Here is a 57,671-nt window from a genome sequence, read left to right on the forward strand (position 1 = left end):
CAGGTTGTTGAGGGTCTGGCCTTCGCCGTGGCGGTCGCCGAGTTCGCGGCAGATGGCCAGGTCCTCGGCGTAGGCGTCGACGGCCTCCTCGAAGCGTTGGAGCTTCCGTAGGGCGACGCCGAGGTTGTTGAAGGCCTGGCCTTCGCCGTGGCGGTCGCCGAATTCGCGGCAGATGGTCAGTGCCTGGGTGTGGGCGTCGACGGCTTCCTCGAACCGGTGGAGATCCTGGAAGGCGATGCCGAGGTTGTTGAGGGTCTGGCCTTCGCCGTGGCGGTCGCCGAGTTCGCGGCAGATGGCCAGGTCCTCGGCGTAGGCGTCGACGGCCTCCTCGAAGCGGCCGAGAATCTGCACAACGATGCCGAGGTTGTTGAGACTCTGGCCTTCGCCGTGGCGGTCGCCGAGTTCGCGGCAGATGGTCAGTGCCTGGGTGTGGGCGGCGTGAGCCTGGTCAAGCCGGCGGAGATCGCGAAGGGCGAGGCCGAGGTTGTTGAGGGTCTGGCCTTCGCCGTGGCGGTCGCCGAGTTCGCGGAAGATGGCCAGGGCCTGGGTGTGGGCGGTGACGGCCTCCTCGAACCGGCGGAGATCCTGCAGGCCGAGGCCGAGGTTGTCCAGTGCGGCCCCTTCCCGCTGGCGATCACCGAGTTCACGATGAACGGCGACCGCGAGTTCGGCGATCAGAGCCCAGTCGGTGAAGAGCCGACGGCGTCCCAGATAGGCGGCGAGGTCGACGGCGAGATGGGTAGTGACGTCGGCATGGCCGAACGCGTGTGCCACGAGGGCAACGGCGGTCAGATTGGTGTGTTCGCTGTCCAGCCAGGCCAGAGCGTGCAACTGGTCGGCGAAACGAGGGGCAGGGCGACCGGGCAAGGGCGTCAGATGGCTGGACGCAGCCGATGCCGTGTCCCGGTAGAACGAGAACAGCCGGTCCAGGGCAGCCGGCCTACCGTCGTCCTCACCCCGGGCGCGGCCGTGCTCGTCGGCGTGGACGCGGACGAGGTCGTGCATCCGCCACCGCCCCCACTCGGCCGCCGGTTCGACGAGGTGGGCGTCGGCGAGGTCCTGGAGCAGCTCGCCCGCGCGCTCGGCGGTGGTATCGACGAGGTGTGCCACCGCCTCCGTCGAGACGTCCGGCCCCGGGTTCAGCGGCAGCAGCCGGAACAGGCGGGCGTGCTCGGGGTCCAGCAGCCGGTAGGACAGGTCGAACGCCGCGCGCACCGCCCGATCCGGCCGCCGCAGCGCGTCGAGCCGGCCGTGCTCCGTGCCGAGCGAGCGGGCCAGGTCGGCGGCCGGACGGCGCGGCGCCGCCGAGAGGGCCGCGGCGGCGATGCGCAGCGCGAGCGGCAGGCCGGCGCACAGCCGGGCGATCGTCGCGGCCGCCGCCGGATCGTCCGCGATCCGGGTGTCCCCGTGCCGCGCGTGCCGCAGGGCCTCGTCGAGGAGGGCGACGGCCGCCACGGCCCCCAGCGAGTCCAGGTCGTGCAGCCGCGCGTCGAGTCCGTCGAGCGTGTGGCGGGACGTCACCAGCGCCGCCGTGGTGCCGTCCGTCGGCAGCAGCGGCCGGGCCTGCTCCACGCTGGACGCGTTGTCGACCACGACGAGGACCCGCCGTCCGTGCTCCGCGTACGCGGACAGCACGCTGCGGTACAACTGCTGCCGCTCCTCCAGCCCGGCCGGGATGTGCTCGCCGGGGACGCCCAGCGCGTGCAGCAGGCCGTCGAGCGCGCGCTCGGGGGTGAGCCGCCGCTCGGGGTCGTAGCCGGCGACGTCGGTGAACAGCACCCCGCCGGGGAACCAGCCCGGGCGCCGCAGTGCCCGGGCGGCGGTCTGCACGACCAGCTCCGTCTTGCCGATCCCGGCCAGCCCGGACACGGCGCTGACCAGGACCGCCTGCCGTCCGCCGCCGCCCGGAGCCAGGTCGGCGAGCAGGTGTTCGACGTGACGCTCGCGACCGGTGAAGGCCGCCGTCGGGGCGGGCAGCCCGGACAGCGCGGGGACGACCTCGGCGGGCAGCTGGATCCTGATGTCCCGGCCCTGGACGACGGCCTGGAGGAAGACGCCTCCGACGATGTCGTTGGCCACCCGCCCGTTGTCGCTCACCGCGCCGCCGGTGGCGTCCCGTCGTCCTCGGCCCGGCGCGGGGCCGGGGGAGGGCCGGTGGTGATGGTGGTGTTCGAGACGTCCCGGCCCTGGATGACCTGGCCGTAGATGCGGCTGCCGCTGATGCTGTTGCTCACCGAGCTCTCGGCGGCCCGGCCGCCGTCCAGTCCGCGCAGCTCCCTGACCAGCGCGGCGAGTTGCCCGCCGAAGTCGGGATTCCGCTCGGCCGCGTCCTCCAGCGAGTCGGTCAGCCGCCGCCGGGTGCGTGCCGACAGCTCGCCCTGCTCGGCCTCCTCGGCGGCCCGCTCCAGCGCGGGGTCCTGTCCGAGCGCGCCGGCGACCAGCTCGTGCAGCCGGTCCAGGCCCGCGCCCAGCGCCCGGTCCACCTCCGTGTCCGCCCGCCCGGCCGGCAGCCGGGCCGTCCGGACGAGCCACGCGAACACGTATCCGACCGCGATCTCCGCACCGGGAACCACAGCAAACCCCCTGGGACGTCCTGGACTTGACGCTCAGAAGGTACCGGTTTCCGGCCACGCCCACCGCTGTTCGGCGGAACCGGAAACCGGCGGTGGGCGCGGGGCCCGGAGCGTCCGCTCAGCGGATGCCCTCCACCGCGCTCTGGGCGGTGCGGGCCAGGGCCTTGCGGGCCTCCCAGGGGTGGGCCGGGTCGGCCGGCGGGGCGGTGATCGGGGAGCGGTAGGTCAGCTCGGCGGCCAGGCCCCGGACGGCGACGACCCGGGCCAGTGAGGTGAGCAGGCCGTCCTCGCCGATGAAGGCGGGGGCGCTGGTGGGGCGGCCGTCGGCCAGCCGGTAGCGGATCGCGAGCGGCTGGACGACGGCCCCGGACCGGACGGCGGCCTCGAAGAAGGCCGGACGGAAGCGGCCGCTCTCCCGGCCGCACCAGGTGGAACCCTCCGGGAAGACGATCACCGGTTGGCCGGACCGCAGCCCCTCGGCCACCTCGGCGACGGCGGCCGGCAGGGTGCGCAGCCGGTCGCGGTCGACGAAGACGGTGCCGCCCCAGGCGATCACCGGGCCGAGCACCGGCCAGTGGCGCACCTCGGTCTTGGCCAGCGAGCGGCCGGGACTGGCGGCGGCGATCAGCGGGATGTCCAGCCAGGAGACGTGGTTGGCCACCACCAGCACCCCGCCCGGGGCCCCGCCCGGGCCGGGCTCGATCCGCACCGCGACCCCCAGCGAGCCGAGCAGGCCGCGCGCCCAGAACCGGGCGAGCCGGTCGCGCGGCCCGTGCGGCAGGGCCCGGGCCGGCACGAGCAGCGCGAGCCCCACCGTGAGCACCACCAGGAAGGCGGCCAGCCGCAGGACCCGCCGGGGGAGGGCGACGGTGGGCGCCGGCTCGGTCAGGCAGGTCTCCGGTGTGCAGGAGGCCGTCGGCAGCCAGACGCTCATGAGACCTGTTCCGGGGCCGGGGCCGCAGCCGTGCCGACGCCGCCCACGCCGGAGAGGAAGTGCCGCAGGTAGCGCGGGTCGGTGCGCTCCAGCGACAGCAGGACGTACAGGTCGGCGCAGTCGAAGTCCGGGTCGTGCGCGGGCTCGCCGCACACCCAGGCGCCGAGCCGCAGGTAGCCGCGGAGCAGGGCGGGCAGCGGCGCCTTCGCGGCCCGCTCCACCCCGGTGGCGTCCCACGGGCGGTGCGGGGTGACCCGGTACTGCTCGGGGGCGAGGTGCTTGGCGGCGACGGTGTCCCGGACCCGGGCGGCGGTGGCGCCGCCGTCGGCCAGCGGGATCGAGCAGCAGCCGCCCACCCAGGTGTTGCCGGTGTCGGCGAGGTAGCGGGCGATGCCGCCCCACATCAGGTTGATGACGGCGCCGTTGCCGCGGTGCTCGGCGGCGATGCAGGAGCGGCCGAGTTCGACCAGCCCGTCGCGCAGCGGGGCGAGGGCGGTGAGGTCGAACTCGCCGTCGGAGTAGAGCCGGCCGGCCCGGCGGGCGGCCTCGGGGCGCAGCAGGCGGTAGGTGCCGACGACCGCGCCGTCCTCGCCCTCGCGGACGAGCAGGTGGTCGCAGAACTCGTCGAAGGGGTCCGCGTCCAGGCCGGGGACGGTGCTGTGCAGGGTGGCGCCGAGTTCGTCGGCGAAGACCTGGTGGCGCAGCCGCTGGGCGGCGCGGACGTCGGCCTCGTCGCGGGCCAGCGCGACGGTGTAGACGGCCGAGGCGGAGCCGGACGCGCTGTCCTGGCGGGCGGCGGGCACCGCGGTGGTGTCCCGGCCGGGGGCGACTGCGGGCGGAGTGTACGTGGGGACGGTGGTCATGGCGGACCCTCCAGGGCAGCACGGACGACGGCGGCGGCCACGGGGATTGCCGTGGCACCGGCCCGGCCAGGCCCGTACGGTCGACGGGTCTGCGAACCGGCACCCGTATGTCTCTCCAAACCGGCTGGCATCCACGTTGCCGTTCGGCGGAGCGCAGATGTGCACCTGCTGAATGCGGCCACCCGACGTGTGCGGGACACCTGTTGGGCACCGGGGCGCCGCCCTATCCTCCGCTGCATGGGGTGGATTCCGGGGGCGGGACTCTGGCGCACGTTCGCCAGGGACATGGCAGGGGTCATGGTGTGCCAGGCGGCGGCGACGGCCGGGCTCGCCGTGGTGTACCTGCTGGCGAGGGCGGTCGGACTGGCGCCGTCGCCCTGGTGGTGCCTGGTGGTGGCGATGGCGCTCGCCCTGCACCTGGTCGGCGAGCGCTGTTGGGAGGACGACCGGCGCCCGCGGACGGCGCTGGTGGCGCTCGCCGTGGCGCTGCTGGTCGCGGCGGCGCCCTACCTGCTGATCGGCGTGGCGGCCGGCTGGTCCGAGGCGCAGGCGGCGGACACCTACGCCTCGGGCGCGATGGCGGGCGGGCTGCTGCTCGCCGGGTACGTGGTGCGCGGCGTCCACGCGCTGCGCAGCGGCGCCCACCCGCCCCGCCCCGCCGCCGGCCCGGCACCCGCCCGGGGCGCGGGCGGGTAGCGGGCCGGCGGCGGCGGGGCAGGTGGGCGGGCGGCGGGCCCGGGGCGGGGCCTTCGGGTCAGTACGCCCGCCAGCCCTGCCCCTCGATCCCGCCCGGGACGGCCTCGGCCGGGCCGTAGGGCTCGCGGGTGAACACGAAGGAGCCGATGTCCAGGTGGCTCACCGAGCCGTCGGCGGCCCGCACCACCCGCAGGGTCTCGCCCGCGTAGTAGTCGTCCAGACCGGTCCAGGTGCCGTCGTCCTCGGCGCGGAACCGCGAGGCGCGGCCGCCGCTGCCGAGCAGCGAGAGCTCCAGCGCCCGCCCGGCCGCCAGCCGCAGGGTGTGCGGGGAGGCGCCCCAGTACCAGGGGCCGGTGAGGGCGAGGAGCTGCTCGTCGACCTCGGGCAGCGGGCGCCACGGCTCGGGGAACCGGGGCTCGTGCCGCGCGGTGATCGCGATCAGTTCGACGGCGACCTGCCCGGTGCGGGCGCCATGGGTGGCGTTGGCGAAGGCGATCGCGGCCAGGCCGTCGGTCTCGCTGATCCAGAGGCCGGCGGTGAAGCCGGGCATCGAGCCGCCGTGCCCGAACAGGGTGCGGCCCTCGTGCCGGATCAGCTGGAGGCCCAGGCCGTAGGTCTCGGTCCAGTCGTCGGTGTCCGGGGCGACGGCGGGGCGGCGCATCTCGGCCAGGGTGTCGGCGGACAGCACCTTCTCGTGGCCGCCGGCCAGGAAGGCGGCCCACCGGGCGAGGTCGGCGGCGGTGGACCAGAGCTGGCCGGCCGGGGCCATCAGGCCGGTGTCGGTGAGCGGCTCGGGCAGCATGACGTCGGCCCAGGGGTGGACGGCGAAGCCGCCGGCGTGCGGGTGCTCGGGGAGCAGGGTGGTGCGGTCCATGCCGAGGGGTTCGAGGACCTCGCGGCGCAGCACCTCGCCCCAGGGCTCGCCGCGCAGCCGCTCGACCAGCGCGCCGAGCAGCGCGTAGGTGGGGTTGGAGTAGTGGTGCAGCCGCCCGGCGGGGTGGCGGCGCGGCCGCTCCTCCTCCAGGAGATCGGCGAGGGCGGGGCGCAGCGCGCCGTCGGTCCGCTCCCACCACGGGCCCGGGGTCTCGGAGGCGAGGCCGGCCGAGTGCGAGAGCAGCTGGGCGACGGTGGCGCCGTCGGCGGGGGTGCCGGGCAGGTGGCGCTCGACCGGGTCGGCGAGGTCGAGCAGGCCCTCGTCGCGCAGCCGCAGGACGAGGACGGCGGCGAAGGTCTTGGTGATCGAGCCGATCCGGTACTGCACGTCGACGGTGGGTGCGTGGTCGTCGACCATGCTGCGGGCGCCGCTCCAGACCAACCGCCCGTCCCGGACCACGGCGGCGACCATCGAGGGGGTGCGGCCCTCGGACTGGGCGACGGCCAGGCGGTGCAACAGCGCGCGTCGGGTGGTGGGAAGCAGTTCGTCGGACAGGTCGGTCATCTGATCCTCTGACGTGGTGCGGGAGGGGTCGGTGCGCGGTGCCGGGGTACGGCCGCACCAACCTAGTTCGTCACCGTCAGGCCTTTCCACCCATTTTCTCCCGATCCCGCGCCCCAACCGACACTCCCTCATCGTCCGTCCGGCGGACGCGACTTGACATGAGCAATTGGTCCAGTCCATTTTGGGGCCCTCCCCGCACCTCCACCCCCCACATCCCCCACTGGAGGTCAACGGTGCACAAGCGCACCCGACTGCCCGCCGCCGGCGCCGCCGCGCTGCTCGCGGCCGCCGCGGCGTTCACCGCGCCCACCGCCGCCCACGCGGCCGACCAGCTCACCAACGGCGGCTTCGAGACCGGCGGCCTGGCCGGCTGGACCTGCTCCGGCGGCCTCGGCTCGGTCGTCACCGCCCCCGTGCACGGCGGCGGCAAGGCGCTTGCCGGCGCGGCCACCGCGAGCGACACCGCCAAGTGCGTGCAGACCGTCGCGGTCAAGCCCAGCACCACCTACACGCTCTCCGGCTGGGTCCGGGGCAGCTACGTCTACCTCGGCGTCACCGGCGGCGGGTCCGCCTGGACCTCCGCCGCCGACTACAGCAAGCTCAGCGTCTCCTTCACCACCGGCGCCACCCAGACCAGCGCCGAGGTGTACGTCAACGGCTGGTACGGCCAGGGCACCTACTACGCCGACGACATCGTCTTCGACGGCCCCGGCGGCGGCACCACCCCGCCGGTCGACACCCAGGCCCCGACCGTGCCCGGCAACCCGCGCGCCACCGGCAAGTCGGCGACCAGCGTCACCCTGGCCTGGGACGCCGCCACTGACAACGTCGGCGTCACCGGCTACGACGTCTACCAGGGCGGCACCAAGGTCGCGACCGCCACCGGCACCGGCGCCACCGTCACCGGCCTGAGCGCCTCCACCGCCTACAGCTTCACCGTCCGGGCCCGCGACGCGGCCGGGAACACCTCCGCCGCCTCCACCGCCGTGTCCGTGACGACCGACACCGGCGGCGGCCCCACCCCGAGCGGCTTCAAGCAGGCCGCGCCCTACCTCTACAACGGCTGGGGCAACCCGCCGTCCCCCACCACCGTCATGAACGCCACCGGCATCAAGTGGTTCACCCTGGCGTTCGTCCTGGCCCAGAACGGCTGCAACCCGACCTGGGACAGCCAGCGGCCGCTGCTGAACGGCGTCGACCAGGCCACCATCAACGCGGTGCGCGCGGCCGGCGGCGACGTGGTCCCGTCGATCGGCGGCTGGAGCGGCAACAAGCTCGGCCCCAACTGCGCCACCACCGCGGACCTCGCCGCCGCCTACCAGAAGGTGATCGATGCCTACGGCCTCAAGGCGATCGACGTCGACATCGAGAACACCGACGAGTTCGAGAACACCGCCGTCCAGGACCGGATCCTCGGCGCGCTCAAGATCGTCAAGCAGAACAACCCCGGTCTGCGCACCATCCTGACCTTCGGCACCGCCACCACCGGCCCGACCTACTACGGCAACCGGCTGATCGAGCAGGCCAAGGCGCTCGGCGCGGACATCGACGTCTTCACCATCATGCCGTTCGACTTCGGCAACGCCTCCACGGACATGTACGCCGCCACCGTCAGCGCCACCGAGGGCCTGAAGACCAAGCTGAAGTCCGTCTTCGGCTGGGACGACGCCACCGCCTACGCGCACATCGGCATCTCCGGCATGAACGGCCTCAGCGACAACAACGAGGTCACCAGCGTCCAGAACTGGACCGCGATCCGCGACTGGGCCAACAGCCACCACCTGGCCCGGCTCGCCTTCTGGTCGGTCAACCGCGACCGGGGCTGCCCGGGCAGCGGCCAGCAGGAGACCTGCTCCGGCATCGCCCAGAACGACTGGCAGTTCACCTCCATCACGGCCGGCTTCACCGGCTGACACCCCGGCAGGACCGCGGCCCGGCCCCTCGGCGGAGGGGCCGGGCCGCGCCGTCGGTGCCGTACGGGCGGGTGACCCCGGCGGCGTGGCACCGCGCAGGGTCCCCGCCCGGCTCCTAGGGTCCGTCTTCGAACCCCCGTCGTCCGCTCGAAGGGCGGGCCGTGCGGCGTCTGGGTGCGTGCATCGCAAGGCGGAGGAGGGAGCCACTGCGGAGCATTGGCGACCGACGACAACGCGGCGAGGTGCGTGCCCAGACGCCGCACGGCAGGCGGGGGTTCGAAGACGGACCCTGAGTCCGTCTGACCGTCGACCACCCTACGGAGCGTCATGCCCTCCCTTCCCGAGCCGCGTCGGCCCGAGCCGCCCGCCGGCGTCAAGGCCGGCCGGGTGCTCCGCAACCCCAAGGTCTGGGCGGTCCCGACCGTGCTGGTCGGCCTGCTCAGCCTGCTGATGTCGCTGCTCTACCTCGGCGGCATCCTCGACCCCCGCGGCGACCTGCACCACCTGCCGATCGCGCTGGTGAACACCGACCGCGGCGCCGAGGTCGGCGGGCAGCGGCAGAACCTCGGCGAGCAGCTCGTCACCGGCATCGCCACCGCCCCCGGCCAGGGGGACGCCGTCTCCTGGCGACAGCTCGACGAGGCCGTCGCGCGGGAGCAACTGGCCTCCGGCAAGCTCTACGGGGCGCTCCAGGTGCCGCCCGACTTCACCGCCACGGTCGCCGCCCTCGGCGGCGCGAGCGCCAAGCCCGCACGCCCCACCGTGATCCAGTACACCAACCCGGGCGTCGGCAGTCTCGGCTCCTCGCTCGCCGCCCAGATCGGCCAGCAGGCCGTCCACCAGGCCTCGCTGGCCCTCGGCGGCCGGCTCGCCGCCCTGCCGCAGGCCCAGGGACTGGACGACGCGGCCCGGCTGCTGATCGCCGACCCGGTCGCCGTCAGCACCACCGTCGGCCACCCGATCGGCAACCGGAGCGGCCTCGGGCTCTCCGCCTTCTACTACACCCTGCTGCTCGTCCTGGCCGGCTTCTTCGGCGCCAACATCATCGGCAACGGCGTCGACGTCGCGCTCGGCTACGCCGACAACGAGGTCGGCCCCTGGCGCGCCCGCCACCCGGTGGTGCCGATCAGCCGCACCAGCACCCTCGCCGTCAAGTGCGTGATGTCGGTGGGCCTGTCGCTGCTCACCTCCTCGCTGATCATGCTGGCCGGGGCGGTGATCCTGGACATGGACGCCGCGCACCTGCCGCTGCTGTGGATCTTCTCGGTCTGCGCCAGCAGCGCGGTCGGCCTCGGCGTCCAGGCGATCAACGCGGCCTTCGGCGGCCTCGGCCTGCTGGTCAGCATGTTCGTGTTCATCGTGCTCGGCCTGCCGTCCTCCGGAGCGACCGTGCCGCTGGACGCCCTGCCGTCGTTCTACCGGTTCCTCGCGCTGTTCGAACCGATGCGCCAGCTGACCGACGGGGTCCGCGCCATCCTCTTCTTCGACGCGCAGGCCGACGCCGGCCTCGCCCGGGCCTGGACGTGGATCGCCATCGGCACCGTCGCGGCCCTGCTCTTCGGCTTCGCGATGACCCGCTACTACGACCGCAAGGGCCTGCACCGCACCGTGCCCGAACTCGCCTGAGCCCGGGCACGGAAAGCGGAACGCGGAAATCGGAACGCGGAAAGCGCGAAGGCGCGAAGGCGGGAGGCCGACGCCGGACGGCGGGTCAGCCCGCTGGCAGCGGCGGCAGCTCCGGCCGCCACAGCCAGGCCTCGAACAGGTCGTCCAGCGGCGCCCGCGCGTACCGGGCGACGTGCGCGCGGAAGTCCGCCGTGGTCACCACCCCGTGCCGGTGGAACGAGGCCCAGTCCTTGAGCATCCGGAAGAACGCGGTGTCCCCGAGCGCCAGCCGCAGCGCGTGCACCACCAGACCGCCGCGCTGGTACAACCGGTCGTCGAACATCAGCTTGCGGCCCGGGTCGGCCAGCCGCAGGTCCTGCGGGTGCCCGGCCAGCAGCCGGTGCGCGTACGCGGCCCGGGCACCCGCGGTCGGCCCGCCGGAGCGCTCCGACCAGAGCCACTCCGCGTACTTCGCCAGCCCCTCGTTGAGCCAGATGTGGCTCCAGTCGCCGATCGACACGCTGTTGCCGAACCACTGGTGCGCCAGCTCGTGGGCCACCAGCCGCTCGCGCTCCCAGCCGCCGCCCAGGTGGTTGGTGCCGAAGGTCGCCACCCCCTGCGCCTCCACCGGGACGTCCAGCTCCTCGTCGGCGACCACCACCGTGTACTCGCCGAACGGGTACGGGCCGAACACCTCCCCGAAGTAGGCCATCATCTTCGGCTGCCGCCCGAAGTCCGCGGCGAACGCGCCGGCCAGCCGCTCCGGCACGTACCCGGTCTGCGGCACCTGCGGGTGCTCGGCCAGTACCACCGGCCGGTACTGCCCGATCGAGACCGTCACCAGGTACGTCGAGGTCGGCGCGGACTGCTCGTACACCCAGGTGGTGCTGGACGAGCCGGTCGTCCGGGTGAGCAGCCGGCCGCCCACCACCACCGTGTACGGGGACGGCGTGGTGACCGCGATCTGGTACGTCGCCTTGTCCGCCGGTCGGTCGTTGCACGGGAACCAGGACGGAGCCCCGACCGGCTGGCTGGCCACCAGCGCGCCGTCGGTCAGCTCCTCCCAGCCCAGGCCGCCCCACGGGCTGCGCACCGGCCGGGGGTTGCCGGTGTAGTGCACGTCGACGGTGAACACCGCGCCCGCCGCCAGCGCCTTCGGCGGGCGGATCCGCAGCTTGCCCGCCCGGTGGGTGTAGCGGGCGGCCTTGCCGTCCACCAGCACCCGGCCGATCCGGAACTCGGCGAGGTCCAGCGCGAACTCGGTCAGCGCGCTCACGGCGACCGCGCTCAGCCGGGCCGTGCCGCCCAGCCGGTTGGGGCCGGGCCGGTAGTCCAGCGCCAGCTCGTACCGGTGGACCCGGTAGCGCGGATCACCGTTGGCCGGGAAGTAGGGGTCCGGCGGGGAGACGGGCTGCGGGGGCTGCGGGGACTGCGCCGGGCGGGGGTTCACCGGGTCGTACGCTCCTGGAAACACGGGACTGGGCAGGGACTGGGCAGGGACGGGGGACGCCCGGGGGCCGGACGGGGCGAACCCCGGCCGGCCCCCGGGGGACGGCGGTCAGGAGGTGGTCTGCCACACCTCGATCGGGTTGCCGAGCCACCGGCTGTCGGCGGGCACGGACTCGGCGCGCATCACCAGCGAGGCCGGGCCCAGCGTGCTGCGCGCGCCCACCGTACTGCCGGGCAGCACGATGCCGCCGGGCCCCAGGGTGGCGCCCTCGCGGAGGACGACAGTATCCATCCGCATGATCCGGTCGTGGAAGAGGTGGGTCTGCACCACGCAGCCGCGGTTGACCGACACCCCGTCCCCGAGCGTCACCAGGTCCGCCTCCGGCAGCCAGTAGCTCTCGCACCACACGCCGTGCCCGACCTTCGCGCCGAGCGCCCGCAGCCACACGTTCAGCACCGGCGTGCCGGGCACCGCGCCCACCAGCCACGGCACCGCCAGCACCTCCACGAAGGTGTCCGCCAGCTCGTTGCGCCACACGAAGCCGCTCCACAGCGGGTGCTCCACCGCCCGGAACCGGCCGACCAGCAGCCACTTCGCCGCCACCGCCACCGCGCACGCGGCCGTGCCCGCCACCAGCAGCACCGCGCCGGACAGCAGCGCCGCCGCGAGCGGGGACCACGCGGTCGACAGCCAGGACAGCGCCGCCAGGGTCAGCGCGCCCAGCGCCCCCGAGGCCAGCACCGGCAGCAGCCGGGCCACCTCGACCAGCCCGCGCGCCCACAGCAGCCGCGCCGGCGGCTCGTAGGTCAGGCTCTGGTCCGCCCGGTCGGCCGAGCGCGGCAGCCGCACCGGCGGCATGCCCAGGTAGGAGCCGCCCTTCTTCGCCTTCTCCGGCGTCGCGGACAGCACGCCCACCAGGCCGCGCTTGGGCACCGAACGGCCCGGCGCGGTCATCCCCGAGTTGCCGAGGAACGCCCGCTCGCCGACCTTCGCCTCGCCCAGGCGCACCCAGCCGCCGCCCAGCTCGTACGGCGCCATCAGGGTGTCGTCGGCGAGGAACGCGCCGTCGCCGACCGTGGTCAGGCTCGGCAGCGCCAGGACCGTGGACACCTCGGCGTGCTTGCCGACCCGCATGCCCAGCGCCCGCAGCCACAGCGGGGTCACCAGACCCGCGTACAGCGGGAAGAGGATCTCCCTGGCCTGGTCCATCAGCTGCATCACCGTCCAGGCCTGCCAGCCGACCCGGCCGTGCAGCGGGTGCACCCCCGGCTCCAGCCCGATCGACAGCAGCCGCACCGCCGCGACCAGCTGCGCGGCGTACACCACCCCGAACGCCAGGGTGGCCGGCAGCAGGCCGAGCAGGGCGCCGCCGAGCGCGCCGCCCAGGCCGTCCGCCGGGTCGACGAACGGGGCGAGCACCGCCAGACCGGCCACCGCCGGCAGCAGCGGCAGCAGGCTCAGCGCCGTACCGCTCAGCCCGTACAGCCCGGACCAGCGGGCCCGGCGCACCGGGCGCTCCTTGGGCCAGCTCCGCTCGGCGCGGCCCAGCTTGACGGCGGGCGCGCCGCCCCAGCGCTGGCCGGTCGGGACGTGCCCGATGACGCTGGAGCCGGCCACCACCTGGGCCCGCTTGCCGACCCGGGCGCCCGGCAGCAGGGTCGAGCGGGTGCCGACCACGGCGCCCGAACCGACCTTGAGCTGTCCGACCTCCAGTCGGTCGCCGTCCAGCCAGTAGCCGTTGAGGTCCACCTCGGCCTCCACTGCGCAGCCCCGGCCCAGCTTGAGCATGCCGGTCACCGGCGGCAGCGAGTGCAGGTCCACCTCCTCGCCGACCTTGGCGCCGAGCGCCCGGGCGTAGCGCACCAGCCAGGAGCCGGACAGCGAGGTCGCGCCGCTCACCTCCGCCAGCCGCTCGGCGGTCCACAGCCGCAGGTGGACGCCGCCGCCGCGCGGGTAGCTTCCCGGCCGCAGGCCGCGCAGCAGCAGTCGGGCGCCGCCGGCCGCGATCGCCAGGCGGCCCGCCGGGGTGAACAGCGCCGCCGCGCCCGCGCCGACCGCCCACCAGGAGGCGGTGGGCGCCCAGGCGAAGCCGTCCAGGTGGGACAGCAGGTTGCCGAGCGCCAGCAGGGCCACCGTCCAGCGCAGGCCGACCACGGTGAACAGCGGGACCAGCAGGAGCAGCTGCAGGAGCTTGGCGCGGGTCGGCACCGGCTCGACCGTCCGGGCCTCGCCGGTGCTGACCGCCGTGCCCTCCAGGTGGCGGGCGAGCTTGCGCAGCGTCGGCTGCTGGTAGATGTCCAGCACCGCCGCGTTCGGGTAGCGGGTGCGCAGCAGGGTGGTCAGCCGGGCGGCGGCCAGGCTGCCGCCGCCGATCGCGAAGAAGTCCTCCCGGGGGCCGCTCACCGGCACCCCGAGGATCTCCGTCCACTGCTCGGCCAGCCAGGCCTCGGTGCCGTACAGCTGCTCGGTCGGGCCGGCGGCCTCCAGGTCGGGCAGCGGCCAGGGCAGCGCGTTGCGGTCCACCTTGCCGGAGGTGCGGGTGGGCAGGGTGTCGACCGGGGCGAGCAGCGGGACGAGCGCGGCCGGCAGCTCGGCGCGCAGCCGCGCCACCGCCTGCTCGCGGTCGAAGCCCTCGCCGGTCACCAGGTAGCCGACCAGCAGCTGGTTGCCGCCGCGCGCGGTGCGCACGGCCGCGGCCGCGCCGGCCACGCCGGGCAGCGCCTGCAGTGCCGCGTCCACCTCGCCGAGCTCGATCCGCCGGCCGCCGAGCTTGATCTGCTCGTCGGCGCGGCCCAGGAAGAGCAGGCCCTCGGGGTCGGCCTGGACGAGGTCGCCGCTGCGGTAGGCGCGCTCCCAGCCCATCGAGGGCAGCGGCGCGTACTTCTCGGCGTCCTTCTCCGGGTCCAGGTAGCGGGCCAGGCCGACGCCGCCGATCACCAGCTGACCGGTGCCGCCGGGCGCGACCGGCTCGCCGGCCTCGTCGACGACGACGAGGTCCCAGCCGTCCAGGGGCAGGCCGATCCGCACCGGGCCCTCGCCGGTCAGCAGCGCCCCGCAGGCGACCACGGTGGCCTCGGTGGGGCCGTAGGTGTTCCACACCTCGCGGCCCTCGGTGACCACCCGCTGGACCAGCTCGGGCGGGCAGGCCTCGCCGCCGAAGATCAGCAGCCGGACCTCGTTCAGCGCCTCGGCCGGCCAGAGCGCGGCCAGCGTCGGCACGGTGGAGACCACGGTGATCTCCTGCTCGGCCAGCCAGGGGCCGAGGTCGGCGCCGGAGCGCACCTGGGAGCGGGGGACAGGCACCAGGCAGGCGCCGTGCCGCCAGGCCAGCCACATCTCCTCGCAGGAGGCGTCGAAGGCGACGGACAGGCCGGCCATCACCCGGTCGCCGGGGCCGATCGGCTCGTCCTGGAGGAAGAGCGCGGCCTCGGCGTCGACGAACGCGGCGGCGTTGCGGTGGGTGACGGCGACGCCCTTGGGGCGGCCGGTCGAGCCGGAGGTGAAGATGATCCAGGCGTCGTCCGCCGGAGTGGGGCGTTGGGCGGCGGGCGTCTGGTCGGCGAGCGGTTCGCGGGCCGGCCCGACGGGCGTGAGCGCGCGCTCGGCGCCGAGGACGGCGGCGACGGCGGCCTCCTCGAAGACCAGCTGGGCGCGCTCGTCCGGGTCCTCGAAGTCCACCGGGACGTAGGCGGCGCCGGCGGCGAGCACCGCGAGCACGGAGACGTAGAGGTCGTTGGTGCCGGAGGGCACGCGGACGCCGACCCGGTCGCCGCGGCCGATGCCGGCGGCGGCGAGGCGGCGGCGCAGCTGGTCGACCTCGGCGGCCAGCGCCCGGTAGCTGAGCACGGTGCGACCGTCGTCGAGGGCGGGCTCGGCGGGGTGCTGCCGGGCGGTCGCGTCGAGGACGTCGACCAGGGTGCGGGCGGCGGCGGCCGGGCGGCCCGGGTAGCGGGCCTGCTTCTCGGCCCGCTCGGCGTGCGCGGAGCGCTGCTCGGCCGGCGTCTCGGCCCGGGCGGCCTGCTCGGTGCCGGGGGCCTGCGCGGTGGCGGCGTCCGGGCCCGGTTCCCGGCTGGGTGCGGCTGTCATGGCTGCCCTGTGCTCCTTGTCCTCGCCCCGTCCCGATCGATGTCCGACCCTTGGGGGCGGTGGGAGCACTCGCCTGTCCGGGCGACCCCACTCCGGGGCCGGAGCGGACAACCCAACCGATGGTAGCCCGGGGTGGTGAACGGCGACATGGCGGGCGCTCGGCCCAACTTGCCTTGAATTGGCCAAATCTGATGGAACGTCAGCTCATAACTGAGGCCCTGCGGATCGGATGTGACGAACCATCAGTCATTTTGACGGACCGTCAGGTCGATTTTCCGACCGTGACCCATGCCACACCGGATGCTGCTCCGTCGGGGTGACGGGCCCGCCGCACGGGGGTGCGGCGGGCCCTCCGGGGTGGGGCGGGGATCAGTGGAAGGGGTGGCGGAACTGCTCGACGTGCTCCTGGAGGAAGGCCTCCAGGGTGCGCGGGGGCCGTCCGGTCAGCCGGGTGGCCGCGTCGTCAGGGGCCTCCGGGCGCTCGACGGCGAGCTGCTGGATCTCGACCACGTGGGCGGCCAGCCAGTCCGGCATCCCGCCCCGGGTGACCAGGTGGGCGTGCAGTTCCCGGGGCGGCAGGTCGACGTACTGCACCGGCCGTCCCAGCAGCGTGCTCAGCAGCCCGGCCAGCTCGGAGTGGCTGTAGGCCCGGCCGCCGGTCAGCGCGATGCTGCCGCCCGCGTCCCCCGGGCGGATCAGCGCCGCGGCCGCGACGTCGCCGATGTCCCGGCAGTCGACGTAGTTGCACCGGGCCGTGCCCATCGCGCCGTGGATCAGCCCGGCCGCCGCGATGCCGGGCGCGAGCAGCAGCAGCTTCTGCATGAACGCGTACGGGCGCAGCACGGTGGTGGGGATGCCGGAGGCGCGCAGCCGCTCCTCGATGACGTGGTGGCCCCGCGAGACCGCCACCGGGGAATCCGGCTCGGCGGCCGGCGCGGAGACCTTGACGATGTGCTCCACACCCTCGATCACGGCGAGGTCGACGGTGCGCAGCTCGTACTCGACCTGGCGGGGGCCATTCTCCATGGTGAGGAAGAGCTGCCGGGTGTCGCGGAGGGCGGCGCGCATCGTGTCCGGGTCGGCGGCGTCGGCGGCCACCGCCTGCACCAGCGGGCGGGCGGTCGCGTCGAGGTCGGCCAGCAGGCGCTCGGGGTCCCGGCTGAGCGCGCGGACGGGGATGCCGAGCGCGGTCAGGCTGCGCAGGGTTGCGCCGCCGGTGGCGCCGGACGCGCCCATGATGGTGATCATGCGGGGTTCTCTCCTCGGTCGGTGGATCTGGTGGGTCTGGTGGGTCGGTGGATCGGGTGGGTCAGTGCGCCCGGTGCGGGCGGGGGAGGGAGGCGCGCCAGCGCCAGGTGGTCATGGTCGCCGCGATCAGGGAGGACAGCGGGAGGTCGAGGCGGAGCCGGCCCGGCCACGGGCTGTCGGCGAGCGCCGGGATCCGGGGCAGCCACTGCGCGCCCGCCCAGCCGATGGCGAGGGCGACGGCTGCGGCGCCGAGGCCGAACGCGATCGCGAGCAGCGGGGCCGGTCCGCGGGTGGCCCAGGACCCGGCCCGACGGCGCCGGTGCCGCAGGCCGACCAGGGTGGCGACCAGCGCGGAGGTGCCGGCGATGGTGGTGACGGCGGCGATCTTGAGCTCCGACTGGCCGGTCGCGAAGCCGCCGATCCCGGCCATGACGGCGGGCGCGGCGTAGGCGACCAGGACCTCGCGCCAGAGCACGAAGCGGGGCGGGGCGGCGGTGGCGGGAGCGGCGGGCCGCCGCTCGGTGGTGGGTGTGGCGCCGGGCATGGATGGCTCCAAAGTGCTTAGGTCGCTAACTATAAGTGATCAGGTGGCTAACTATGTGGGCGTGGAGGGTCCCGGTGGAGGCCGTGGCGGCCTTCGGGGGAGCGGTACGGGTGCGGGTCGGCCGGTCGTCGACCGGTTGTCGATCCGTCGGCAGTCGATCGGTGGTCAGTCGTCGGTCAGGGCGGACATGCCCGCGACCAGTCGGGCCAGCAGGTCGAGGAACACCGTGCGCTCCTCGACCGAGAGGCCGCCGACCATCGCCTGCATCCGCTCGAAGTGCTCCGGCGCCATCTCGCGCAGCCGCAGGGCGCCGCGCGCGGTCAGCACCACGACATTGCCCCGCCCGTCCTCGGCGGACGGGCGCCGGGCGACCAGGCCGTCCCGCTCCAGTCCGTCGACCAGGCCGGTCACGGTCGCGCGGGACACCCCGAGCGCGGACGCCAGCTGCGAGGGCGGCTTCTCGCCGCCGTGGTCCTCCAGCTCGGCCAGCAGCCGGTAGCGGCCCGTGGACAGCCCGAAGCGCGCGAAGTGCGCCTCGCCGGCCTGGCCGAGCCGGGAGCCGGCGGCCATCAGCCGCGCCGCGACCAGGACCGCCTGGGGGTCGGCCGTCAGGCCGTACCGGGAGAGCTGCCGGCGGGCCTGGTCGAGCGTGGGTGCGCCGTTGCCGGCCTCGTGCTGCTGTGCCATGGAAGTAATATGGCGGCTAATCAGATGCCGGGTCAAGTCGGGTCGGCGCTGCTCCGTTCCGCTCGGCCCCGCCCTGCCCTGTCCGCCCAGGTGCGCGCCGGGCGTTGAGGGCCGCGACGGCGAGCGGGTGGGTGGGCTGGTGCCCCAGCCGTCCGGCCCGGCGGGCGTCGCGGGTCACCCGCAGGCTGCGCGGCCGACGCTCGGCGTCGTGGCGTCGGCCCGGACGAGGTCCGGCGGTTGGTCGCGGCGGCGCTGCGCCCGGCCGATTCTCCCGGGGAAAGCCCGGAGCGCTGAAGCGGAACGGGAATGCGACACCATAATGTCGGACTAATTCATCCATGATCCATCGCCTCGGGCCGCCGTGCTAGCGTCCGGCCACCGGCTGATCGCCGTCGAGGAAGTGGGTCGATCGATGAATCGTGCATTCTCCCGCCGGGGATTCCTCGGCGGCACCGGAATGGCCGCCGCCGGAATGACCGCGGCCGGTATTTCCGCCGGGGGTATTTCCGCCGCTGTGCAGGCCGAGGCGGAGCCGGTCGAACGGTCCGAGGGGGTGACCGTCCTCCCCTCGGACCCCCGCTACGAGACGCTCAGCCAGGGCTTCAACCAGCGCTGGCGGAGCCGGCCGGCGTACATCCGGCTGGTGGGCGGCGAGGCCGACGCGGTCACCGCGCTGCGCTCGGCGCTGGACCGCGGGCTGCGGCCGACGGTCCGCGGCGGCGGCCACTGCTACGAGGGCTTCGTCGACAACGACCAGGGGGCCATCCTCGACCTCAGCACCCTGCGCGGCGTCCGGGCCGCGACCGACAAGTTCGGCGCCCCGACCTACGGCGTCGAGGGCGGTGCCACCAACTGGGACATGTACACCGGCCTGTTCCGCCGGTACGGGGTGACGCTGCCGGCCGGCTCCTGCTACTCGGTCGGCGCCGGCGGCCACATCTGCGGCGGCGGGTACGGACTGCTCTCCCGGCGGCACGGGCTGACCGTCGACCACCTGGTCCAGGTCGACGTGGCCACCGTCCGCGGCGGCACCGTGGAGGTGACCAGGGCGAACCGCGCGGATCCCGAGGGCTCGCCCGAGCGCGAGTTGTTCTGGGCCCACACCGGGGGAGGCGGCGGCAACTTCGGCGTCGTGCTGCGCTACCACTTCGCCCACGCCCTGCCGAAGCCGCCGCCCCGGGTCTGGCTCAGCAGCGTCGCCTGGAAGTGGACCGACCTGCTCAGGAACCCCGAGGACTTCCGCACCCTGCTCACCAACTTCGGCGCCTTCTTCGCCGCCCGCAGCGGACCGTCGGAGTCGGTCTACCAGGGGCTGTTCTCGATCCTCCACCTCACCCACCACTCGAACGGGAACGTCGTCCTGTTCAGCCAGTGGGACGAGCCGGACCCGGCGCCGCTGGACGCGTTCCTCGCCGAGATCGAGGCCGGCATGCGGACCAAGGCCACCACGCAGACCGACCAGGCCGGTCTGCTCTTCCTGCCCTACCCCGACCGGCGGCGCCAACTGCCCTGGTTCCAGGCGACCATGACGGTCAACGGCTCCGGTGCCAACCAGCGCGGTAAGTACAAGTCCGCCTACCACCGCACGGCCTTCACCCCCGCCCAGATCGACACCTGGTGGACCTGGCTGACCAGGGACGTCGAGGGCGTCGACCTCACCCAGACCCTGGTCCAGATCGATTCCTACGGCTGCCGGGTCAACGACCGCGGCCCCGCCGAGACCGCCGTCCCGCAGCGCGACTCGGTGCTGAAGCTCCAGTACCAGACCTACTGGACCGACCCGGCCCAGGACGCCGGCCACCTGGCCTACCTCCGCGGCCTCTACGAGGACACCTACCGCGCCACCGGCGGCATCCCGGAGATCGGCACCGACACCGACGGCGCCTACGTCAACTACCCCGACACCGACCTGGGCACCACCGCCGACCCGAACCCCGCCTACCAACGCCTGTACTACAAGCACAACTACACTCGCCTGCAGCACGCCAAGCAGCTCTGGGACGACGGCAACGTCTTCCACCACGCCCAGTCGGTCACCCTGCCGTCGTGAGTGTGAACGCAGAGCCATGTCGACCATCCGGTAAGCGGCTCATACCGGGGTGAATGGTGCGCGCCAGGGCCCAAGTTCTCAGGTGCGCGCATCTCTCGGAGGGTCTGCTCGAACTCGTGCTGACTTTTGCCGACCTTGCCTGATGGAGCGTCAGGCGATGCTGGCGGGTACGCGCTCATGGGGACGAGGGACAGCTGGAGGGGCAGTCTTCGTCGGAGAGGGGACAGCGCGGTCAAAACAGGTCGGCCTGGACGGCCCGATGCTTCCGACGCCGTGAACCCCACTCTTCCTCCCGCTCAGGCCGAGTTGTCGGCCGGCCTGTTGCCCGGCGATGGTGCGGGGTATCGAGGAGGCGCAGGTGGCCCCGGCACACGGTGGCGGCCGGACCGGTGCCCGGGCGGGCACCGGTGACGGATCAGGGCCGGGCGGCCGTGGCTCGCCTGCCGCCGGAACTCGTCGCCACCGCCCGGGTCCACCGGCGGCCGTCGGTCGGTGCTCGGTGCGAGCGGCATGGTCCGGAGCTGGTGAGGGCGCACTTCAGGCGCCTTCGGCTGCGGGACGTCCGGTCCCTTCGGTAGGGACGGGCGCAGCCCGTCCCTACCGAAGCCGCCTCGGTCTGGCCCGGGGCCGGGGGTTGCTTTCCGCTGGTCAGCAGCTGGTGGCGGTGTCTCCGGGGTCGACGGTGCAGGTGTCGGTGCCGAGGCCGCCGTTGGCGGTGTCGCCGCCCACGCCGTCCTGGACGTCGATGCTGTCGTTGCCGACACCGCCGCTCATGGTGTCGATGCCGTCGTGGTCGACCAGGACGTCGTTGCCGTTCTGGCCGTCGAGGTCGTCGTTGCCCGCCCCGCCGTAGATGTGGTCGTTGCCGTTGTCGAACAGGTGGAGCAGCGAGCCGAGGAGGGTCTCGCCGTAGTTGGCGTCGTTGCCGGCCTCGCCGTAGAGGTAGTCGGCGCCGTTGCCGCCGCCCATGATGTCGTCGCCGTCCCCTCCGTAGAGGACGTCGTCGCCGTTGCCGCCGTCGATGGTGTCGTTGCCGGGACCGCCGTAGACGGTGTCGTTGCCGTTGCTGCCGTTGAGGGTGTCGTCGCCGCCCAGGCCGCAGATGACGTCGTTGCCGTTGGTCCCGTTCAGCGTGTCGTTGCCGCTGGTGCCGATGATGGTGCAGCCCAGGCCGTTGTCGACGGTGGTGTTCTGCGCGGCGGTGTTGTTGCCGGGGGAGGGGTCGCTCTGGTCGGCGCCGGTGCTCGCGGTCGCGGTGACGGTTCCGGTGGCGGCCGGGGACAGGACGAGGGTGACGGTGGCGTTGGCCGAGGGGGCGAGGGTGCCGAGCGCGCAGGAGACGGTGGGCGCGGAGACGCTGCACGAGCCCTGCGAGGTGGCGGCGGAAACGATCCCGGCGGAGGTGCCGGACAGCACCACCGTCGTGGTGGTGCCGGTCGCGGTGGCCGGGCCGTTGTTGGTGACGGTGACCGTGTCGGTGAACGTGGTGCCGAGCGGGGCCGGGTCGGCGGAGTCGGTGACCGACACCGCCAGGTCCGCGCCGGGGGCGATGTAGGTGTACTGGTCGGCGGACGTGGTGGCGCTGGTGCCCCCGGCGGTGGTGACCTGGACGTCCACGGTCCCCGGGGTCCCGGCGGGGGCGGTGGCGGTGCAGGAGGTGTCGGTGCAGGACACGTCGGTGGCGGGGTTGCCCGGGCCGAAGGTGATGCCGGTGGTGCCGGACAGGTGGGTGCCGGTGATGGTGACCGCGGTTCCGCCGGCGGTCGGGCCGCTCGTGGGGCTGATGCCGGTGACGGTGGGCGCGTCCAGGGTGAAGGTGAACACGACCTGCCCGTTGCCCGCGTTGGCGCCGTCGACGACGGTGGGCGTCGTGCCGGGCAGGAGGCCGGAGACGAGGTTGGACCCGCCACCGCCACCGCCGCCGGCACCGCCGGCACCACCGGTGCCGTTGCCCGCCGACGCGCCGGAGCCGCCGCGGCCACCGCCGCCGTAGCCCGCGCCTCCCCGGCCGCCGCCTCCCGCCGGGGAGTAGGTGGAGTAGCTCGCGGCGCCGCCCGCGGCGTTGGGGAAGCCGCCCGCGGAACCGGTCCCGCCCGACAGGGCGCCCGCGCCGGGGGTGCCGCCCGGGCCGCCGGCCGTCGCCGTGCCGGCCCCGCCCCCGCCGCCGCCGGTCGCCACCCCGGCCAGTCCGCCGCCGTCCGCGCCCGGGCTGCTGCTGTCCCCGCCCGGGGAGCCGGGGTAACGGGGTGTACCCACGCCCGGGCCGCCCGCACCGCCGCCGGAGCCCGCGGTCAGCAGAGGCGCGCCGGTGTCGGTGGTGACGGCCACGAGTCCGCCGCCGAAGCCGGCGATCCCGTTGGCGGAGCTGGATCCGGCGTTGTTGCCGCGCGCGCCGACGGACACCAGGAACGTCTGCCCGGGCGTGACCGGGACGGCCGCGACGATGTGGGCGCCCTTGCCGCCCGGGGTGCCGTCGGAGGCGTTGCCGCCACCGGCACCGTCCAGCGTCACCGTCGCGCTGGAGACACCGTCCGGCACCGTGACGCTCCCGGTACCCGCGCTCGAACAGGTGACCGTGGTGGTGGCGCCGGTGACCACCGGGGCCGCGCACACCCCGGCGGCCACGGCCACCGGGGCCGTGGCCACCAGACCGGCGCCCGCGAGCGCGGACGTCGCGGCCACGGCCACGAGCCGTCCGGGCCAGGACGCACGCAAAGGACGGGGCGGTGTTGACGAAGACATGGACATCTCCCCTCTCATCGGTCCGCACCACGGAGGCGGGAGACCGACGGCCCCCTTCGACCACCGCGGCACAGCAGCACAACGGCCGGAAGAAGCCACAGTCGCGCAGACAGCCGGGCGCACCGGCCCTGGCCATCAACTCAGGTGCGCAACAGAGGACTTGGACATCAGGACCGTTGTCCACACCATGGCACGGACGCGCCCCCGCCCGGAGGAGAACGGCCGTATCCGCGGGAGGGAAGGACGCCTCACCTCGAAGAACGGCCAGAAGGACGCACAGAACGCTCCCATCCGTTCCGAAGCCGCCAAGTCCGGACAATGGCCAACGGACCGGCCTCACCCTTTGGCGATGGCGATGGCGATGGCGATGGCGATGGCGATGGCGATGGCGACAAGGCAGACGGCGACGGGGCATCGTGATCCCCGGCGGCGTGCCGGCCAGGGGCGTCCACCGAGCCCCCGGCCAGATACAGGTCCTGCCCTCGCCGGTCACTGAGGCAGGACCCGGCGAGGGTCGGTGCGCCCACCGGCCCAGGAGACTCACTGTCTCCGTCGGCCACGAAGACGAAGCAATTCGGACCCTTCTACGGGACATCGCTCCACGAGGAGGTGCCAGAAGCCCCAGCCTTCGAAGCCGATCCGCGGTAGTCCCCTCGATGCGGTCGCTCAGCTCGATAGTCCGGAATGGTCTGTTTCCGTCTCGGTGAGGGGCGTATTTTGCCGAAACGGCCGGCACTTGTCACCGTGCTCGGAGCGTCACAGCCGCCCGTGGCCGGCCCGTCACCGGTGCGCACCGGGGCCGCCTGGCAGTGCGCACCGGGAGCGGCCCGGCCCGGGGTGTGCTCCCGCCTCACCGCGTCGTCGCGGATCTGGACGTGTTCCAGCAGCTTCGCCCAGGAGCCGTCCGCCTCCCAGCGGGCGAACCACTGGTAGACGGTCTGTAGCAGCCCTAGCACATCGGCCGGAGGCTCCGCTGGGGTTCGCGGAAACCTTGCCGGGCGGGTGCCGGGGCTGGCTACGGTTCGTTCGTGCCGGTGGATTCTCTGACCGATGAAGAGGCCGAGGTGTACGGGAAGTTCGCCGAGGAGCCGACCCGCTCCGAGTCGGAGCGGATCTTCCCCTGGACATCGACCGCGACGGCTTCATGCCGTCGAGCCGCGCATGACCGGCCCTGGTGGGTCGGCGCCGCTCGCCGACACCGTGTCCCGGCGCGGCCCCGAAACCCGGGACCGGGGTGCCCCTCGGGCGGGCCGCCGCTCCGGCCCCCGCTCGGTGGGGCAGGTGAGCCGCACTCCGACCCACTTCCACAACACCACTGCACGGGCCACCGGCCGGCCGCCAGGCCATGTGCTCCCACGCCGGGGTCCGACGAGAGGAACCCCTCATGAGCCTGCCCACCGCATCGGTCCGGTCCTGGAGTCGGCCCGGCCGCCGACTCCTTGCGATCGCCGGTTCCTGCGGCCTTGCCGTGGCCTCGCTGACCGCCGTGGCCCCCGCCGCGTACTCCGCCCCGGCCTCCTACTCCGCCCCCGCGGCGCGGACCGCGGCCGAGGCGCCGCTCGCCTACGTGACGAACTACAGCGACGACACGGTCTCCGTGATCGACACCGCCACCCAGACCGTCACGGCCACCTTCCCGGTCGGCGACGGCCCCAAAGGCGTGGCCGCCTCCCCGGACGGCGCCCGCCTCTACGTGAGCAACGGGGACGCCGGCTCGGTCACCGTGACCGACACCTCGACGGGGACCGTCACCGCGACCATCCCCGTCGGCAACGGCGCCAACGGCATCGCCGTCTCACCCGACGGGGCCCGCGCCTACGTCGTCAACAGCGCCCTCCAGCGGCTGACCGTCATCGACACCACGGCCAACACGGTCACCGCGACCATCACCGTCGGCAGCGCCCCGCAGGAGGTGGCCGTCTCCCCGGACGGCAGCCGCGCCTACGTCACCAACTACAACGCCCGCTCGGTGTCGGTGGTCGACACCGCGACGAACACCGTGACCGCCACCATCAACGTCGGCGGATTCCCCCAGGGCGTCGCCTTCACCCCCGACGGCACCCGCGCCTACGTCACCCGCCCCTACTCCAACTCCGTCGCCGTGATCAACACGGCCACCAACGCCGTGTCCGCCGGCATCCCCCTCACCGACGGCCCGTACGACGTCGCCGCGTCCCCGGACGGTACGCGCGTCTACGTCTCCCGCGGCCAGGGCGCCACCGTCGCCACGATCGACACCGCGACGAACACCGTGACCGCGACCACCGCCTCCGGAAACACCCCCCGAGGCGTGGCCGTCACCCCGGACGGCGGCCACGTCTACACCGCCAACGGAAACTCCGCCACCGTCTCCGTGATCGACACCACCACCCACACCACCAGCGGCATCCCCGTGGGCACGACCCCCGTCGACATCGCGATCGCCGAACGTCCGCTCGCCGACCTCGGCGTGGAAGTGACCGCCACCCCCCGCCCCGGCCTGCTCAACGGCCGCATCGACTACACCGTGACCCTCACCAACCACGGACCCCGCACCCTCGCCTCCGCCACCGTCACGGTGGACCTGCCCACCCCCACCGGGGCGACCGGCCCCGACTGCACCCTGACCACCGGCAAGGCCACCTGCACCACCACCGGCCTGCCCCCCGGCGCCACCACCACCCGTCAGATCACCGTGCCCGTCGCCGTCCTCAGCCTCGGCACCCCCTACACCGTCACCGCCACCCGCACCACCAGCACACCCACCGACCCCAACCCCGCCAACGACAGCGCATCGCGCACCTGCACCGCCGTCACCTCGCTCCTCATCAACTGCGCCTGACGGTCCCAGCACCAACAGGGCCGCACACCGGCCCGTCACCGGCCGTTCCTCCCCACACCCGGGAGGAACGGCCGACCCCGTGAATCCGATGCCACACCATCCACCGACCGCCCCCCGATCGGACACAGCGGCCGCTGCCGGGGCCCGCTCACCGACCCGGTGATCATTTGTCGGAAAGGCCTCAGCAGGTCCCACCGATGGCCTCGCCCCTCCCGAGGACGAGGCCATCAGACTTGTCCAGCGAAGACATCTGAACAAGGCGGAACCTCAGGCATCTTCCACCGCGCCCAGCCCGCGGCCGCCCGACGTCCACCCGGCCATGGTTCAGCGCGTCGTGGCCGCGCCGGTGCTCGGGAACCGGCGTCAGGGCGACCAGGGTCTTCACCGGGTCGTCGGTACATGCGGAGCACCGCGTCGGCGAGTTCGAACAGCGTGTCGCGTCGTCCGGTCAGGCAGTCGTAGAAGACCCCCGGAAGCGTGACAGTTCTGCGAACGGCTCGCACTGCACGCCCCGTTCCGCCACGCTCATCACTACGGAATTCGCGTCAAGTCCTCAAGATCGTGGTCGAGTTCCGGATCAGGTGAAGGCCGTTCCGCTGTCCCGGGAACACCCGGACGAGTGATCACCAGGTCCGCTTGTTCGAGCCCTGCCCTGTCCCACTTGATCTTTATCGGTGGTATGGCGCCTGAACCGGGCCGATGTAGTGGGATGTGAGACCACGCAGGTCAACTGGTCTCACATCCCCTTGTCGCTCGGACGGGTTCGCCACCGAGTGTCTCGGGTCCGTTTGCCGCTGATCCGTGTGACGGGCCGCCAGGATTGGCGAGGGCATGCGTATGCGTTCCGCAGCTCCTGAGACCCAGTGCTGCCGTCCATTGCGTCGGCAGCCCGTCCGGACCACCCGCACGAGGAGAAGTCACCTATGTCAGAAGAGGCAGCCGAGGCGGCAGTCGACGAGCCGTTCCTGATGTCCATCGTTAACGTCAACTCTCTCCCGGGGGGTGAAACCGTTCTGTTCGGCCGTATCGAACGCGGCGGCGTCAAGGTGGGGGACGACGTCGAGATCGTCGGTGCCGGCAAGTCCCTTGCGGCCAAATGCGCAGGGGTCGAGGCGGACCGAACGGCAAAGGAAGGAGAGGATGGGAAGGCCGTGGCCGTGCTGCTGCGTGACATTGCCGCCAAGGACATCGAAGCGGGTCAGGTCCTGGCCAAGCCGGGCAGCTTCACCGCACGCACCACCTTCAAGGCCAACGTCTACGTACTGACCGCGGACGAAGGCGGCCGCGATGTCGCCATCACCACGGGATACCGGCCCAGGTTCGTCATTCGCGGAGGTGTCATCGACGGATCCATCAAGCTGTCGGATGGGATCGATAGGGCAGTGCCCGGCGAGAGCACCGACCTGACTGCCACCCTGGACCGCGAGATCGTCCTGGTGGAGGGCCTGCGCTTCTCGTTCCAGCACGGCCCGGGAATCGTGGCGAGTGGAGCCGTTACCGAGGTCGTCCCGTAGGTTCAGGATCGCGTTCGTGCCCCGTTCGGTGTCGGCTTCCGAGGACCTTCACCATCACGGCCTGCCGCTTGAAGCGGACGAAGCTGAGCAGCAGCCGGTGGCAAGGCTGTCTCAGTCCCGTTGTCGGCCCACAGGCGGATCCGGCAACGGAACCGGCTCGCTCGGGGTCGTACGGAGGGGCTGCACGCCCTCCAGCGGGCTGTCCTCGTGGAGTCCGAGCCGGTGTGCGTCCAGCACAATGGTCCAAGGCTGCCCGGACGGAGGGCGCCGACCATCCGCGGGCTACGCCGTGCGGTCGATAGCATCGGCCGCATGGCTGAGCGGGCGGAGTGGGCGGAGCAGGCGGGGCAGGCCGACCGGGCGGGGTGGCTGGACGAGCGCGAGGACGAGGTCTGGAGCGGCTTCTTCGAGACCCAGGTGCTGTTCTGGCGCCGCCTCGCCCAGCAGTTGCAGCAGGAGACCGGCCTGTCCGAGCCGGACCTGGCCATCCTCCAGGCCCTGCTGGCGGCCCCCGGCGGGAAGCTGCGGCCCTACCGGCTGAGCGGCGTCACCCAGTTCGAGAAGAGCCGGCTGCACCACCACCTGACCCGGATGGCCGGGCGCGGCCTGGTCACCCGCGAGCCCTCCCCGGACGCCGAGCGCGGCGCCGTGGTGGCCCTCACGGAGGAGGGCCGGGTCGCCGTCGCCGCCGCGCTGCCCCGGCGCGCGGCGCACATCCGCCGCTGGCTCACCGATCCTCTGACGGAGGATCAGCGACGGGCGCTCGTCGGTATTTCCGCCGCCCTGACGGAACGGCTGAAGGACGACCGGCCCGCCCCCTGAAACCCGCGGAAGGCGGTTGACGTGTCAACCCGGCGCGCCCATGCTGGGGTTGACACGTCAACTCGATGCCGTCCCGGGGGACCGCCATGCGCTTCCTGCTCCTGCCCCATCTGCCCGACCAGTCCAAGCCGGACCACGACCAGCTCCGCGAACTCGTCGACTACGCCGTGTTCGCCGAGGAGCTGGGATTCGACGGCTACGGCATCGGCGAGCGGCACGACCGCCCCGCCGTCTCCAGTTCCCCGCCCGTCCTGCTCGCCCACATCGCCGCCGTCACCTCGCGGATACGGCTGTTCACCGCCGTCACCACCCTCGGCCTGCTCGACCCGCTGCGCGCCTACGAGGACTACGCCACCCTGGACCACCTCGCCGGGGGCCGACTGGACCTGATCGTCGCCAAGGGCGCCTACCCGCGCTCCTCCCGCCTGTTCGGCGTCACGCGGGAGAACCAGTGGGAGCTGCTCCAGGAGAACTACCTGCTGTTCCGCCGGCTGTGGCGGGAGGAGAAGGTCACCTGGCAGGGCCGGCTCGGCCGCTCGCTGGAGGACGCCGAACCGCTGCCGCGCCCCTTCCGGCCCGAGATCCGCATCTGGCACGGCGCCGGGAGCAACCCGGACTCCGCCGACTTCGCCGCCCGCCACGGCGACCCGCTGTTCACCCCCAACGGCGCGGGCGCCATCGGCCCGTACGCCGCGATCGTCCGCCACTACCGGGAACGCTGGGCGGCGTACGGCCACGACCCGGCCCGCGCCCTGGTCGGCGCGGGCACGGCGGGCTACTTCGGCGCCCGCACCTCGCAGGAGGCGGTGGCGCGCTACCGCCCGGTCTTCGAGGCCCGGCTGAAGGTCAACCGGGCCTTCGACGCCGGCTCGATCCGCTTCGACACCGTCGAGGACTGGATCGAGCACGGCTCGGTGCTGGTCGGCAGCCCGCAGCAGATCATCGAGAAAGTGCTGGGCCAGCACGCGCACTTCGGCCACGAGCTGCTCCACCTGCACGTGGACGGCGAGGTCCTGGACCGCGCGGACTACCTCGGCACGCTGGAGCTGTTCTTCGCCGAGATCGCCCCGGTGCTCCGCCGCGAACTGCCCAGCCGGCCGCTGGGCGACGCGTAGCGGCCCGGTGGGGCCGGGGCGCGGGCAAGGGTCGGCACTCGGCTCGGCGCCCGGGAAGCGCGCCGACAGCCGCGGGCGACTCATCGCCTTGTCGAACGAGGCCGTACCGGCAGCGGACCGTTTCGCCTGGTTCGCCGATCAGGTCCGGCAGCACGTCTTCCCCGTCACGCTCTCCACCTCGTGCGCCGCGGACTTCTCGTGCGGGGTGTCAGTGCTCCAACTCGGCGACGTCCAGGTCGCGCACTTCACGATTCCTCCTCTGCGGGCAGCACGGACAGCACGACATGTGCGGCACATCGATCCCGAGAGCTACCACCTGGGGTGGATGCGCTCCGGAAGCATGGGGGTCACCCAACAGCGCAGTGATGCGGTGATCACGACGGACGACATGGTCCTCCTCGACACGTCCCACCCGATGGAGGCCGACGTGCGGGGTGTGGGCGCCAGGGCCGAAGTGACGGTGCTCCGCATTCCGAGAAGCGCCTTCTCCCTGTCGTCCGCGCAGACCGACCGTCTCCTCGCCCGACGACTCGCCCCCGGCGGGGTGAGCGGTTCCCTGCTGCGCCAGCACCTGGACACGCTCGTCGCGCAGGCCTCCGGGCTCGGACCCGCGGAAGTCCACCGCCTGGGCACCATCACCGCGGACCTCCTCGCCTGCTTCGTCGCCGACCGACTCGACAGGACGGAACCCGCACCGCCGGAGGCCGGCGCCCCAGCGCTGCGTGCACGGATCAACGCCTTCATCAACCAGCACCTCGGCGACCCCGAACTCCGGCCGGCAACCATCGCCGCCCATCACCACATGTCCCTGCGGTCCCTCCACTCCCTGTTCCGGCACGAACCGGCCACCGTCGCAGCGACGATCCGACAGCTGCGCCTGGAACGCTGTCGGGCCGACCTCGCCGACCCCGGCAAGCGTGACCGGCCGATAGCCGTCCTGGCGGCCCGCTGGGGGCTGTTCGTGCCGGCCGAGTTCAGCCGGGCGTTCAAGGCCGCCTACGGAACGACTCCGAGTGAGTACCGCGCCGGGTCGAACCGCCTTCGATCCGCACGGGATCACAAGCCGGCGTGCACGCCCCCACAAGCCGATCAAGCGGGACGGCGACACGATGAAGGCCCGTCCCGGCGGGTGGACCGCGGCCATGCCGCCGGCCGGACACCCTGATGGGGGCCCGCACTTCGGTGCGGGCCCCATTCCCGGGGCCCATTCCCGGGGCCCAGCACGGTGCCGGCCTCGGAAGGGATGTTCCCGCGGTGGCCGCCGCCGCGATGGTCGTGGTGCGCCTACTCCCGCGCCCTGGACCGACATCGGGCACACTGCGCGCGCCCGCAGCGGGCCAAGCGGCTCCGGGACGACGGCGACGTCTTCCACCACGTGCAGGCGATCACCCTGGCGACCTGACCGGGCGCGCGGAGGACCGGCCGGTAGGGGGCGGGGGCCCGGGCTCGGTGAGCCGGTCGAGCCAGTCGAAGAGGTCCTCGCCCAGCAGTTCCCCGTGGTCCGCTATGTCGCCCCGGAGACGGCCGGGCGGGAGCCGGTACAGGGACGAGCGGTCCCGGCCGTGCCGGCGCATGAACAGGCCCGCTCCTCCGCCGTCCTCGCCGACCAGGACCCAGTGGGGAGCGCAGGACGGAACCTCCCGGGCGTCGTTGCGGGCGCGGAGGGTGTGCGGCCCGTACAGCGTGCCGCCGTCCGGCAGCCGGACTCCGGGGGTGGCGCGCCACAGCCGGGCCACGGCCGGGTTCGGTCCCTCCTTCAGCCCGGCGGCGAGCGCCGTCCAGACGGTGAGGAACCCGGCGAAGGAGTCGGCGAACGGCTGCTCCTCGCCGGTGAAGGGGCTGTGCACGACGACGGGCCACTCGCCGTCGGCGGCCAGGTCGAGGGCGAATCCGTAGCGCTCGTGGTCGTCGTCCTCGTGGAACCAGAGCCGGTCCCCGCCGGACCAGCCCTCGGTGAGCCCGGGTTCGCCCAGGTCGGGCACCGGATCCACGGTGGCGATCGGGCGGCCACGCAGCGAGCCCTCGCCGTACGCGGCCAGCCACCACCGGTACGAGTGGGGGAGCGGGCCGGTGACGGCCTCCGCCGCGCGGATCGCGGCTTCCGGTCGGCCGCGGCCCGGCCGGGTGGCGATCCCCGGTGTCGTGGCGATCAGGTCCCGCAGAAGTTCTGGATCGGCCCGCATGGCGGGGAGTCTCGCACAGAGGTCGGACAGGATCCCCACGGGGCGGGGCGGGGCCGGCCGAAGGGGGGCGGGCGGGTTCGCCGCGGTGACGTTCCGCACGCCGCGACGGTTCCATCCGTCCGTTGGCGATCCATCATCCTTTGACCGGTTCACGCGCAATTTCCTCCTGTGATGCCGGTCACATCCTGGCTCGTCGGTGCCCGATGCGGCTTCTCAGTCGCCACTCCGTTCGGATATACCTCTGGCGATCTTCAGCATGAGTCGGGGGATGGTTTTCGGTGTTGGCGATACGTCGTTGCTTTGTGCTGCTCATTTGCACGATCCTCACCGTGCTGGCCGGTGCGGACGGGGCGATCGCCGTCACGCCGCCGGCCGCCACGGCCGTTCCGGACCCGGGCGTCCTGCCCGCGCAGGCCGGATCCGACGCCGCCGGGCAGCCGAGCGAGGTACCCGCCGACCGCACCGGCGAAGCCGCCGACGGCGGCAGGCCGGGGCACGAGTCGGTGGCCGGGGAACTCGCCCCGGAACCGGAGCCGGACCCCGCGCCGGCCGCGGCCGCCGCCACCGCGGCGCCGGCGCTGCCGGTCCCGCAGACCCAGGTCGTGCCGAATCCCGGGATCGCCGCCAAGCCCGCGGAGGGCTTCGACCCGGCCAGCAGCGCCGAGGTGGTCGAGAAGCGGGCCGAGCAGGAGCGCACGTACCGCAACACCGACGGCACCTTCACCACCCGCTACTACCCGACGCCGGTCAACTTCCGCCGCGCCGACGGGACCTGGGCCGCGATCGACTCCACGCTGCTGCCCGCTGGAACGGCGACCCTGGGCCGCGCCGCGCCCACCCAGGACGGCTGGACCACCGCCTCCGGCGAGCAGCTGCTCACCTTCGCCCCGACCGCGGACCGCGACCCGCTGGTGCGCCTGACCCTCGGCGAGGGCCTCTCGGTCGGCTACGCCCTCCAGGGGGCGAAGGCCGTCCAGGGCACCGCCCAGGGCAGCACCATCAGCTACCCCGACGCCCTCCCGGGCGCCGACGTCACGTTCCGGGCCGGCAGCGACTCGTTCAAGGAGACGCTCGTCCTCAAGAACGCCGACGCCCCGGCCGAGTGGGTCTTCCCGCTGCGCCTGCAGGGGCTGACCGCCGGCCTCGACGAGACCGGTGCCCTGCTGCTCAAGGACGCCCGCGGCACCGTCCAGGGCCGGATGCCGGCCGGCTGGATGGAGGACTCCAACCAGGCCCCCGACTCCGGTGGCCAGGGCGTCGTCTCCAACGGCGTGACCTACGAACTCGTCCCGTCCGGCGACGGCACGGCCCTGAAGGTGAAGCTCGACCAGGCCTGGCTGCGCGCGCCGGAGCGGGTGTTCCCCGTCGTCGTGGACCCCTCCGTCTCCCGGGTGAAGGCGGTGGAGAGCACCTACGTCCTCTCGCCCAACAACGCCGACTTCTCCTCCGACACCCTCCTGAAGGCCGGCACGTACAACGGCGGCGGCAACCGGGCGGCGGCCTTCCTCAAGTTCAACGGTCTTGAGAACACCCTGCGCAACGCCACCGTCCTCAACGCCAAGCTCGCGCTCTACAACAGCTGGTCGTACTCCTGCAACGCCCGGCCGGTGACGGTCCACCCGATCACCTCCAACTGGTCGCAGGGCTCGGTCCGCACCTGGCCCGGCCCGTCGACCGGATCCGCCCTGGTCTCGAAGAGCTTCGCCCACGGCTGGCACGCCGAGGGCAGCAGCAACTGGTCCTGCGCCCCGGACTGGGAGAGCATCGACCTCGGCGAGGAGGGCAAGAACCTCGTCAACCGCTGGACCCACGGCTGGCAGGCCAACTACGGCCTCGCCGTGAAGGCCGACGACTGGGACTCCTACGGCTGGAAGAAGTTCGCGAGCGAGAACGACGGCCCGGGCACGCCCAGCCTGGACATCACCTGGTCGAAGTACGGTGCCGACTACGAGCTGTTCGGCTGGGTCCAGCCGGTCACCGCCAACCAGGAGGGCATCTTCCGCATCCGGGCCTGGAACCGCGGACAGGACACCTGGACCCCGGCGAGCAACTACAAGATGTCGTACCTGCTCTTCGACGAGTGGGGCAACAACATCACCAACTACGGCACGAACATCGCCTGGACGCCGGTCTCGGCGGACATCCCCACCCACGCGGGCAACATCTTCGACGCCCACATCCGGAACCTGCCGCAGGGCACGTACACCATCGCCTGGACGATGGACGACTACGGGCACAGCAACTTCTACGCCGACACCGGCATACCCCCGCTGACCATCCGGTTCTCCTCCGTCAACATCCCGCCCGTGCTGACCGGCATGGCACCGCTCTCGCACTCCGTGGTCCGCCACCTCCAGCCCACGCTCACCGCCGAGGGCAACGACCCCGACCGCGCGCCGCGCGCCGCCGTCGACTACCGCTTCACGCTCTGCAAGGTGGTCGGCCAGAAGAACGACGTCGACTGCAAGCAGTCCGCCTGGCAGCCCGCCAACACCTTCGTGGTGCCCGAGGGCTGGCTCGCCTGGAACCAGCAGTACGCGTGGTACGCCGAGGTCGGCGACGGCAGGGACGCCAGCCCGATCTCCCAGCCGGCGTTCTTCCGCACCGTGGTCCCGCAGCCGACCCAGTACACCACCCCGGCCGACGCCGGCCGGGACTTCAACGCGGCGGCGGGCAACTACACCACCGCGGCCACCGACGCGACGCTGCCCACCGTCGGCCCCGAACTGTCCGTCACCCGCAGCTACAACTCGCTGGACCCGCGCACCGACGGGGCCTTCGGCGCCGGCTGGACCAGCCGCTGGGACATGCGCATCGACGTCGAGTCCAGCAGCTGGCTCTCGCTGCCCGGCAACGTCCTGCTGACCGCCTCCAACGGTTCGCGGGCCCGCTTCGCCTGGGACCCGGTGGCCAAGGCCTACGTCTCCGGCGGCGGCCTGGCCGCCGAGCTGCGCAAGCTCGACGCCGGCGGCTGGACGCTGACCGACCGGACCGGCACCGTGCACACCTTCGACAGCGCCGGACGCCTGGTGCGCACGGCGGACGCCGCCGGGCACGCCCAGGAGATCAGCTACACCGACGGCCGCCTCGCCCGCGCCAAGGACGTGCTCTCCGGGCGCTACCTCGACTTCGCCTGGACCGGCGCCCACATCACCTCGGTCACGGCCTCCGGCGCCGGCGGCAGCTGGACGTACGCCTACACCGGCGACCGGCTGACCAAGGTCTGCCCGCCGGGCGTCGCCACCACCGCGGCCACCGGCTGCACCCAGTACGACTACGCCGACGGCTCCCGCTACCGCTCGGCCGTCCTGGACGCCGGGCCGGTCGGCTACTGGCGGCTGGGCTCCGCCGACGGCGCCACCGTCCCCAACGAGGCACAGGTCGCCGACCGGGCGCCCGCGCGCGCCTCCGACGTCACCTTCGACGCGCCGGGCGCACCGGGCGGCAGCGGCGACAACGCCGCCGCCTTCCCCGGCCGGGCGGGCTCCTTCATCGAGCTCCCGAAGCGCACCGTGAGCGCCTCCACCTCCCGCTCGGTCGAGCTCTGGTTCCGCACCGCCTCGCCCGGCGTGATCCTCTCCTACCAGAACCTGGAGCTCAGCCAGACCCCCTGGCTCTACACCCCGGCGCTGTACGTCGACGCCAACGGGAAGCTGCGGGCCGAGTTCTGGCAGGGCACCGGCACCACGATCGCCTCCGCCACCCCGGTCAACGACAACGCGTGGCACCACGTCGTACTGTCCTCGGCCGTGACCACCCAGGCGCTGTTCCTCGACGGCCGCCAGGTCGGCACCCTGGCCGGCACGGTCGACCACCTCGGCGAGGAGTTCACCTACCTCGGTGGCGGCCGCGCCACCAACTGGCCGGACGCGCCCGCGCAGACCGCCTTCACCGGACAGATCGACGAGGTCGCCGTCTACGACTACCCGGTGACCGAGCAGCTCGCCGCCGCGCACGCCGCGCTGCGCACCCCGGCCGCGCAGCTCAGCAAGGTGACGCTGCCCTCGGGCCGCACCAGCGCGCAGGTCGGCTACAACGCGGCCAGCGAGCGGGTCGCCACCGTGACCGACGGGGCGGGCAGCGTCTGGAAGGTCTCCGAACCGGCCTACACCGGCGGCTCGTTCCTCTACAGCAACGCGGTCAAGGCCTCCAACCCCGCCGGGTACTGGCGCCTCGGCGAACGCGACGGCGCGGTGGCGGCCGGCGAGGTCGGCACCGGCACGGCGGGCGGTTACGGCAGCGGCGTCGGCCTGCGGGCCCCGGGCGTCTTCTCTCCCGCCGACGACACCGCGGCGCGGTTCTCGGGTGGGGCGCAGTCGCAGGTGGAGTTGCCGGAGGGGGTTCTGCACGGTTCGAAGGACCTGGCGGTGGAGCTGTGGTTCAGTACGCAGCAGCCGGGTGTGCTGGTCGGTGACCAGTCGTTGACGATGGACGGTGCGCCGGGTGGCGGGGTGACGTGGGCGCCGCTGCTGTACGTCGGGTCGGACAACCGGTTGTACGGGCACTTCTACGGTGGTGACGGGATCGTCAGTGCCGGTGCGGTGACTGACGGGTCCTGGCACCATGTGGTGCTGTCGGCGGAGGGCAGGACGCATTCGCTGTACCTCGACGGTGCCCTGGTGGGGACGTCGTCGCTGGGTCCGGTGGACCACCAGGCGAACGTCCACACGTACCTGGGGGCCGGGTTCGCCCAGGGCTGGCCCGCGGCCCCGGCCGCCGTCAGCCGCTTCACCGGCAGCATCGACGAGGCCGCCGTCTACCAGCACCCGCTCAGCGCCGCCGACGTCCTCGCCCACCACCGTGCGCGCAGCGCCCAGGTCACCGGCCAGGGCATCGGCTACCGCGGCGCGGTGGCGGCCGACGCCCCGGCGGGCTTCTGGCGGCTCGACGAGAGCTCCGGAACCCGCGCCGCGAGCGAGGTCGCGGCCGTCAAGGGCGACGGCAGCTACGGCTCCGGCACGCAGCCCGGCGGTCCCGGCGTCTTCGGTCCCGGGGACGGCGCCGCGGCGCGGTTCTCGGGTGGGGCGCAGTCGCAGGTGGAGTTGCCGGAGGGGGTTCTGCACGGTTCGAAGGACCTGGCGGTGGAGCTGTGGTTCAGCACGCGGCAGCCGGGTGTGCTGGTCGGTGACCAGTCGTTGACGATGGACGGTGCGCCGGGTGGCGGGGTGACGTGGGCGCCGCTGCTGTACGTCGGGTCGGACAACCGGTTGTACGGGCACTTCTACGGTGGTGACGGGATCGTCAGTGCGGGTGCGGTGACCGATGGCGGCTGGCACCATGTGGTGCTGTCGGCGGAGGGGAAGACGCATTCGCTGTACCTCGACGGTGCCCTGGTGGGGGCGTCGTCGCTGGGTCCGGTGGACCACCAGGCGAACGTCCACACGTACCTGGGGGCCGGGTTCGCCCAGGGCTGGCCCGCGGCCCCGGCCGCCGTCAGCCGCTTCACTGGCAGCATCGACGAGGCCGCCGTCTACCAGCACCCGCTGTCCGCGGAGCGGGTCGCCGCGCACTACCAGGCGCGCTCGCTCTCCGCGGCGACCACGCTCGCCTCGCGGGTGACCGTCACCGACCCGGCGGGCGGGATCGCCACCGACGTCTACGACGCCCAGCGCGGCGGGCGCCTCATCGCGCGCACCGACACCGCCGGCGCCACCACCACCTACTCCTACGACACTGGCGGCTACCTGCACACCGTGGTCGACGCCAACGGCCACAGCACCATCACCGGACAGGACGCCCGGGGCAACACGGTCTCCCGGACGACCTGCCGCGACAAGGACTCCTGCTGGACCAGCTACACCGGCTACTACCTCAACAAGGACAACGACAAGGACCCGCGCAACGACAAGCCGGTCGAGATCCGCGACGCCCGCTCCACCGGACCGGCGGACAACCGCTACCGGACGACCATCGGCTACACGGCGCTCGGCCTGCCCGAGTTCACCACGCTGCCGGACGGCCGGGTCTCCCGGACGACGTACACCACCGGAACCGAGCCCGCCGCGGGCGGCGGCCTCACCCCGGCAGGCCTGGTGGCGAGCGAGGTGAGCCCCTCCGGAGCCACCACCGCGTACGCCTACCGCAGCAACGGCGACCTCGCCTCCACCACGGCCCCGTCCGGCCTGCGCGTCGCCTACACCTACGACGCGATGGGCCGGCAGAACAGCGAGACCCAGTACTCGGACGCACAACCGGACGGCACCGTCACCAGCTTCGTCCACGACTCGCTGTCCCGGGTCATCGCCGAGACGGGCGCGCGCACCAGCGACGCGGTCTCCGGCGCCGGGCACGCGCTGCGCGTCACCCGGACGTTCGACGAGGACGGCCGACCGCTGGCCGTGACCGCCTCGGACGACCTCGGCAACGACCAGGCCCGCAGCACCAGCACCGCGTACGACGCCGCGGGCCGTCCCCTCACCACCACCGACGCCGAAGGAGGGGTGACCCGGTACGGCTACGACGCGCTGGGGCGCACCACCTCCGTCACGGACCCGCTCGGCCAGGTCACCCGGACCACCTACACCGCCCGGGGCCAGCTGGCCACCACGGTCGTCGAGGGCTGGAACGGGGACGGGAAGGGCACCCGCGACCTCACCGTCGAGTCGCGTGCCTACGACCCCGCCGGGCGGCTGGCCTCGGTGACCGACGCGATGGGCGCCACCACCGCCTACACCTACTTCGACGACGGCCTTCCGGCCACCGTCACCGCCCGGTCGGTCACCCAGGCCGACGGCACCACCCGCCCGGTCGTCCTGGAGCGCAACGAGTACGACGGCGCCGGACACCTGGTCAAGCAGGTGACCGGCGGGGGCGGCAGGACCACCGTGCACACCGTCGACGCCGCCGGCCGCACCGTCGCCACCACGGCCGACCCGGGCGGCCTCGACCGGACCGTCACGTTCGGCTACGACGCCGAGGACCGGATGACCTCCGCGACCGCCCGCGTCAGCGCCACCGAGAACCAGCTCGTGACCTCGACGTTCGACCCCGCCGGCCGGCTCGTGCGCAGCGAGCTGGCGTCGAGTGCCGGCGGCCCCGCCGCCGTCACCACCCACAGTTACGACCAGCGCGGACTGCTCCTCACCACCACCTCGCCGAACGGCAACGCTCCGGGCGGCGACCCGGCCGCGTACACCACCACCTACCGGTACGACGAGCTCGGCCGGCTCACCACCGTCCAGCAGCCGGCCGTCTCCGCCGAGAGCGGCGGACAGCCCGCGGCCGTCGTCCGGCCGACCACCGTCACCGGCTACAACACCTTCGGTGACGCTGTGGCGGGCAAGGACGCCCTCGGCCGCACCACCACCCGGGTGGTCGACCGGCTGGGCCGCGCCACCGAGACCCGCCTCCCGGCCTACACCCCGCCCGGCGGCACCACGGCGCTGAACGCGGTGGCGCGCACCGAGTACGACGCCCTCTCCCGGATCACCGCCTCGCTGGATCCGGCCGGACGCCGGACCGCCTTCGGCTACGACCGCCTCGGGCACCAGCTCCAGCGCACCGACCCGAACTCCGCCGGCGGCCTCCAGCCGCCCGTCGACGACAACCCGCCGATCTGGAAGGCGACCTGGACGCCCACCGGCCTCCAGCTCTCCGCCACCGACCCGACCGGCGCCCGCACCGAGGCCACCTACGACGAGCTCGGCCGCCCGCTGACCAGCACCGTGGTCGAACGCAAGCCCACCCTGCTGAACCTCACCACCCGGTACACCTGGAACGACGCGGGCGACCGGACCGCGGTGACCACCCCCTCCGGCTCCGTGACCGCCGCCACCCACAACGCCGCCGGCCAGCAGGTCAGCAGCACCGACGCGATGGGCCGGGTCAGCCGGACCGAGTACGACGCGCTCGGACGCGTCACCCGCACGGTCGCGCCGCTCGGGGAGTCGGTGGCCATCGGCTACGACACGATCGGCGACGTCGTCCGCAGCACGGAGCTCGACCCCACGGGCGCGGTGCTGCGCACCCGGCAGAGCGGCTACGACCTCGAAGGCCGGCTCACCAGCAGCACCAGCCCCGCCACCGGCGCGGTCGCCACCCTCACCTACGACGCCGGGGGCCGCCTGACCAAGCAGGTGGAGCCGGTCGCCGCGGGCCGGACGATCACCACCTCGTACGGCTACGACGCGGCCGACCAGCGCACCCGGTACACGGACGGAAACGGCGGCACCACCACCTACACCTTCACCCCCTGGGGCCTGCCCGAGTCGGCCGTCGAGCCCGCCACCACGGCGTACCCCGCAGCGGCGGACCGCACCTGGACCACCGTCTACGACGTCGCCGGACGGGCCGTGAAGGCGACCGAGCCCGGCGGGATCGTCCGCACCCGCAGCTACGACCCGATGGGCCGGCTGACCGGGGAGACCGGCACCGGCGCCGAGGCCGCCACCGAGGCGCGGACCTTCGGGTACGACAAGGCCGGCCGGATGGTCCTCACCAACGGCAACGGCATCAGCTCCCAGGACTACGCGTACAACGACCGAGGCCGGCTGCTGGAGGCGCGCGTCTCCGGCGTCGACCAGTCCTGGGCCTACGACAAGGACGGCCGGCTCACCGACCGCTGGGACAGCAAGACCGGCTGGGCGTCCTTCGGCTACAAGGCGGACGGCCAACTCGCCTGGTCCGCCGACCAGATGAGCGCCGCCCAGCTGTGGTACGGCTACGACGGCGACGGCCGCCGGAGCATCGAGTACTACGCGACGAAGAACGCCGCCGATCCCGCCGCCGAGTTCAAGGCCACCTCGGGGCGCTACCTGGGGTACGACCCGCTCGGCCGCCTCTCCTCCGACCGCGTCGTCCAGGAGGGCAACGGCTACCCCACGATCACCGCCACCGGCTACGAGTACGACCTCGACGACCGGCTGACCCGCCGGACCGAGAGCGCCACGACCGCCGCCCCGGCGGCCGACCACCGCTACGGCTACGACCAGGCCGGCCGACTGACGTCCTGGACCAACGGGCCCAGCAGCACCGCCTACACCTGGGACGCCGCCGGCAACCGGACCGGCAACGGCACCGCGACCGCGGTCTACGACGAGCGCAACCGTCTGCTCTCCGACGGCACCAGCACGTACCGCTACACGGCGCGCGGCACCCTCGCGGCGACGACCACGGCCGGAACCGAGTCCACCCGGGCGTTCGACGCCTTCGACCGCCTGGTCGGCGACGGCCCGATCAGCTACCAGTACGACGGCCTCGACCGGGTGATCCGGCGCGGTGCGGCCGTCTTCTCCTACGAGGGCGGCACCAACAGCCTCATCTCCGACGGCACGTGGCGCTACGCCCGGGACAGCGCGGGCGAGCTGATGACCGCGGCCGACGCCGCCGGCGCCCGGCGCGTGCGCACCGACCGGCACACCGACGTGACGGCCACCCTCGACGTCACCGGCACCACGCTCGGCGCCACCACCGCCTACGACCCGTTCGGCAAGCCGCTCTCCCGGACCGGCACCGGCACCAGCCTGGGCTACCAGAGCGGGTGGACCGACCCGGCGAGCGGGGACGTCAACATGCACGCGCGCTGGTACCGGCCGGGCACCGGCGGCTTCGCCAGCCGCGACTCCTGGAACCTCGACACCACCGGCGGCTCCGCCCAGGCCAACCGGTACGGCTACGCCAACGGCGACCCGCTGGACGGGACCGACCCGACGGGGCACCTGTGCGTCACCCCGGCCCCGGGCATGTCCTGCCTCACGGTCTTCCCGGACATCAGCCTGGGCGGCGTGGACCGGGCCATCACGGGCGGGAGCAAGCTCGTCGTCAAGAAGGGCGGCGGCAAGGCCCTGAAGTACGGCGGCCGGCTGTTCGGCGTCCTCGGGACCCTCGTCTCGATCGTCGCGGACGCCCAGCCGCTCGGCGACGACTCCTGCACCGGCCGCTACGGTATGAGCTGCGCCGACTACTTCGGAAAGCCCATCACCGCCGACCGCGGTGAGGACCGCAACGAGCGGCGCTGCCTGCGGCAGTGGTGGCGCCAGGAGTGCGGCGGCGACGGCGTGCCGCCCACCGCGAAGCCGGTCGACGCCCCGGCGGGCGGCGGTGGCGGTGGCGGTGGTGGCGGCGGCCGGGGTGGCGGTGGCGGCACCTGCACCACCTGCAAGAAGCCCGGACCGGTCCGGCCGGAGCCCCGGCCCATTCCGGACCGGCCGACCCCGCTGCCGGACTGGAAGGCCCCTGACTTCGCCCAGCTGCTGCTGAACATCACCGCGGTGTACCTGGCCGACGAGCTCAGCAAGCTGCTGGCCCTCGACCCGACCCACTTCGCGCCGGCCGACGGCACGGACAACGCCCCGCTGGCCATGACCGAGCCGGTGCCCGGCGGCAAGAACGGCGGCCGGACCCGCGAGGACGACAAGTGCGACGACGGTCCGGGGACCAGCGCGACCGGGCACGCGGTGTTCATGCCGCGCCAGCGCTACTACGACAAGTTCCTCATGCGTGACGAGTGCCGTGCCACCCGGGTGTTCGCCCTGCTGGACAAGTCCGACTACTGCTACAAGCGCCGGTGCGACGGGGTGAACACCAACAGCAGCACCCAGCCGCCCGGGATGAGCGAGATCGCCGCCGAGGGGGAGACCCCGGCCAACGGGCACCTGATCCCGGCGGCCGCCAAGGGCTCGGGCATCGACCTCCGCAACCTGGTGGCGATCTACCAGAAGACCAACACGCCGTACCTGAGCTCGGGTGTCGAACGGGACATCATCCAGGCCATCAAGAAGGGCAAGCACGTCGCCGTGTCGGTGGAGCCCACCTACCGCAACGCGAACACCGGAGTGGTGGAGTCACTCGAATACAATTACGTCATTCTGGAGGACAAGATCGTCAAGCACTGCGTGATCACCCAGAGCCCGACCGGGGGCACCACCAGGGGCACCAGCAACTGCCCCAAGCTGTGAGGACGACAGGGAGTCGACACATGGACGATCACCTCGACAGGCTCTACGACGCCATCGGCCCGGCCTTCGGCCCGGGGGTCGCGGCCGAGGACTGGCAGCGGATCGAGTCCGAGCTGGGGGTGGGCCTGCCGGCCGACCTCAAGGCCCTGACCGAGCGTTACGCACCCGTGCGCCTGCACCGGTCGGTCGTGCTGTCGAACCCCTCCACCGCCGTGCACCGCCTCGACCGCCACATCCGTGAGACCGTCGAGGCCTACCGGGCGTGCGAGTTCGACGAGGAGAACTTCCCGGACCCGGACTTCCCCGAGCCGCTGGACTTCGGCGGCCCCGACGGCCTGATCCCGGTCTCCGGCACCGCCCACGGCGAGGAGGTCTTCCTCCACCGGGAGACGGCCGGCGGTCCCTGGTCGGTGGTCGTCTACGTCGGTGACGACGACGAGTTCTACCGGTACCGGATGGGCTTCGCCGAATGGCTGTACCGCTACCTCGCGGGCGAGGACATGGCCGGCCCGAACAGCGCCCAGTCCATCCCCGGCCCGGTCCGGATCGAGGAGCTCCTGGTCCCGCCCGGCACCGCCCCCACCGAGCGCCTCGGACCGCAGCGCTCGCACGGGGACGGCGGCTCGTCCCCGAACTGACGGGCACTCGGCGGTACGGGCCGAGGTCTGAACGCTGCCCTCCTCTCCGACGGGCTCCGCCTGGTGCGGGCCCGTCGGAGAGGACCTGCGGCCGTGGCGGACCTCGGTGAGCGACCGACCGGGTGGTGCCCTCCGCGCTGCGCCGGGTCCGGACGAGCTGCTGGGAGCTGTTCCACACGACTCTCCACCCTGCCGCCTCCGCGTCAGCGACCAGGCGACCGGCTGGAACGCGGCGTCGTCGGGCGCCTTCAGCTCCAGCCGCAGGTCGATGCTGTGCAGCGGGGGAAGGCCGGCCGGCGCCGTCACCGTGAGCCCGAGGTGCACCAGGTGGTAGACGGCCGTCGCCGCCTCCTGCGCCACGAACGCCTTCAGCTCGCTGTCGTCGGCCACGGACTCCGCGGTCAGTACGGCGGTCAGCGGCCCGCCGAGCACGATGCGTCCCTCCAGCGGCGGCTCCGCGGCGCCCGCCGGCGCGGTGCCGTCGCCCCGCGCCGGTGAGTCCGGCGCGAGCACCAGACCGCGCTCGGACAGCCGCTCGGGAACCATCACACTGATCACGTCGCCCCCAGACCCACCCGTGGCGGCAGCCGGAACCCACACGGTCCGCGCCTCGCCCCCGATGGGTCACAGCGTAGGGATCGCGGGCCGTCCGCGGGAGGTTTTCGGCCATCCGCGGATGCGGGACCGCTCCGGCGGGCCTAGCGTGGGCCCATGGAGCTGTTCCCTCCGATCCCGCTGGCGCGGTGGCAGGACTCCAAGGCGACGGTGCACCGGTTCGCCCAGGTCGTCGGCAAGATCCGGCTGGCGGAGAGCGTGCGGCGCAACCACTGGTGGAACGTCCCCTACTACCTCACCGGGCGCGGCATCACCACCCGCCCGATGGCCATGGCCGACGGGGGCGGGAGCTTCTGCGTCGACTTCGACTTCGTCGACCACCGGCTGGTGGTCTGCGCGTCGGACGGCCGCAGGGTCTCCTTCCCGCTCACCGGGCAGTCCGTGGCGTCGTTCTACCGCCAGACGCTCGACTCCCTCGCCGTGGTCGGGGTGCCGGTGTCCCTCCCGCACCCCTCCCCGTTCGACCTGCCCGACGCGGGCCGGCCGTTCGCCGACGACACCGAGCACGCGGCCTACGACCCGTTCTGGGTGAACCGCTACTGGCAGGTGCTCGGCCAGGTCAACCTGGTGCTGGAGGAGTTCGCCGCCCGGTTCTGCGGGAAGATCAGTCCGGTGCACCACTTCTGGCACACCTTCGACATCGCCGTCAGCCGGTTCTCCGGCCGCGCGATCGACCAGCCCCCGACCGTCGACCCGGTGACCCGCGAGGCGTACTCCCGCGAGGTGATCAGCTCTGGCTTCTGGTTCGGCGACGACACCTTCCCCGGGCCGGCCTTCTACTCCTACGCGGCGCCCGAACCCGCGGGCCTGGCCGACTGCCCGCTCCGCCCCGGCGCCGCCCGCTGGGTGGAGCGCGGCGGCAGCCACCTGGCCGTCCTCGGCTACGACGACGTGCGCGGCGGCGAGGACCCGCGGGCCGCGGTCCTCGACTTCTACGAGTCCGTCTACGCCTCCGCGGCCCGGCTCGCCGACTGGAACACCGGCGGCGAGGCCTCACCCGGCGGCATCACCGACCCGGTGGCCGCCCGGGGCGGCGGCTGACGGCACGGCCGTCGGCGCCCCGGGCCTACGGCGTGGTGAGGCGGCGGCCGAGGTCGTCCAGGTAGGGGGTGCCGTAGGCGTCCGCGAGGTCGTCGAGGTCGATCATCGGGGGGATGTCGATCACGGGCTGGCGCTCGACGAGGAAGGCCATCGTCTCGTGGACGATCCTGGTCTCGTCGGCTCCGGTGATCTGCGGCAGGCCCAGGACGCCGTCGGTGACCCGGATCCGGGTCTCGGCCTCGGCGGCGCCCTCGCGGACCCGGACCAGGTGCTCGTGGTCGCCGAGGGGCTCGACCTGAATCTCGACTGCCATGGCGAACTCCGCCTTTCCCTGGGGTCGGGGCCGGGGTGCGGCACCTGTGTGGATGCTAACGCCAGGTCGGCGCGTCGGCGGTGCCGGCCGCTCGGCCGGCCGCTCGGCGCGTCGGCGGCTGTCGACACTCGACGCCCCCTTCGGCGCCCGCCGGGCGGACCGGCGGCGGTCCGCGCCCGCCCGCCGCACCCGCCGCACCGCACCGGAACGGCGACTCGGCCGTGCTCCCACCCGGTCACGCGGCGGGTGGGAGCACGGCCGGGCCGCCGCCCGGCTACAGGGTCCGGCGCACGCCCGCCTGGGTCTCCAGACGCTGCAACTGGTCGCCCAGTCCGGCATGCATGGCGTCCCGCACGTGGCCGCCGCGCCCGATCCACAGGACCTCCCTGCCGCGGAGCTCCTCCAGCATCAGGGCGTAGGCGGCGTACATCGCGACCGCCGCGAGGAGCATGCCGAGCGCGCCGGCGACGCGGCCCAGCCACTCCACGCCGGAGACGCCGAACAGGCCGGCCGTGAGGTAGCGCGGCACGGCGACCATCAGGAGCAGCCACAGCACTCTCTTCGGCCGTGCCACCGAGGCCATCAGGGCGGCGAACACCGTGAACACCAGGTTCATCACGCCCAGCACCTGCGCCCCGCCGTGGGCATCCGTCGAGGTGACCAGCCCATTGGCCAGCCAGGCGCCGGCGAACCCGCCCATCAGCGTCGCGGCGATGACGTCCCGGGCGCCGAACGCGAGGATGCCGACCAGCAGTTGGAGTACGAAGGCGGAGAACACCGTGAGCGCCACGGCCTGCCGGTTCGCGCTGTCGATCAGGCCGAGTTGCAGGCTGCTGGTCACGGCGGAGGAGATGGCGACGGTGAAGAAGCCCAGTGGCATCGGCGAGGCGATCGGCCGCAGGCTGATCCGCGTCATGGCGTTCAGGTCCGGCTCCGGGCGGCCGGCGGCCGCCCCGTCCGGGCCCGGGGCCGGCCCCGCCCCGGGCGTCTCCGTCCCGGCCGCCGCTGGGCCGGGCCCGCGCACCGGGGTTTCCTCCATCGCTGCTGCCACCATCGTCTCGCTCCCCACTCTCGGTCGAACGCGGTCCTGGGACGGACGCGTTCCGGAAGGCTAGGAGCGGGAGTGCGGCGGGACTTGTCCCGAGGTGTACGGCCGCTGTCGTGCCCGTGCCCGGAGTGCGGGCCGCGGGTCGGCCGCGGCCCGGCCGGAGCCTCAGCCGGCCGGAGCCTCAGCCGGCCGGGACCTCGGCCTCCTCGACGATGCGGCCGTCGCGGAGCTCGACCACCCGGTCCGCGAGTTCCATGAGGTTGGGGTCGTGGGTGGCGACCAGCACGGTGACGCCCTCGCTGCGCACGACCGCGCGCAGCAGCTCCATGATCGCGCGGCCGGTCTCCGAGTCCAGCTGGCCGGTCGGCTCGTCGGCGATGATGAGGTCGGGCTCGTTGGCCAGCGCGCGGGCGATGGCGACGCGCTGCTGCTGGCCGCCGGACAGCTCGCCGGGGCGCTGGTTGGCGTGGTCGGCCAGCCCGACGAGGGCCAGCAGGGTGCGGGCGCGCTCCTCGCGCTGGGCGGCCGGGACCTTGCGCAGCCGCATCGGGACGCCGACGTTCTCGGCGGCGGTGAGCACCGGGAGCAGGCCGAAGGACTGGAAGACGAAGCCCAGCCGGTCCCGGCGCAGGGCGAGCCGGCCCTCCTCGTCCAGGCCGCCGAGGTCGGTGCCGTCGAGGGTGATGGTGCCGCCGGTCGGGCCGTCCAGGCCGCCGACCAGGTTGAGCAGGGTGGTCTTGCCGGAGCCCGAGCGGCCCTTGAGCGCGGTGAGTTCGCCCCGGCCGATGGTGAAGGAGACGCCGCGCAGGGCGTGCACGGCCCGCTCGCCGGTGCCGAAGCTGCGGTGGACATCGGTGACGGCCACCATGGGAGCGGTCTCGGTGCCGGCCGGTTGCTGCGTCATGCGGCGTCCCCCCTGGGCGGGCCCGGCGCACCCCGCCGACGGGACGGCGCCGGGTCTTTGTTTGAAGTGTTCATGGCTTCGCGAGACCGGTTTTCCCTGACGTGTTGTCAGGCGTGGTCCGGCTGCGGTTCGGAGCATTTGTTCACTACTTATATCCTTCGCGCAAGTCCCTTCCCTTCCTTGACCGGATCTGACAGCATCGTCCGCTATCCGGTGATCAAGCGCCGGTGATCATCGTGACGGCGCCCCAGGGGCGCCCATCCGCGCAGTGGGAGACGTGCGCCCGGTACGGGCGGCGCCGGCGCGGACACCATTGAGGACCGGGGGAGGAACGGGATGCTCGGCTTCGTCGTGCGCCGTCTGCGCGGGCGACTGCCTCTGGCCGCCGCCGCCCTGCTCACCGTACTGATCACAACGGCGGTGCTCACGGCGCTGGTCGCCTTCCAGCACACCGTCGGCGAGGTCGGACAGCGCCAGGCCCTCCAGGGCCAGGGGCATCCGAGGACCACCGTGGTGGTCAACTCCGAGCACGGGCTGGACCGGCGGGCCAAGGACGACGCGGCGGTGGGCGACTACGCCCGCGCCCTCTTCGGCGACCTGCCGACCGAGACCCGCGGGCTGTCCCGCAGTCGCTCCTACGGTCTGCCGGGCGGCCCGTCGGGAGGCGCCGGGACTGCCCCGACGGGCAAGCAGGCGGGCACTCCGTCCGCCCCGCAGCCGTCCGCCGCGCAGCCCTCCGCCGCCGCCCCGCAGCCCGGCGCGGCGAAGGAGGACGACCTCACCCTCCTCGCCGCCCTCGACCGCCAGTACGTCCGCCTGCTCGCCGGCGACTGGCCCGCCGCCGGCGCGCCCGGCGCCCCCGGCCCCGTCCAGGCGGCCGTCCCGCAGGCCGCGCTCACCCGCCTCGGCCTCGCCGCCGAGGCCCTCCCCGCCGAGGTCCGGCTCACCGACCGCTACGGCGGCGCCCCGCTCACCGTCCGGATCACCGGCGTCTACCGCGCCAACGACCCCACCGACCTCTACTGGCGGCTCGACCCGCTGCAGGGCCGCGAGGTCCTGGTCGGCGGCTTCACCACCTACGGCCCGCTGCTCGTCGACGACACCGCCTTCACCGCCGCCGGCCTCCCGCAGAACGGCCGCAGCTGGCTGGTCGACGCCGACTTCAGCGGCGTCGGCGCCACCGCGGTGGACGCCCTGCGCGGCCGGATCACCCCGGCCGGCGACGACCTCAACAAGAACGCCGGGCTGATCGCCCGCACCGGCCTCGCCGACCTGCTGCGCGAGCTGGACTCCAGCGCCGTGGTCGCCCGCTCCACCCTGCTCATCGGCGCCCTCCAGCTGATCGTGCTGGCCGCCGCGGCCCTGCTGCTCGTCGTCCACCTCATCGCCACCCGCCAGCAGGCCGAGAACGCCCTGCTCGCCGCCCGCGGCGCCTCCGGCCTGCGCCTCGGCGGGTTCAGCGCCACCGAGGCGCTGCTGCTCGCCCTGCCCGCCGCCTTGCTCGCCCCGCTGTTCACCCCGCTCCTGCTGCGCGTCCTCGGCGGCTTCGGCCCGCTGCGCCACGTGCCGCTGGACACCTCGCTGCGCTGGACCCTCTGGCCGGTCGCGATCGCCTGCGCCCTCGGCTGCGTCCTGCTCGCCGCCGTGCCCGCCCTGCTGCGCGGTGCCGGCGCCGCCGTGCTGCGCCGGGCCGGCAGCCGCCAGGCCCTGGCCGCGGGCGCCGCCCGCTCCGGCGCCGACCTCGCGCTGCTCGCCCTGGCCGTCCTCGCCTACCAGCAACTCGCCCAGTACAGCGGCGGATTGTCCCCGGACGCCGACGGCCGCCTCGGTCTGGACCCGGTCCTGGTCGCCACTCCCACACTCGCCCTCGGCGCCGGCACCCTGCTCGCGCTGCGGCTGCTGCCGCTCGTCGCCCGGCTCGGCGCCCGGATCGCCGCGCGCGGCCGGGGCCTCGGCCCCGCCCTGGTCGGCTGGCAGCTCGCCCGCCGCCCCGGCCGGGCCGCCGGGCCGGTGCTGCTGCTGGTGCTCGGCGTCTCCACCGGCGTCCTCGCGCTCGGCCAGCACGACACCTGGAACACCTCCCAGCAGGACCAGGCCTCCTTCGCCACCGCCGGCGGCCTGCGCATCCACGGCATCCACACCGACCCGCTGGGCCAGGGCAGCCGGTTCGCCGCCCTGCCCGGCGGCGACCGGATCGTCCCCGTCAGCCGCCAGGAGCAGTCCCTGCCCGACAACGGCCACGGACAGATCCTCGCCCTGGACGCCGCCGCCTTCGCCGAGCGCGTCCCGGTCCGCTCCGACCTGCTCGACGGACAGGACCCGAAGCGGCTGTTCACCCCGCTCGCCGAGAACCCGCCCGCCGGGGCCGCGGCCGGAATCCCGCTCCCCGGGCGTCCGCAGCGCATCGAGGCCGAGGTCACCTTCACGCCCGACGCGCGGCTGCCGATCCCCGGCGAGGCCCTGCCGCCTCCGGTCCGGGCCCCGGACGTCTGGCTGCTGCTGCGAGACCGCCACGACGTCTCCTTCGTCGCCCCGCTCCGCGGCATCCCCGCCTCCGGCGAGGGCCGCGTCACCGCGAACCTCGCCGGGCTCACCGACGGCGGACGCAGTTCGGTGTCCGCGCCGCTGACCGTCGTCGGCGTGACCCTCTCCTTCGGCCCCACCGACGGCGGCGTCCTGACCGTCCGCCGGCTCGCCGCCGCCGACGACGCGACGTCCCCCGCCGTGCCGGCCGCCGTCCCCGCCGGCTTCGGCTGGGCCAACACCGGCGACGGCACCGACCACGACGCCCACGTGGAGCTCCTCCCCGGCCAGGGCGACGACCGGCTGCTGCTGAGCGCGCGCTACTGGTCCGTCACCGGCAACCGCGGCACGCAGCGCGCCGTCATGACCCCGGCCGGCGCCAACCCGCCGGCCGAGATCACCGGCGTCGCCACCCGCGGCTACCTGGCCGCCACCGGCTCCGCCGTCGGCTCGACCATCCGCGTGCCGTTCGGCCTCGCCACCGTGCAGGTGAAGATCACCGGCGAGGTCGAATCGCTGCCCGTCGCCGGCGGTACCGCCCTGCTGGTCGACCTCGGTACCGTCGGCCGGGCGCTCGCCGCCACCGGCCGGGAGACCCCCTTGCCCACCGAGTGGTGGCTGCCCGCCACCGGCCCGGACGACCAGGTCCCCGCCCAGGCGGCCGCCGCCCTGCGCGCGGCCGCCGGCACACCCGGGCTCCAGCTCCGCGACGAGGTCGCCGCCGACCTGCTCGGCGACCCGCTCAGCGCGGCCCCGCAGAACGCGCTCGCCGCCATCGCCCTCGTCACCACGGTGCTCGCCGCCATTGGCTTCGCCGCCGCCTCGGCCGCCGCCGCGGCCGAGCGCTCCCGCGACTCCGCGCTGCTGCTGGCCCTCGGCGCCCCCAGGCGCCGCCTGATCCGCACGGCCACCGCCGAACAGGCCGTCCTGGTCGGCCTCGGCAGCGTCGTCGGCCTCGCCCTCGGCGCCCTGATCGTGCGGCTGATCGTGCCGCTCGTGGTGCTCACCCCGGAGGCCCGCCGCCCCGTCCCGGACGCCGTCGTCGACCTGCCGCTCGGCACCGCCGTCCTGCTGGCCGCCGCGATCGCCGCCGTCCCCCTGCTCTCGGCCCTGCTCGGCGGCCGCCGCCGGCGCGACGTGGCCCAACGACTGCGGCACCTGGAGGAGATGTGACCAGCCCGGCCGGAACCGCGGCCCCCCGGTCCGCCGACGCCGGCCCGGAGGCCGCCCACCGCCCTGCGGCCTGGGTGCGCACCCGGCTCCGCGCGACCCCGCTCGCCGCGCTGCTCACCGCCGTGCTCGCGCTCGGCACCGTCTTCCTCGCGGCCGCCTTCCCGCGCCTGCTGGACCGGACCGCCGACCAGGGCCTGCGCGAGTTCCTGCGCGACCGGGGGCCGGCCGCGACCAGCATCCTCGCCACCGCCGACCTGCGCGGCGACGCCAAGGGCCTTGACGATGCCGCCGCCCTGCTCACCGCGCACACCGGCGCCACCTTCCGCGTCGCGCCCGGCGGCCCGGTCTACGGCAGCCGCACCGGCAAGCCGCGTTCCCTCACCAACCCGGGCCTGGCCAGGCCCGAGAAGGCCGACCCGGTGATGGACCTGCTCTACGTGCAGGGCCTGCGCGACCACGTGACGCTCGCCGACGGCAGTTGGCCGGACGCCCCCACGCCGGGCCGGCCCGTCCAGATCGCGATCAGCCGCGACGTCGCCGAGACCGTCCGGATCCACCTCGGCGACATCCTGGAGACCGCCTCGGCCACCAGTGACGAAAAGGCGCCCCAGGCCCTGGTGGTCGGCATCGTCGACGTCGCCGACCAGAACGACCCCTACTGGACCGACCTGTCCTGCCTCAACCGGGCCTGCCTCAACTACACCACCGGCAAGGAGCCCGCCGCCTACTGGCGCACCGCCGCACTCGTCGACGGCTCCGCCCTCGAACGGGTGCGGACCTGGCAGACCGGCGCGCAGGACTTCTGGCGGCTGCCCGTCGACGTCGACAGCCTGCGTGCCGACCGGCTCGCCGCGACCGAGCGGGACGTCGCCTCGTACCTCACCGGGCACACCGCCAACACCCTGGCCAACGAGACCCGGCGCCCCGGCCTGCACATGAACTCCGCGCTGCCCGAGCTCTTCCGCCAGGCCACCGAGCGGCAGGAGGCCGCCGCGCCGCTCGCCGCGATCGGCCCGGCCGGCCTCGCGGGTGTCGGCATGGTCGTGCTCTGCCTGGCCGCCGCGCTCACCGGCGACCGGCGCGCCGCCGAACTGCGGCTGCTCCAGGCCCGCGGCGGCTCGCGGTCCGGGGTGCTGCTGCGGCTGCTCGGCGAGGGCGCGGTGACCGTCCTGCCGGCCGCCGCCGTCGCGACCGCGCTCGCCCTGTGGCTGCTGCCCACCCCGCGCTGGGGCGGCGCCGTGCTGGCCGCCTCGGCCGTCGCCCTGTTCACCCTGCTCGCCCTCCCGCTGCGCGCCGCGCGGCTGTGGGCACGCCCCCGGCCCGGCTCCGGCCGGCGCCGCGTGGTCGTCGAACTCGCCGTCCTGGCCCTGACGGTCACCGCCGTGGCGGAGGTCCGGCGGCGCGGCGTCGCCACCGCCGGCGAGGGTGCCGACCCGCTGCTGGTCCTCGCCCCGCTGCTGCTCGCCCTCACCGGCGGGCTGCTGCTCGCCCGCCTCCAGCCACTGCTGGTCGGCGCGCTCACCCGGGTCGCCGCCCGGCGCCCGGGCGCCGTCGGCTTCCTCGGCCTGACCCGTGCCGCCCGCGGCACCGGCGGCCGGCCGGGCGCCGCCGTGCTGCCGTTGCTCGCGCTGCTGCTCGCCGTCACCACCGCCGGCTTCGGCGCCACCGTGCTGGGCGCCGTCGACACCGGGCGCACCCGCGCCGCCCGGCTGAGCGTCGGCGGCGACGCCTCCGTCATCGTCCCGGTCGGCGTCACCGTATCCTCCGCCTTCGCCGCCGCGGCGGCCGAGCTGCCCGGTATCCGGGCCTCCGCCCCGGTCTGGGCCGACACCGAGGTGTTCGTGCTCGGCGGCAACGGCGCCACCCGGGTCTTCGCCGTCGTCGCCGACCCCGCCGCCTACGCGGAGATCTCCCGCTCGCTCGGGCGCGGCGCCTTCGACCCGGCCGCGCTGTCCGGTGGCGCGGGGGGCCCGGACGCCCCCGTGCCCGCCCTGGTCTCCGCCGAACTCGCCAGGCAGCTGGGCCCGGCAGCCACCCACCGACTGCGCCTGCCGAACGGCGCCGAACTGCTCACCGCCACCGCCGGCACGATCGACGCCACCCCCGCCCTCCAGGGCGACGGCCGGCTGTTCGTCGTCCTGCCGGCCGGCCCGGCCGTCGCCCTCGCCCCCGAACTCGGCCGCGCCAACCTCTGGCTGGCCACCGGCCCGGTGGACGAGGGCGCACTGCGGAGCCTGGTGCGCGAACGGATCGCCAGCGACACCGAACGCGGCGCGCGGGTCGGCTCCGCCGGGTCCGCGGACCAGGGGGAAGCCCTGCCGACCGGCTACACCGTGCGCACCAGCGCGGGCGTCACCGCCGAACTCGCCGACGACCCGCTCCAGGAGTCCGCCGCCCGGCTGTTCTGGGCCGCCGTCCTCGGCGCCGGCGCGCTCGCCCTGCTCGCCGTCCTGCTCACCCTGGTCCGGGCCGCCCCCGAACGCACCGCGCTGCTCGCGCGGCTGCGCACCATGGGCCTGCGCCCCCGGCAGGGCCTGGCGCTGATCCTGGTCGAGACGCTGCCGCAGACCCTCGTCGCGGCCGTCGGCGGCGGCCTCGTCGCGCTCGCCGCGGTCGCCCTGCTCGGCCCGGCCTTCGACCTGTCGATCCTGGTCGGCGCGCAGATCGCGCGCGGCCTGCCGATCGCCGTCCCGCCGGTCCTGCTGCCGACCCTCGGCCTCACCGCCCTCGTCGCGGCCGGCATCGTCGCCGAGGCGCTCATCGCCGGCCGGCGCCAGATCGCCACCGAACTGCGCGCGGGGGACCAGCGATGACACCCCCCGCGCCCGACCGACCCCGACACCACCACCCCAGCGCCGACGAGAGGAGAGCCGCGGTGAACGGCAGCGCCCAGGACCAGCAGACCGCCCAGGCCCCCACCTTCCAGGAACTCCAGGAGCGGGCGCGCGCCGCCGCGGCCGGGCCCAGGAGCGCCCACGCCGCGGACGCCGCGATCGTCTGCGACCGGCTGGTCCGCATCTTCAGCGCCCAGGGCGTCGAGGTGCAGGCCCTGCAGGGCCTCGAACTGACCATCCGGCAGGGCGACCTGGTCGCCCTGGTCGGTGCCTCCGGCAGCGGCAAGTCCACCCTGCTGACCATCCTCGCCGGACTGGACGTGCCGACTGCCGGCACCGCCACCGTCGCCGGCTGCGACTTGCTGGAGATGTCCCCCCGCGAGCGGTTGCGCTACCGCCGCGAGGTGGTCGGCTTCATCTGGCAGCAGACCGCCCGCAACCTGCTGCCCTTCCTCACCGCCGCCGAGAACATCGCCCTGCCGATGCAGCTGCGCGGCGGCCGCAAGACGCACGGCGGCGCGCGCCGGCAGGCCGCCCGGGTCGCCGAACTGCTGGAGGCGCTGGGGATCGGCGAACTCGCCCGCCGGCGGCCGAGCGAGATGTCCGGCGGCCAGCAGCAGCGCGTCGCCATCGCCGTCGCCATGGCCAACAACCCGCCGGTGCTGCTCGCCGACGAGCCCACCGGCGAGCTGGACTCGGAGACCGGGGCGAGCATCTTCGAGGCCTTCCGCACCGTCAACCGCGACCTCGGCGCCACCGTCGTCATCGTCACCCACGACCCGATGGTGGCCGGCGAGGTCCGCCGCACCGTCGCCATCCGCGACGGCCGCACCAGCAGCGAGGTGCTCCGCCGTACCCTCACCGACGAGCACGGCGAGGAGTCGGTGAACGAGACCGAGTACGTCATGCTGGACCGCACCGGCCGGGTCCAGCTCCCGGCGAAGTTCCTGGAGGCGCTCGGCATGGAGCACCGCGTCGCCGTCGAACTCGCCCCCGACCACATCGCGGTGCGCCCCGACGACCTCGAAGGGCACTGACGGGGCAGCGGAGCCGGCGCGGGGGAGAGGGGTAGGCGAGGGTACGGACGGCCGCCGACGGAACGGCGCCGCGGTGCTGGGATACTGGACCGGAACGTTCCGCGGTGGCGACAGGTGGTGAGGGGCGGCCCATGAGCAGCCGGGTGAGGGTGCTGAGGAAGCAGAACCGGCTCAGCCTGGAGGCGTTGGCGGCGCAGGTCGGCGTCACCAAGAGCTACCTCTCCAAGGTGGAGCGCGGCCTCAGCGACCCGTCGATCTCCACCGCGCTCAAGCTCGCGCACGCGCTGAACGTGGACGTCGGGCGGCTCTTCTCGGACGAGGTCGAGCCCGAGCTGGTCACCGTGGTGCGGGCCGGCGAGCGGACCCCGATGGCCGGGCGGACCGGCGCCGGCACCGCGCGCTACGAGGGCATCGCCACGGGGCTGGCGGGCAAGCAGATGGTGCCGTTCATGATGCACCCGCCGCTGGAGCCCGCCGACGCGCCGTTCAAGTCCCACGCGGGCGAGGAGTTCCTCTTCGTCCACGAGGGTACCGCCGAACTGGAGTTCCCGGAGCGGACCGTCGCCCTCGCCCCCGGCGACAGCGTCTACTTCAACGCGGCCCTGCCGCACCGCTGCCGCTCCACCGGGGAGGCGCCGGCCGCGATCCTCGTGGTCATCCACGACGACCCGGCCGGCCCCGGCGACCGCGTGCCGACCCTGCCCTGACGGTCCTGCGGGGCGGGGGCCGGCGCTGTAGGAACCCGGTGCCGCGCGACCTCAGCGCCCCTTGGCCTCGAAGCGGACGAAGTCGCGCCCGGCCGGACCGGCCTGCAGGCCGAGGGACTGGCCGATCACCACGGCGGGCGCGCCGACCAGCTCGCACAGCCGGCCCATCAGCTCCTCGGAGGAGGTGCGGCCGCCGTCCGGCGCCGGGTCGTTGCGCAGCCCGCTGAGCGCGGCCGGGTCGGCCAGGCCGGCCTTGGTCCCGATCTTCCCGCAGGACGCGTCCCAGCCGGCCCGGTGGGCGGCGTACTCGGCCGGGTCGGCGGGCGGGGTCCAGTCCCGGGCCCAGCCCAGGGTCTCGTACCCGCCGCCGGGGAAGCACACCGTGACGCACAGGCCCCACTCGGCGTCCTCCAGCAGCCAGACCGCGGTCTTGCTCTCGACGGCGAGCGACCACGCGGGGTCCATGATCCGGCTGCGGCTGATCCGGCCGAACCGGGGCTTCGGCGGGTCGAACAGCAGGCCGGTGCCCTCCGGCCCGGCGTAGAGGTAACCGCCGCGCTTGCCGCGCGCGAGGGCGGGGAGCACCCGGTCGGCGGGGGCGGAGGTGATGGCCGCGTAGGTGGGCACGGTGGTTCCTTCTGGCAGGGGCGGACGGCCCGGCGCGCGGGCCGGCGTCGGCCGGCGAGTGGGTCGGGCGGCTCGGTCGGCGGGGTCAGTCGGCGGCGCGCAGCGCGGAGGCGTGGTAGACGAGGTGCGCCGGGACGGCGGCGTCGATCGCCTGCAGCGCGGGCCCGAGGTTGGCGAAGAGGTCCGGCACGACCGGGACGAAGCAGGTGCTGTGCCCGAAGACGACCCGGCCGGCCCCGCGCACCTCGACCGCCGCGACGTCGTCGAACGGCACGTGGTGGATCTCCCCGTCGGGCTCGCGCGCCCACACCCCGGTGGCGTCGACGACCAGCCGGGTGCGGCGGGCCGCCGAGAAGCGCAGCCGGTCGCTCAGCGCGGGCCGGAAGACCTGGCCGCCCTCGGGCAGGGCGGTGTGGCCGGTGCAGCGGTGGCGCGGCACCGGCGTGCCGTCCGGCAGGCGCGGCTCGACCTCGGCGGACTCGGGCACGACCAGCAGCGCGGTGCCCAGCGCCCCGGCGAAGGCCTGCCGGGCCTGTTCGGGCGTGACGGCGGCGGCCGCCGCGAGACGGGTCCGCGCGTCCCGGTACGGCTGGCCGAAGAGCGAGCGGGCGGCGGCGGACCCGAGTTCGAGGATGGTGGCGCGCGGATCGGTCCAGGCCTCGCGCAGCGCCTCGCGCTCCTCGGCGAGCTCCTGCTCGGTGACCCCGTCGCGGGCCAGCCGGACGGCCTCCTGCCAGAGCAGCTCGCTGACCTTCTGCTCCTGGCCTTCCCGGGCGTCGACGAGGACGGTGAACTCGCCGCGGCCGTCCCCGGCGTCCGTGCAGGCGCCGCCGACGTCGTAGGAGAGCCCGTGCTCGTGGCGCGCGCTGTCGCGCAGGCGCTGCGCGAAGACGTCGAGGGCCAGCCGCAGTGCGTCGTCGGCGAGCACGCCGTTCAGGGCGAGGCCGGGGCCGGGGACGTCCTCCGGTCGCCAGGACGGCCCGGTCGGCAGGGCGGGCAGGCTGCGGTCGTGCCCGGGCCGTTCGCCGCCGGGCAGCGGCAGGCGCAGCCCGGCGGGCGGCGGTCCGGTGAGGACGAGGACGGCGTTGCCCGCGTGGAAGTAGCGGGCGCGGGCCTCCTGGACGGCCTCGACCGGGATCCGGTCGGCGCCCGGGCCGCGGTAGGCGGCCAGGCCCACGCCCTTGACGCCGTAGCGGTGGGAGAGGAGTTCGCCGGTCTGCGGCGCGGCGGCCCGGCCGTCCTCGGCCTCCAGGACGCCGGCCTCCCGGTCGATGCGGTCCAGCGGGAGGTCGCCCAGCGCGGTGCAGACCCGGGCCAGGAAGTCGACGACCTGCTCGGGCTGCCCGGAGCAGGTGAACTCGGTGACCTCCAGGTCGACGGAGGCGTTGTGGTCGTGGTGCAGCCGGGGCAGCGTGCTCATCGCGAGGTGCTCGATGAGGTGGGTCACCCCGAGCGTGCGCAGCGTCTCGTCCCGCACTCCGCAGCCGAAGACCAGGGCGGCCTCCAGGGGGCCGGGCGCGGGTGCCCAGATGACCGGTATGCCGTCGATGACCTCGTGATTCACCCGGCGATCATACGGGGGGCCGGATTCTCGCGGCGACCGGGTTTCCGGGCGGTGCCCGCCGTCAGCGGTGACGGCGGGCCCGGAGGTACTCGCGGGCGAGCAGGCGCAGCGCGGCGGGTTTGGCGGGGCTCGCGGAGCGGTGCAGCAGTGCGCCGAGGTCGGCGCGGGCGGCGGCGCTGGTGAGCGTCTCCACCTCGACGACGCAGCGGACCATCGGCCGGTGCGCGGGCGGTACGAGGCCGATGACGGCCCGGCCCTCGGCCAGGGTGCGGTCCGCGGTGTCGAGCAGTTCGCCGAGCAGGGCCCGCACGGCCGGCAGGTCGCGCGCCTGCTCCAGGTCGGCGCGGGTGACGCCGTGCCGCTCCAGCGCCCGCGCGGGGACGGTGAGGCGGCCGTCCGCGAGGTCCTCGGCGAGGTCGTTGACGAAGTCGAGCCGCTGGCTGCCGTCGATGAAGGTCCGGCAGGCGG

34 protein-coding genes (1 of these 34 only partly in view) are annotated in these 57,671 nt (G+C 74.1%); 16 read left to right on the forward strand and 18 right to left on the reverse strand.

Annotation, left to right across the window (positions count from 1 at the left end):
* The 4 genes from ACFC0B_RS02615 to ACFC0B_RS02630 form a co-directional block, all read right to left on the reverse strand.
* A partial coding sequence (locus ACFC0B_RS02615) for a tetratricopeptide repeat protein (RefSeq protein WP_376081095.1) occupies positions 1–2,097 on the reverse strand: 2,097 nt, incomplete at its 3' end.
* A complete protein-coding gene (locus tag ACFC0B_RS02620; protein ID WP_376081098.1) occupies positions 2,094–2,540 on the reverse strand; it encodes a hypothetical protein in 447 nt (148 codons plus the stop codon). The genes ACFC0B_RS02620 and ACFC0B_RS02615, both read right to left, overlap by 4 nt.
* A 151-nt stretch (positions 2,541–2,691) precedes the next feature.
* Positions 2,692–3,507 (reverse strand): lysophospholipid acyltransferase family protein, encoded by an 816-nt coding sequence (locus tag ACFC0B_RS02625; RefSeq protein WP_376081100.1) that lies wholly within the window; start codon positions 3,505–3,507, stop codon positions 2,692–2,694.
* Entirely contained in the window at positions 3,504–4,370 is an 867-nt protein-coding gene (locus tag ACFC0B_RS02630) for a GNAT family N-acetyltransferase (protein ID WP_376081103.1), read from the reverse strand. The genes ACFC0B_RS02625 and ACFC0B_RS02630 overlap by 4 nt, the downstream gene beginning before the upstream one ends.
* A gap of 237 nt (positions 4,371–4,607) precedes the next feature.
* Between ACFC0B_RS02630 and ACFC0B_RS02635 the strand changes: the two genes are divergently transcribed.
* Positions 4,608–5,066: a hypothetical protein gene (locus tag ACFC0B_RS02635; protein WP_376081105.1), complete on the forward strand. Its 459-nt coding sequence runs from the start codon at positions 4,608–4,610 to the stop codon at positions 5,064–5,066.
* A gap of 58 nt (positions 5,067–5,124) precedes the next feature.
* Here the strand turns inward: ACFC0B_RS02635 and ACFC0B_RS02640 are convergent, their stop codons facing one another.
* Complete coding sequence (locus ACFC0B_RS02640) at positions 5,125–6,504, reverse strand: serine hydrolase domain-containing protein (RefSeq protein WP_376081107.1); 1,380 nt, start codon at positions 6,502–6,504, stop codon at positions 5,125–5,127.
* Between the two features lie 233 nt (positions 6,505–6,737).
* Between ACFC0B_RS02640 and ACFC0B_RS02645 the strand changes: the two genes are divergently transcribed.
* Positions 6,738–8,417 (forward strand): carbohydrate binding domain-containing protein, encoded by a 1,680-nt coding sequence (locus ACFC0B_RS02645; protein WP_376081110.1) that lies wholly within the window; start codon positions 6,738–6,740, stop codon positions 8,415–8,417.
* A gap of 327 nt (positions 8,418–8,744) precedes the next feature.
* Positions 8,745–10,043 carry a YhgE/Pip domain-containing protein gene (locus ACFC0B_RS02650; RefSeq protein ID WP_376081113.1) on the forward strand — a complete coding sequence of 433 codons (1,299 nt, stop codon included), beginning with the start codon at positions 8,745–8,747 and terminating at the stop codon, positions 10,041–10,043.
* 85 nt (positions 10,044–10,128) lie between these two features.
* Here the strand turns inward: ACFC0B_RS02650 and ACFC0B_RS02655 are convergent, their stop codons facing one another.
* From ACFC0B_RS02655 to ACFC0B_RS02675, 5 genes are all read right to left on the reverse strand, one after another.
* Complete coding sequence (locus tag ACFC0B_RS02655) at positions 10,129–11,472, reverse strand: M1 family metallopeptidase (protein WP_376081115.1); 1,344 nt, start codon at positions 11,470–11,472, stop codon at positions 10,129–10,131.
* Between the two features lie 108 nt (positions 11,473–11,580).
* Positions 11,581–15,558 (reverse strand): Pls/PosA family non-ribosomal peptide synthetase, encoded by a 3,978-nt coding sequence (locus ACFC0B_RS02660; protein WP_376081117.1) that lies wholly within the window; start codon positions 15,556–15,558, stop codon positions 11,581–11,583.
* A 369-nt stretch (positions 15,559–15,927) separates the two neighbouring features.
* Positions 15,928–16,806 carry an NmrA family NAD(P)-binding protein gene (locus tag ACFC0B_RS02665; RefSeq protein ID WP_376081120.1) on the reverse strand — a complete coding sequence of 293 codons (879 nt, stop codon included), beginning with the start codon at positions 16,804–16,806 and terminating at the stop codon, positions 15,928–15,930.
* A gap of 61 nt (positions 16,807–16,867) precedes the next feature.
* Positions 16,868–17,350 carry a hypothetical protein gene (locus tag ACFC0B_RS02670; RefSeq protein ID WP_376081122.1) on the reverse strand — a complete coding sequence of 161 codons (483 nt, stop codon included), beginning with the start codon at positions 17,348–17,350 and terminating at the stop codon, positions 16,868–16,870.
* A 165-nt stretch (positions 17,351–17,515) separates the two neighbouring features.
* Positions 17,516–18,037, reverse strand: a complete 522-nt coding sequence (locus ACFC0B_RS02675) for a MarR family winged helix-turn-helix transcriptional regulator (protein WP_376081124.1) — start codon at positions 18,035–18,037, stop codon at positions 17,516–17,518.
* 412 nt (positions 18,038–18,449) lie between these two features.
* On the opposite strand from ACFC0B_RS02675, the gene ACFC0B_RS02680 reads away from it, so the two are divergent.
* On the forward strand, positions 18,450–20,087 hold the full coding sequence (locus ACFC0B_RS02680) for an FAD-dependent oxidoreductase (RefSeq protein ID WP_376081127.1): 1,638 nt from the start codon (positions 18,450–18,452) through the stop codon (positions 20,085–20,087).
* A gap of 648 nt (positions 20,088–20,735) precedes the next feature.
* Here the strand turns inward: ACFC0B_RS02680 and ACFC0B_RS02685 are convergent.
* Positions 20,736–22,769 carry an IPT/TIG domain-containing protein gene (locus ACFC0B_RS02685; protein ID WP_376081129.1) on the reverse strand — a complete coding sequence of 678 codons (2,034 nt, stop codon included), beginning with the start codon at positions 22,767–22,769 and terminating at the stop codon, positions 20,736–20,738.
* A 1,444-nt stretch (positions 22,770–24,213) separates the two neighbouring features.
* Here ACFC0B_RS02685 and ACFC0B_RS02690 point away from each other — a divergent pair.
* The 5 genes from ACFC0B_RS02690 to ACFC0B_RS02710 all read left to right on the forward strand — a co-directional run bounded on the left by ACFC0B_RS02690 (position 24,214) and on the right by ACFC0B_RS02710 (position 30,266).
* Complete coding sequence (locus ACFC0B_RS02690; protein ID WP_376081131.1) at positions 24,214–25,650, forward strand: beta-propeller fold lactonase family protein; 1,437 nt, start codon at positions 24,214–24,216, stop codon at positions 25,648–25,650.
* Between the two features lie 923 nt (positions 25,651–26,573).
* A complete protein-coding gene (locus tag ACFC0B_RS02695; protein WP_376081134.1) occupies positions 26,574–27,164 on the forward strand; it encodes an EF-Tu/IF-2/RF-3 family GTPase in 591 nt (196 codons plus the stop codon).
* A gap of 312 nt (positions 27,165–27,476) precedes the next feature.
* Positions 27,477–27,986 carry a MarR family winged helix-turn-helix transcriptional regulator gene (locus ACFC0B_RS02700; RefSeq protein WP_376081137.1) on the forward strand — a complete coding sequence of 170 codons (510 nt, stop codon included), beginning with the start codon at positions 27,477–27,479 and terminating at the stop codon, positions 27,984–27,986.
* An 86-nt stretch (positions 27,987–28,072) separates the two neighbouring features.
* Positions 28,073–29,101, forward strand: a complete 1,029-nt coding sequence (locus ACFC0B_RS02705; protein WP_376081140.1) for an LLM class flavin-dependent oxidoreductase — start codon at positions 28,073–28,075, stop codon at positions 29,099–29,101.
* An 88-nt stretch (positions 29,102–29,189) separates the two neighbouring features.
* Entirely contained in the window at positions 29,190–30,266 is a 1,077-nt protein-coding gene (locus ACFC0B_RS02710) for a helix-turn-helix domain-containing protein (protein ID WP_376081143.1), read from the forward strand.
* Between the two features lie 220 nt (positions 30,267–30,486).
* Here the strand turns inward: ACFC0B_RS02710 and ACFC0B_RS02715 are convergent, their stop codons facing one another.
* On the reverse strand, positions 30,487–31,284 hold the full coding sequence (locus ACFC0B_RS02715) for a hypothetical protein (RefSeq protein WP_376081146.1): 798 nt from the start codon (positions 31,282–31,284) through the stop codon (positions 30,487–30,489).
* A gap of 302 nt (positions 31,285–31,586) precedes the next feature.
* On the opposite strand from ACFC0B_RS02715, the gene ACFC0B_RS02720 reads away from it, so the two are divergent.
* From ACFC0B_RS02720 to ACFC0B_RS02730, 3 genes are all read left to right on the forward strand, one after another.
* On the forward strand, positions 31,587–42,179 hold the full coding sequence (locus tag ACFC0B_RS02720) for a LamG-like jellyroll fold domain-containing protein (protein ID WP_376081149.1): 10,593 nt from the start codon (positions 31,587–31,589) through the stop codon (positions 42,177–42,179).
* A 20-nt stretch (positions 42,180–42,199) separates the two neighbouring features.
* On the forward strand, positions 42,200–42,817 hold the full coding sequence (locus ACFC0B_RS02725; protein WP_376081152.1) for an SMI1/KNR4 family protein: 618 nt from the start codon (positions 42,200–42,202) through the stop codon (positions 42,815–42,817).
* A gap of 711 nt (positions 42,818–43,528) precedes the next feature.
* On the forward strand, positions 43,529–44,473 hold the full coding sequence (locus ACFC0B_RS02730) for a DUF5996 family protein (protein ID WP_376081154.1): 945 nt from the start codon (positions 43,529–43,531) through the stop codon (positions 44,471–44,473).
* 25 nt (positions 44,474–44,498) lie between these two features.
* On the opposite strand, the gene ACFC0B_RS02735 is transcribed toward ACFC0B_RS02730, so the two are convergent.
* The 3 genes from ACFC0B_RS02735 to ACFC0B_RS02745 form a co-directional block, all read right to left on the reverse strand.
* On the reverse strand, positions 44,499–44,786 hold the full coding sequence (locus ACFC0B_RS02735; RefSeq protein WP_376081156.1) for a hypothetical protein: 288 nt from the start codon (positions 44,784–44,786) through the stop codon (positions 44,499–44,501).
* A 274-nt stretch (positions 44,787–45,060) separates the two neighbouring features.
* On the reverse strand, positions 45,061–45,840 hold the full coding sequence (locus ACFC0B_RS02740) for a GPR1/FUN34/YaaH family transporter (RefSeq protein ID WP_376081159.1): 780 nt from the start codon (positions 45,838–45,840) through the stop codon (positions 45,061–45,063).
* Between the two features lie 175 nt (positions 45,841–46,015).
* Positions 46,016–46,738, reverse strand: coding sequence for an ABC transporter ATP-binding protein (locus tag ACFC0B_RS02745; protein WP_376081162.1), 723 nt, complete (start codon positions 46,736–46,738; stop codon positions 46,016–46,018).
* Positions 46,739–47,074: 336 nt separating this feature from the next.
* Here ACFC0B_RS02745 and ACFC0B_RS02750 point away from each other — a divergent pair, with 336 nt between their 5' ends.
* The 4 genes from ACFC0B_RS02750 (at position 47,075) to ACFC0B_RS02765 (ending at position 55,012) form a co-directional block, all read left to right on the forward strand.
* Positions 47,075–50,434 carry an FtsX-like permease family protein gene (locus ACFC0B_RS02750; protein WP_376081165.1) on the forward strand — a complete coding sequence of 1,120 codons (3,360 nt, stop codon included), beginning with the start codon at positions 47,075–47,077 and terminating at the stop codon, positions 50,432–50,434.
* A complete protein-coding gene (locus ACFC0B_RS02755; RefSeq protein WP_376081167.1) occupies positions 50,431–53,247 on the forward strand; it encodes an FtsX-like permease family protein in 2,817 nt (938 codons plus the stop codon). The genes ACFC0B_RS02750 and ACFC0B_RS02755 overlap by 4 nt, the downstream gene beginning before the upstream one ends.
* Positions 53,248–53,309: 62 nt before the next feature.
* Complete coding sequence (locus ACFC0B_RS02760) at positions 53,310–54,305, forward strand: ABC transporter ATP-binding protein (RefSeq protein ID WP_376081170.1); 996 nt, start codon at positions 53,310–53,312, stop codon at positions 54,303–54,305.
* A 131-nt stretch (positions 54,306–54,436) separates the two neighbouring features.
* Positions 54,437–55,012 carry a helix-turn-helix domain-containing protein gene (locus ACFC0B_RS02765; protein WP_376081173.1) on the forward strand — a complete coding sequence of 192 codons (576 nt, stop codon included), beginning with the start codon at positions 54,437–54,439 and terminating at the stop codon, positions 55,010–55,012.
* A gap of 51 nt (positions 55,013–55,063) precedes the next feature.
* Here ACFC0B_RS02765 and ACFC0B_RS02770 read toward each other — a convergent pair whose 3' ends face one another.
* From ACFC0B_RS02770 to ACFC0B_RS02780, 3 genes are all read right to left on the reverse strand, one after another.
* Positions 55,064–55,639 (reverse strand): hypothetical protein, encoded by a 576-nt coding sequence (locus tag ACFC0B_RS02770; RefSeq protein WP_376081176.1) that lies wholly within the window; start codon positions 55,637–55,639, stop codon positions 55,064–55,066.
* A gap of 85 nt (positions 55,640–55,724) precedes the next feature.
* Positions 55,725–57,203 (reverse strand): insulinase family protein, encoded by a 1,479-nt coding sequence (locus ACFC0B_RS02775; RefSeq protein WP_376081179.1) that lies wholly within the window; start codon positions 57,201–57,203, stop codon positions 55,725–55,727.
* Positions 57,204–57,264: 61 nt separating this feature from the next.
* Positions 57,265–57,671 carry the 3' end of a phytoene/squalene synthase family protein gene (locus tag ACFC0B_RS02780; protein WP_376081181.1) on the reverse strand. It continues 502 nt past the right edge of the window, so 407 of the gene's 909 nt are visible here — the last part of the coding sequence; the start codon falls outside the window, past its right edge — the gene reads right to left on this strand; the stop codon is at positions 57,265–57,267.

The organism is Kitasatospora sp. NPDC056184, from assembly GCF_042268405.1.
Classification (GTDB): domain Bacteria; phylum Actinomycetota; class Actinomycetes; order Streptomycetales; family Streptomycetaceae; genus Kitasatospora.

Coding starts and splice junctions, on each gene's coding strand:
- ACFC0B_RS02625 (WP_376081100.1), bottom strand. CDS start 3,507: ATGAGCGTCTGGCTGCCGACGGCCTCCTGCACACCGGAGACCTGCCTG.
- ACFC0B_RS02630 (WP_376081103.1), bottom strand. CDS start 4,370: ATGACCACCGTCCCCACGTACACTCCGCCCGCAGTCGCCCCCGGCCGG.
- ACFC0B_RS02635 (WP_376081105.1), top strand. CDS start 4,608: ATGGGGTGGATTCCGGGGGCGGGACTCTGGCGCACGTTCGCCAGGGAC.
- ACFC0B_RS02640 (WP_376081107.1), bottom strand. CDS start 6,504: ATGACCGACCTGTCCGACGAACTGCTTCCCACCACCCGACGCGCGCTG.
- ACFC0B_RS02650 (WP_376081113.1), top strand. CDS start 8,745: ATGCCCTCCCTTCCCGAGCCGCGTCGGCCCGAGCCGCCCGCCGGCGTC.
- ACFC0B_RS02660 (WP_376081117.1), bottom strand. CDS start 15,558: ATGACAGCCGCACCCAGCCGGGAACCGGGCCCGGACGCCGCCACCGCG.
- ACFC0B_RS02665 (WP_376081120.1), bottom strand. CDS start 16,806: ATGATCACCATCATGGGCGCGTCCGGCGCCACCGGCGGCGCAACCCTG.
- ACFC0B_RS02670 (WP_376081122.1), bottom strand. CDS start 17,350: ATGCCCGGCGCCACACCCACCACCGAGCGGCGGCCCGCCGCTCCCGCC.
- ACFC0B_RS02675 (WP_376081124.1), bottom strand. CDS start 18,037: ATGGCACAGCAGCACGAGGCCGGCAACGGCGCACCCACGCTCGACCAG.
- ACFC0B_RS02680 (WP_376081127.1), top strand. CDS start 18,450: ATGAATCGTGCATTCTCCCGCCGGGGATTCCTCGGCGGCACCGGAATG.
- ACFC0B_RS02690 (WP_376081131.1), top strand. CDS start 24,214: ATGAGCCTGCCCACCGCATCGGTCCGGTCCTGGAGTCGGCCCGGCCGC.
- ACFC0B_RS02695 (WP_376081134.1), top strand. CDS start 26,574: ATGTCAGAAGAGGCAGCCGAGGCGGCAGTCGACGAGCCGTTCCTGATG.
- ACFC0B_RS02700 (WP_376081137.1), top strand. CDS start 27,477: ATGGCTGAGCGGGCGGAGTGGGCGGAGCAGGCGGGGCAGGCCGACCGG.
- ACFC0B_RS02705 (WP_376081140.1), top strand. CDS start 28,073: ATGCGCTTCCTGCTCCTGCCCCATCTGCCCGACCAGTCCAAGCCGGAC.
- ACFC0B_RS02715 (WP_376081146.1), bottom strand. CDS start 31,284: ATGCGGGCCGATCCAGAACTTCTGCGGGACCTGATCGCCACGACACCG.
- ACFC0B_RS02725 (WP_376081152.1), top strand. CDS start 42,200: ATGGACGATCACCTCGACAGGCTCTACGACGCCATCGGCCCGGCCTTC.
- ACFC0B_RS02730 (WP_376081154.1), top strand. CDS start 43,529: ATGGAGCTGTTCCCTCCGATCCCGCTGGCGCGGTGGCAGGACTCCAAG.
- ACFC0B_RS02735 (WP_376081156.1), bottom strand. CDS start 44,786: ATGGCAGTCGAGATTCAGGTCGAGCCCCTCGGCGACCACGAGCACCTG.
- ACFC0B_RS02740 (WP_376081159.1), bottom strand. CDS start 45,840: ATGGTGGCAGCAGCGATGGAGGAAACCCCGGTGCGCGGGCCCGGCCCA.
- ACFC0B_RS02745 (WP_376081162.1), bottom strand. CDS start 46,738: ATGACGCAGCAACCGGCCGGCACCGAGACCGCTCCCATGGTGGCCGTC.
- ACFC0B_RS02750 (WP_376081165.1), top strand. CDS start 47,075: ATGCTCGGCTTCGTCGTGCGCCGTCTGCGCGGGCGACTGCCTCTGGCC.
- ACFC0B_RS02765 (WP_376081173.1), top strand. CDS start 54,437: ATGAGCAGCCGGGTGAGGGTGCTGAGGAAGCAGAACCGGCTCAGCCTG.